General features: G+C 68.5%; 53 protein-coding genes and 1 tRNA gene (1 of these 54 only partly in view). 21 read left to right on the top strand and 33 right to left on the bottom strand.

Features of this window, described 5'->3' with window-relative positions; genetic code table 11:
• Both KW835_RS14420 and KW835_RS14415 read right to left on the bottom strand, forming a co-directional pair.
• Positions 1-1,034, bottom strand: the 5' portion of a protein-coding gene (locus KW835_RS14420) for a CaiB/BaiF CoA-transferase family protein (protein WP_218383501.1). Its footprint begins 196 nt before the window's first position; the window shows 1,034 of its 1,230 coding nt (coding positions 1-1,034); it begins with the start codon at positions 1,032-1,034; the stop codon falls past the left edge of the window.
• Positions 1,027-1,959 (bottom strand): hydroxymethylglutaryl-CoA lyase, encoded by a 933-nt coding sequence (locus KW835_RS14415; protein WP_218383499.1) that lies wholly within the window; start codon positions 1,957-1,959, stop codon positions 1,027-1,029. The genes KW835_RS14420 and KW835_RS14415 overlap by 8 nt, the downstream gene beginning before the upstream one ends.
• A 162-nt stretch (positions 1,960-2,121) precedes the next feature.
• Between KW835_RS14415 and KW835_RS14410 the strand changes: the two genes are divergently transcribed.
• Complete coding sequence (locus tag KW835_RS14410; RefSeq protein ID WP_218383498.1) at positions 2,122-2,862, top strand: IclR family transcriptional regulator; 741 nt, start codon at positions 2,122-2,124, stop codon at positions 2,860-2,862.
• Between the two features lie 130 nt (positions 2,863-2,992).
• Entirely contained in the window at positions 2,993-4,072 is a 1,080-nt protein-coding gene (locus tag KW835_RS14405; RefSeq protein WP_218383497.1) for an ornithine cyclodeaminase, read from the top strand.
• 12 nt (positions 4,073-4,084) lie between these two features.
• Here the strand turns inward: KW835_RS14405 and KW835_RS14400 are convergent, their stop codons facing one another.
• From KW835_RS14400 to KW835_RS14390, 3 genes are read right to left on the bottom strand one after another with little or no spacing between them, the layout of a single operon-like run.
• Complete coding sequence (locus KW835_RS14400; RefSeq protein WP_218383496.1) at positions 4,085-4,816, bottom strand: nitroreductase; 732 nt, start codon at positions 4,814-4,816, stop codon at positions 4,085-4,087.
• Between the two features lie 15 nt (positions 4,817-4,831).
• Positions 4,832-5,251: a polyhydroxyalkanoic acid system family protein gene (locus KW835_RS14395; RefSeq protein WP_218383495.1), complete on the bottom strand. Its 420-nt coding sequence runs from the start codon at positions 5,249-5,251 to the stop codon at positions 4,832-4,834.
• The gene (locus tag KW835_RS14390; RefSeq protein WP_218383493.1) at positions 5,244-6,401 is read right to left on the bottom strand and encodes an aminopeptidase; all 1,158 of its coding nucleotides are present in this window, start codon (positions 6,399-6,401) and stop codon (positions 5,244-5,246) included. Before KW835_RS14390 ends, KW835_RS14395 begins: the two co-directional genes overlap by 8 nt.
• Positions 6,402-6,514: 113 nt before the next feature.
• Here KW835_RS14390 and KW835_RS14385 point away from each other — a divergent pair, with 113 nt between their 5' ends.
• Positions 6,515-7,162, top strand: coding sequence for a DNA-3-methyladenine glycosylase I (locus KW835_RS14385; protein ID WP_218383492.1), 648 nt, complete (start codon positions 6,515-6,517; stop codon positions 7,160-7,162).
• A gap of 90 nt (positions 7,163-7,252) precedes the next feature.
• Here the strand turns inward: KW835_RS14385 and arsC are convergent, their stop codons facing one another.
• From arsC to KW835_RS14370, 3 genes are all read right to left on the bottom strand, one after another.
• The gene (arsC, locus tag KW835_RS14380) at positions 7,253-7,678 is read right to left on the bottom strand and encodes an arsenate reductase (glutaredoxin) (RefSeq protein WP_218383491.1); all 426 of its coding nucleotides are present in this window, start codon (positions 7,676-7,678) and stop codon (positions 7,253-7,255) included.
• Positions 7,679-7,722: 44 nt separating this feature from the next.
• The gene (locus KW835_RS14375; protein WP_218383490.1) at positions 7,723-8,460 is read right to left on the bottom strand and encodes a DUF1045 domain-containing protein; all 738 of its coding nucleotides are present in this window, start codon (positions 8,458-8,460) and stop codon (positions 7,723-7,725) included.
• A 250-nt stretch (positions 8,461-8,710) separates the two neighbouring features.
• Positions 8,711-9,172 (bottom strand): Lrp/AsnC family transcriptional regulator, encoded by a 462-nt coding sequence (locus KW835_RS14370; protein ID WP_218383489.1) that lies wholly within the window; start codon positions 9,170-9,172, stop codon positions 8,711-8,713.
• A 97-nt stretch (positions 9,173-9,269) separates the two neighbouring features.
• On the opposite strand from KW835_RS14370, the gene KW835_RS14365 reads away from it, so the two are divergent.
• A complete protein-coding gene (locus KW835_RS14365) occupies positions 9,270-10,217 on the top strand; it encodes an EamA family transporter (RefSeq protein WP_218383488.1) in 948 nt (315 codons plus the stop codon).
• A gap of 249 nt (positions 10,218-10,466) precedes the next feature.
• Here the strand turns inward: KW835_RS14365 and KW835_RS14360 are convergent, their stop codons facing one another.
• Together KW835_RS14360 and KW835_RS14355 are read right to left on the bottom strand one after the other, a co-directional pair.
• A complete protein-coding gene (locus KW835_RS14360; protein ID WP_218383486.1) occupies positions 10,467-11,102 on the bottom strand; it encodes a response regulator transcription factor in 636 nt (211 codons plus the stop codon).
• The gene (locus KW835_RS14355) at positions 11,099-12,667 is read right to left on the bottom strand and encodes an ATP-binding protein (RefSeq protein ID WP_218383485.1); all 1,569 of its coding nucleotides are present in this window, start codon (positions 12,665-12,667) and stop codon (positions 11,099-11,101) included. The genes KW835_RS14360 and KW835_RS14355 overlap by 4 nt, the downstream gene beginning before the upstream one ends.
• Before the next feature lie 151 nt (positions 12,668-12,818).
• Between KW835_RS14355 and KW835_RS14350 the strand changes: the two genes are divergently transcribed.
• From KW835_RS14350 to KW835_RS14340, 3 genes are all read left to right on the top strand, one after another.
• A complete protein-coding gene (locus KW835_RS14350) occupies positions 12,819-13,784 on the top strand; it encodes a cation diffusion facilitator family transporter (RefSeq protein ID WP_218383762.1) in 966 nt (321 codons plus the stop codon).
• Entirely contained in the window at positions 13,781-14,236 is a 456-nt protein-coding gene (gene dtd / locus KW835_RS14345; protein ID WP_218383483.1) for a D-aminoacyl-tRNA deacylase, read from the top strand. The genes KW835_RS14350 and dtd overlap by 4 nt, the downstream gene beginning before the upstream one ends.
• A gap of 190 nt (positions 14,237-14,426) precedes the next feature.
• Positions 14,427-15,623 carry an MFS transporter gene (locus KW835_RS14340; RefSeq protein ID WP_218383761.1) on the top strand — a complete coding sequence of 399 codons (1,197 nt, stop codon included), beginning with the start codon at positions 14,427-14,429 and terminating at the stop codon, positions 15,621-15,623.
• Between the two features lie 37 nt (positions 15,624-15,660).
• Here the strand turns inward: KW835_RS14340 and KW835_RS14335 are convergent, their stop codons facing one another.
• Together KW835_RS14335 and KW835_RS14330 are read right to left on the bottom strand one after the other, a co-directional pair.
• On the bottom strand, positions 15,661-18,636 hold the full coding sequence (locus KW835_RS14335; RefSeq protein WP_218383482.1) for a DEAD/DEAH box helicase family protein: 2,976 nt from the start codon (positions 18,634-18,636) through the stop codon (positions 15,661-15,663).
• On the bottom strand, positions 18,633-20,636 hold the full coding sequence (locus KW835_RS14330; RefSeq protein ID WP_218383480.1) for a DNA methyltransferase: 2,004 nt from the start codon (positions 20,634-20,636) through the stop codon (positions 18,633-18,635). Before KW835_RS14330 ends, KW835_RS14335 begins: the two co-directional genes overlap by 4 nt.
• Before the next feature lie 121 nt (positions 20,637-20,757).
• Here KW835_RS14330 and KW835_RS14325 point away from each other — a divergent pair, with 121 nt between their 5' ends.
• On the top strand, positions 20,758-21,207 hold the full coding sequence (locus tag KW835_RS14325; RefSeq protein WP_218383479.1) for a helix-turn-helix domain-containing protein: 450 nt from the start codon (positions 20,758-20,760) through the stop codon (positions 21,205-21,207).
• A gap of 60 nt (positions 21,208-21,267) precedes the next feature.
• Here KW835_RS14325 and KW835_RS14320 read toward each other — a convergent pair whose 3' ends face one another.
• The 4 genes from KW835_RS14320 to KW835_RS14305 form a co-directional block, all read right to left on the bottom strand.
• A complete protein-coding gene (locus KW835_RS14320; protein WP_218383477.1) occupies positions 21,268-22,008 on the bottom strand; it encodes a sulfite exporter TauE/SafE family protein in 741 nt (246 codons plus the stop codon).
• 197 nt (positions 22,009-22,205) lie between these two features.
• Positions 22,206-24,200 (bottom strand): FG-GAP repeat protein, encoded by a 1,995-nt coding sequence (locus KW835_RS14315; protein ID WP_218383473.1) that lies wholly within the window; start codon positions 24,198-24,200, stop codon positions 22,206-22,208.
• Positions 24,201-24,483: 283 nt separating this feature from the next.
• Positions 24,484-24,945 carry an rRNA maturation RNase YbeY gene (ybeY, locus tag KW835_RS14310; protein ID WP_218383468.1) on the bottom strand — a complete coding sequence of 154 codons (462 nt, stop codon included), beginning with the start codon at positions 24,943-24,945 and terminating at the stop codon, positions 24,484-24,486.
• 63 nt (positions 24,946-25,008) lie between these two features.
• On the bottom strand, positions 25,009-25,965 hold the full coding sequence (locus KW835_RS14305; protein WP_218383466.1) for a PhoH family protein: 957 nt from the start codon (positions 25,963-25,965) through the stop codon (positions 25,009-25,011).
• 78 nt (positions 25,966-26,043) lie between these two features.
• Between KW835_RS14305 and ruvA the strand changes: the two genes are divergently transcribed.
• The 4 genes from ruvA (at position 26,044) to KW835_RS14285 (ending at position 30,234) form a co-directional block, all read left to right on the top strand.
• Positions 26,044-26,619: a Holliday junction branch migration protein RuvA gene (ruvA, locus tag KW835_RS14300; protein ID WP_218383464.1), complete on the top strand. Its 576-nt coding sequence runs from the start codon at positions 26,044-26,046 to the stop codon at positions 26,617-26,619.
• 41 nt (positions 26,620-26,660) lie between these two features.
• Positions 26,661-28,175, top strand: coding sequence for a serine protease (locus tag KW835_RS14295; RefSeq protein WP_218383463.1), 1,515 nt, complete (start codon positions 26,661-26,663; stop codon positions 28,173-28,175).
• A gap of 22 nt (positions 28,176-28,197) precedes the next feature.
• On the top strand, positions 28,198-29,259 hold the full coding sequence (ruvB, locus tag KW835_RS14290) for a Holliday junction branch migration DNA helicase RuvB (protein ID WP_218383459.1): 1,062 nt from the start codon (positions 28,198-28,200) through the stop codon (positions 29,257-29,259).
• Positions 29,260-29,322: 63 nt separating this feature from the next.
• Entirely contained in the window at positions 29,323-30,234 is a 912-nt protein-coding gene (locus KW835_RS14285) for a hypothetical protein (RefSeq protein ID WP_218383457.1), read from the top strand.
• Here the strand turns inward: KW835_RS14285 and KW835_RS14280 are convergent.
• From KW835_RS14280 to KW835_RS14255, 6 genes are all read right to left on the bottom strand, one after another.
• Positions 30,176-32,041, bottom strand: a complete 1,866-nt coding sequence (locus KW835_RS14280; protein ID WP_218383455.1) for a lysoplasmalogenase family protein — start codon at positions 32,039-32,041, stop codon at positions 30,176-30,178. The two genes, KW835_RS14285 and KW835_RS14280, sit on opposite strands and share 59 nt — an antisense overlap.
• A 36-nt stretch (positions 32,042-32,077) precedes the next feature.
• Complete coding sequence (locus KW835_RS14275) at positions 32,078-33,283, bottom strand: DSD1 family PLP-dependent enzyme (protein WP_218383453.1); 1,206 nt, start codon at positions 33,281-33,283, stop codon at positions 32,078-32,080.
• The gene (locus KW835_RS14270; protein WP_218383451.1) at positions 33,267-33,908 is read right to left on the bottom strand and encodes a histidine phosphatase family protein; all 642 of its coding nucleotides are present in this window, start codon (positions 33,906-33,908) and stop codon (positions 33,267-33,269) included. The genes KW835_RS14275 and KW835_RS14270 overlap by 17 nt, the downstream gene beginning before the upstream one ends.
• A 41-nt stretch (positions 33,909-33,949) precedes the next feature.
• The gene (locus KW835_RS14265; RefSeq protein WP_218383449.1) at positions 33,950-34,585 is read right to left on the bottom strand and encodes a DUF4136 domain-containing protein; all 636 of its coding nucleotides are present in this window, start codon (positions 34,583-34,585) and stop codon (positions 33,950-33,952) included.
• 62 nt (positions 34,586-34,647) lie between these two features.
• Positions 34,648-35,607 carry a tRNA 2-thiocytidine(32) synthetase TtcA gene (ttcA, locus tag KW835_RS14260; protein ID WP_255593533.1) on the bottom strand — a complete coding sequence of 320 codons (960 nt, stop codon included), beginning with the start codon at positions 35,605-35,607 and terminating at the stop codon, positions 34,648-34,650.
• A 134-nt stretch (positions 35,608-35,741) separates the two neighbouring features.
• Complete coding sequence (locus KW835_RS14255) at positions 35,742-36,188, bottom strand: hypothetical protein (protein WP_339385556.1); 447 nt, start codon at positions 36,186-36,188, stop codon at positions 35,742-35,744.
• 167 nt (positions 36,189-36,355) lie between these two features.
• On the opposite strand from KW835_RS14255, the gene KW835_RS14250 reads away from it, so the two are divergent.
• From KW835_RS14250 to KW835_RS14235, 4 genes are all read left to right on the top strand, one after another.
• On the top strand, positions 36,356-36,598 hold the full coding sequence (locus KW835_RS14250) for a hypothetical protein (protein WP_218383439.1): 243 nt from the start codon (positions 36,356-36,358) through the stop codon (positions 36,596-36,598).
• 514 nt (positions 36,599-37,112) lie between these two features.
• Positions 37,113-37,187 (top strand) — tRNA-Asn (locus KW835_RS14245).
• Between the two features lie 81 nt (positions 37,188-37,268).
• Entirely contained in the window at positions 37,269-37,454 is a 186-nt protein-coding gene (locus tag KW835_RS14240) for a hypothetical protein (RefSeq protein ID WP_218383434.1), read from the top strand.
• A 227-nt stretch (positions 37,455-37,681) separates the two neighbouring features.
• Positions 37,682-38,299: an HNH endonuclease gene (locus KW835_RS14235; RefSeq protein ID WP_218383433.1), complete on the top strand. Its 618-nt coding sequence runs from the start codon at positions 37,682-37,684 to the stop codon at positions 38,297-38,299.
• Between the two features lie 94 nt (positions 38,300-38,393).
• Here KW835_RS14235 and KW835_RS14230 read toward each other — a convergent pair whose 3' ends face one another.
• Positions 38,394-38,768, bottom strand: coding sequence for a dihydroneopterin aldolase (locus KW835_RS14230; RefSeq protein ID WP_056414111.1), 375 nt, complete (start codon positions 38,766-38,768; stop codon positions 38,394-38,396).
• Positions 38,769-38,804: 36 nt separating this feature from the next.
• The gene (locus KW835_RS14225; protein ID WP_218383431.1) at positions 38,805-39,590 is read right to left on the bottom strand and encodes an SDR family oxidoreductase; all 786 of its coding nucleotides are present in this window, start codon (positions 39,588-39,590) and stop codon (positions 38,805-38,807) included.
• Positions 39,591-39,609: 19 nt separating this feature from the next.
• On the opposite strand from KW835_RS14225, the gene KW835_RS14220 reads away from it, so the two are divergent.
• Positions 39,610-40,728 (top strand): class I SAM-dependent methyltransferase, encoded by a 1,119-nt coding sequence (locus KW835_RS14220; protein WP_218383429.1) that lies wholly within the window; start codon positions 39,610-39,612, stop codon positions 40,726-40,728.
• 199 nt (positions 40,729-40,927) lie between these two features.
• Here the strand turns inward: KW835_RS14220 and eutC are convergent, their stop codons facing one another.
• The gene (gene eutC, locus KW835_RS14215) at positions 40,928-41,767 is read right to left on the bottom strand and encodes an ethanolamine ammonia-lyase subunit EutC (protein WP_218383426.1); all 840 of its coding nucleotides are present in this window, start codon (positions 41,765-41,767) and stop codon (positions 40,928-40,930) included.
• A complete protein-coding gene (locus KW835_RS14210) occupies positions 41,764-43,182 on the bottom strand; it encodes an ethanolamine ammonia-lyase subunit EutB (RefSeq protein WP_218383425.1) in 1,419 nt (472 codons plus the stop codon). The genes eutC and KW835_RS14210 overlap by 4 nt, the downstream gene beginning before the upstream one ends.
• A gap of 75 nt (positions 43,183-43,257) precedes the next feature.
• Here KW835_RS14210 and KW835_RS14205 point away from each other — a divergent pair, with 75 nt between their 5' ends.
• Positions 43,258-43,452: a DUF2905 domain-containing protein gene (locus KW835_RS14205; protein ID WP_218383423.1), complete on the top strand. Its 195-nt coding sequence runs from the start codon at positions 43,258-43,260 to the stop codon at positions 43,450-43,452.
• A gap of 134 nt (positions 43,453-43,586) precedes the next feature.
• Here the strand turns inward: KW835_RS14205 and otsA are convergent, their stop codons facing one another.
• Genes otsA through otsB form a run of 3 tightly spaced genes read right to left on the bottom strand, consistent with a single transcriptional unit; the run spans position 43,587 to position 47,554 of the window.
• Positions 43,587-44,966 carry an alpha,alpha-trehalose-phosphate synthase (UDP-forming) gene (gene otsA, locus KW835_RS14200; protein ID WP_218383422.1) on the bottom strand — a complete coding sequence of 460 codons (1,380 nt, stop codon included), beginning with the start codon at positions 44,964-44,966 and terminating at the stop codon, positions 43,587-43,589.
• A gap of 48 nt (positions 44,967-45,014) precedes the next feature.
• Complete coding sequence (locus tag KW835_RS14195; RefSeq protein ID WP_218383420.1) at positions 45,015-46,820, bottom strand: glycoside hydrolase family 15 protein; 1,806 nt, start codon at positions 46,818-46,820, stop codon at positions 45,015-45,017.
• Positions 46,817-47,554, bottom strand: a complete 738-nt coding sequence (gene otsB / locus KW835_RS14190) for a trehalose-phosphatase (protein WP_218383418.1) — start codon at positions 47,552-47,554, stop codon at positions 46,817-46,819. Before otsB ends, KW835_RS14195 begins: the two co-directional genes overlap by 4 nt.
• Before the next feature lie 183 nt (positions 47,555-47,737).
• Here otsB and trxC point away from each other — a divergent pair, with 183 nt between their 5' ends.
• Positions 47,738-48,184, top strand: a complete 447-nt coding sequence (trxC, locus tag KW835_RS14185; RefSeq protein WP_218383416.1) for a thioredoxin TrxC — start codon at positions 47,738-47,740, stop codon at positions 48,182-48,184.
• Between the two features lie 23 nt (positions 48,185-48,207).
• On the opposite strand, the gene KW835_RS14180 is transcribed toward trxC, so the two are convergent.
• The 4 genes from KW835_RS14180 to KW835_RS14165 all read right to left on the bottom strand — a co-directional run bounded on the left by KW835_RS14180 (position 48,208) and on the right by KW835_RS14165 (position 50,820).
• Positions 48,208-48,687, bottom strand: coding sequence for a DoxX family protein (locus tag KW835_RS14180; protein ID WP_218383414.1), 480 nt, complete (start codon positions 48,685-48,687; stop codon positions 48,208-48,210).
• The gene (locus tag KW835_RS14175) at positions 48,684-49,487 is read right to left on the bottom strand and encodes a DNA-binding domain-containing protein (RefSeq protein ID WP_218383412.1); all 804 of its coding nucleotides are present in this window, start codon (positions 49,485-49,487) and stop codon (positions 48,684-48,686) included. Before KW835_RS14175 ends, KW835_RS14180 begins: the two co-directional genes overlap by 4 nt.
• Entirely contained in the window at positions 49,478-50,341 is an 864-nt protein-coding gene (locus KW835_RS14170) for a DUF692 domain-containing protein (RefSeq protein ID WP_218383410.1), read from the bottom strand. The genes KW835_RS14175 and KW835_RS14170 overlap by 10 nt, the downstream gene beginning before the upstream one ends.
• 179 nt (positions 50,342-50,520) lie before the next feature.
• The gene (locus tag KW835_RS14165; RefSeq protein ID WP_218383408.1) at positions 50,521-50,820 is read right to left on the bottom strand and encodes a DUF2282 domain-containing protein; all 300 of its coding nucleotides are present in this window, start codon (positions 50,818-50,820) and stop codon (positions 50,521-50,523) included.
• 245 nt (positions 50,821-51,065) lie between these two features.
• Here KW835_RS14165 and KW835_RS14160 point away from each other — a divergent pair, with 245 nt between their 5' ends.
• Both KW835_RS14160 and KW835_RS14155 read left to right on the top strand, forming a co-directional pair.
• Positions 51,066-51,605: a sigma-70 family RNA polymerase sigma factor gene (locus KW835_RS14160; protein WP_218383760.1), complete on the top strand. Its 540-nt coding sequence runs from the start codon at positions 51,066-51,068 to the stop codon at positions 51,603-51,605.
• Entirely contained in the window at positions 51,605-52,246 is a 642-nt protein-coding gene (locus KW835_RS14155; RefSeq protein WP_218383406.1) for an NrsF family protein, read from the top strand. Before KW835_RS14160 ends, KW835_RS14155 begins: the two co-directional genes overlap by 1 nt.
• Positions 52,247-53,322: the final 1,076 nt, after the last annotated feature.

The following is a 53,322-nucleotide window of genomic DNA, read 5'->3' as shown; positions in this document are numbered from 1 at the left end:
AGGGCGCCGGTGGCGTTCAGGTGCGGGTCGTCAAGCAAGTCTTGCGGCCGGGTGATGGGGGCAAAGGGCAGGGCGTGGCGCTCGAACACTTCGGCCAGGTGCGCGGCGCTGAAGGCCGCGAGCCGCTCGCGCAGCAGCGGCATCATCCAGGCGCGTTCGCGCACGCGGTCGTTGTTGCTGGCCAGGCGCGGGTCGGCCTTCAGGTCGGCAAAGCCGAAGGCATCGCAGAACGTGGCCCACGCGCCATCGCTCACCACCGCCAAGAAGATCTGCTCGCCGTCTTTCACCTGGAACACGTCGTAGATCGCCCAGGCCGAGATGCGCGCAGGCATGGGGGCGGCTGGCTGGCCGGTGACGGCGAACTGCATGATGTGCTGCGCGACGAGGAACACGTTGTTCTCGAACAGTGCGCTCTGCACCTCTTGCCCGCGCCCCGTCTTCTCGCGCTGGGCCAGCGCGGCCATGGCACCGATGGCGCCGAACATGCCGCCCATGATGTCGTTCACGCTGGTGCCCGCGCGCAGCGGGTCGCCGGGGCGGCCTGTCATGTACGCCAGGCCGCCCATCATCTGCACCACCTCGTCGAGCGCCGTGCGATGGTCGTACGGGCCGGGCAGGAAGCCCTTGTGGCTCACGTAGATGAGGCGCGGGTTCAGGGTCTTCAGGCTCGCGTAGTCCAGGCCCAGCTTCTTCATGGTGCCGGGCTTGAAGTTCTCGCACACGATGTCGGCCGTGGCGATCAGGCGCAGCGCGGCCTCCTTGCCCTCGGGGGTTTCCAGATCCAGCGCCAGGCTCTTCTTGTTGCGGTTGAACAGCGGGAAGAATCCCGCCCCCGACCCGCGCAGCTTGCGCGTGGCGTCGCCCTCGCGGCCGTGGCCGATGGGCTCGACCTTGATGACCTCGGCCCCCAGGTCGGCCAGCACCAGGCCGCAGCTCGGGCCCATCACCATGTGGGTGAACTCCACCACGCGGATGCCGGCGTAGGGCAGGTCGCTGGGGCCCTGGCTCGGGGCACCGTCGTTGTTCTCAAGCATGCGTTGCCTCCTGTATCCATCCCTTGGGCAGCCCCGCCTCGGGCGTCATGCCGTACACCGGCTCGCCGGGCAGTCCCGCCTGCAGCGGCGCGCGGGCCGCGAAGAGCTTGTGCAGATCGACTCCGGTGGAGAGGCCCATGGCCTCGAACATGAACACCAGATCCTCGGTGACCACATTGCCCGAGGCGCCCGGCGCGTAGGGGCAGCCGCCCAGGCCGCCCAGCGATGCGTCGAAGGTGCGCACGCCCACGTCGTACGCGGCCAGGCAGTTGGCCAGGCCCAGCCCGCGCGTGTTGTGCATGTGGGCCGCGCCGGCGTGCGGGCCGATCTCGCTGCGCAGCCGCGTGAACAGGCGGCGCACCTGCGCGGGGTTGGCCATGCCGGTGGTGTCCGACAGGCCCACCTCGTCCACGCCCGCCGCCACGCAACTGGTGGCCAGGCGGATCACGTCGTCCTCGGGAACCTCACCCTGCAGCGTGCAGCCGAAGGCGGTGGAGATGCCGACTTCCACCAGCACCTGGGGCGCAGTCTCGGCGCGCAGGCGGGTGATGGCGCGCAACTCGTCCACCATGGCGTCCGGGGTCTTGCGCACATTGGCCTGTGAATGCGCCGCGCTGGCCGACACGGGCAGCGTGATCTTGTGCACGCCACTGGCCAGTGCGGCCTCGGCGCCGCGCAGGTTGGGCACCAGGGCCATCACGGTGATGCCGGGGTGGGTGAGCGCGTGGCGCACCACCTGGGCCACGTCGGCCATCTGGGGCAGCAGGCGTGCGGGCACGAACGAGCCGACTTCGATCTCACGCAGGCCTGCGGCGACGAGCGCGTCGATCCAGCGCAGCTTGTGGTCCGTGGGCATGGTGGCCTGCACGGACTGCAGGCCGTCGCGCGGGCCCACTTCGCTGATGAGGATATCGGGGGTTGCCATGGGGTCCTTTGTGCAGTGCGGGGCGGCTGCAAGAGCTTGACGCTGCCGCGGTGCGTTGTTCTAATAGATAGAACAGTGTTCTTTCTTATGGAATGATTGGCTTTTTGCGCGGTTACGTCAACCCCTGCAGCCAAGCCCTTCGTTCGCCAACGGTCCCTCGCCATGCCCCGCAAATCCGCGCACGAATCCCTGGCCGACGCCCACGCAGCGCCCGGCGGTGTGGCGGCCGTGGACCGCGCCCTCACGCTGGTGGCCGCCTTTCGCGCGGGGGAAGGCGCCCTCACACTGGCCGAGCTGGCCGCCCGCACACAACTGCACAAGAGCACCGCGCTGCGCCTGCTGGCGTCGCTGGAGCATGCGCGCTGGGTGCAGCGCCTCGCGGACGGCCGCTACGCCCTGGGCGCTGAAGTGGCGCGGCTGCATGCGCTGTACGCGGCATCGTTCTCACTCGACCGGGTGGTGCTGCCCGTGCTGCACGACCTGGTGGCCGCCACGGGCGAGAGCGCGGCGTACCACGTGCGCCAGGGCCAGGGCGCTGACGCGGTGCGGCTGTGCCAGTTCCGCGTGGATTCGCCGCACCCCGTGCGCGACCACATCCGTGCGGGCGATGTGCTGCCGCTCGGGCGCGGCACTGGCGGGCGGGTGCTGGTGGCGTTCGACCCGGAGCTCAGCCGCACGCTCGGCCAGAAGGACCGTGCGCTCTACGCCCGCATCCGCGCCGATGGCTATATGGCTGGTGCGGGCGACCGGCTGCACGAGGTGGCGGGCATCTCGGCGCCCGTGTTCCATGCCGACGGCAGCCTGGCCTCTGCCGTCACGCTGACCATGCCGGCGCACCGCTATGAAGAGCGGTACGTCAAGGCCGTGCTGGAGGCCGCGCGCCGGTTGAGCGGGCAGGTCTGAGGCCGGCTGGGCAAAAGGCCAGTTTCGGCTGCCAGTTCGCCAAGGCGGTGCGCAATATGCGGCAGTTCTGGCGATTCCCATTGCCATCTGCCCGGCGGAAACTTGTCTTCAAACCTTTGGAGACAAGACCATGGTCACGCAGAACCTGACACCCACCGCATCGCACGCCACCCTGTACCTCAGCGCCCCCGACGTCATCACCCTCGTGCGGCGCATGGGCGTGAAAGCCTGCCTGCGCGGCATCGCCGACAACATCGAGGCCGATTTCCTGCGCTGGGAGTCGTTCGACAAATCGGCGCGCGTGGCCAGCCATTCGCAGGACGGCGTGATCGAGCTGATGCCGATTGCCGACGATGAAACCTACGCCTTCAAGTACGTCAACGGCCACCCGCGCAACACGCGCCACGGCCTGTCGACGGTGATGGCGTTCGGCGTGCTGGCCGATGTGGCCACGGGTGCGCCCGTGCTGCTGAGCGAGCTCACGCTCACCACCGCGCTGCGCACCGCCGCCATGTCGGCCGTGGCCGCGCGGGCACTGGCACGGCCCGGCAGCCGCACCATGGCGATCATCGGCAACGGTGCGCAAAGCGAGTTCCAGGCGCTGGCGTTTCACCACCTGTTGGGCATCACCACGCTGCGCCTGTTCGACACCGACCCGGCCGCCACCGCCAAGCTGCAGGCCAACCTGCAGGGCACGGGCATCGCCACCATCGCCTGCGCCAGCACGGCCGACGCGGTGCGCGGGGCCGACATCGTGACCACGGTGACGGCCGACAAGGCCTACGCCACCATACTCACGCCCGACATGCTGGCCCCCGGCATGCACATCAACGCGGTGGGCGGCGACTGTCCCGGCAAGACCGAGCTGCATGCCGACGTGCTGCGTGCGGCGCAGGTGTTTGTGGAATACGCGCCCCAGACGCGCATCGAAGGCGACATCCAGCAACTGCCCGCCGACTTTGCGGTGACCGAGATGTGGGAGGTGCTGGCCGGCCGGCGCCCAGGCCGCAGCGGCGATGCCGCGGTCACCGTCTTTGATTCCGTGGGCTTTGCGCTGGAGGACTTCTCGGCCCTGCGCTTTCTGCGCGATGCGGCGCAGGCGCTGGGTGTGGGAGAGCGCATCGAGCTGATCCCCGCGCTGGCCGACCCCAAGAATCTGTTCGGCGTCCTGCAGGCGCGCAGCAGCCCCTTGCTGCGCGCAGCGGCCTGACCGAAGGCCCCGTCAGTCGCGCCACACCACGCTGTCGGCCACATCGGCCCGCGTGGTGCGAAAGTGGTTGGCGGGGTGCGCCAGGTCCGCCATCCCGAACGAGATGCCGCAGACGATGGTGCGGTCTTCGCCGATGCCCAGCACCTCGCGCAGCACGGCGGGGTACGACGCCAGCGCGGCCTGCGCGATGGAGCCCACGCCCAGGCTGTGGGCGGCCAGCATGAAGTGGGCCACGTACGCGCCGCAGTCGACCGCGCCGTAGGTGCCCAGCGCCTCGTCGCTGGTGACGATGGCCACGTGCGGCGCGCCGAACATCGTGAAGTTCTGCGCTGCCTGGCGGGCCGAGGCTTCGCGGTCGCCCTTGGCGATGCCCAGGGCCTCGTACAAGCCCCAGCCGCACTCGCGGCGGCGCTCCTGGTACACGCCGCGGTACTCGCGCGGCCAGGGCAGGTCGGGCGTGGGTGGGGCGGCGGGCAACGCCTGGGTAAACGCCTCACGCAGCCGTGCGAGCGTGGCGCCGCTGGCAACGTGCACCTGCCAGGGCTGCGCGTTGCACCAGGATGCGGTGCGCTGCGCAGTCGCCAGTATCTGCTCGATGGTGGCGCGCTGCAGGGGCTCGGGCTGGTAGGCGCGGCAGCTGTAGCGGCTATGCAGCAGGGACGACAGCGTGTCGAACGCTGTCGCACCCCCAGGCGGCGGGGCGGATGGGGCTGGCGCGGTGGATGGCAGGGATGAAGAAGCCATGGTCGGCAGCCGGCGTCAGGCCTTCTTGGGCTTGGCGGCCGTCTTGGCGGCCGCTTTGGGGGCCGTGGCCTTGGCGCTGGCCGTCTTTTCCTTCGCGGGCTCGTCGGCATCGACTGCGGCCTTTTTGCCCGCCGCCTTGGCCGGCTTGCCGTTCAGCAGCGCGTCGAGCTGCTCGCCGATCTCGGACTCGATGCGGTCCTTGAATGCGCCGAACAGAAAGCCGAGCTGGGCCTTCATCTCGAACTGGCGGGCGTCCACGAGCAGCGTGCCCTTCACGCCCGAGCGGGTGAAGGTGAGCATGTCTTCGGTGTCGCCTTCTTCGTAGACACATTCCATGTCGAAATTTTCCTCGGCCTTTTCGGCCCAGGAGAAGGCGATCTTGCGGGCCGCAGGCAGGCCCAGGTGGTGTTCGCGATGGATGTGGATGTCAGGCACCGGGTGTCTCCTTGGGGGTCGTGGGCGCCAATGCGCGCAGGGCGTCTTGGCGCTCCTGCAGCGGCTGGCGGGTCAGTTGTCGTACGGCATCATAGAACCGGCTCCAGTCGCGGCCCTGCTGCTCGAACAGGGCCTCGAACGCGGGCACCAGTTCGTCGTAGGCGGCCTGTGCTGCAAAGCTTGCGTTGTTGGCCTTCTCGACCCAGCGGTCGTAACCCGCGACCTGCGCTGTGGTGACCTGGGCGGTGGCGCCCGGCGCCGTGCCCAGCCACTGCGCGCGCAGCGCTGCGTAGCGGGTACGAAAGTCCTGCATCGCTTCTTTTTTCATAGCAATCAGCGCTTGTCTGTCATGCGCTGGTGCCTCTTTTTGCATATAAATATCGGCCAACCGTGCACGCGTGGCGCGGGTCAGCGCTCGGAAGGCGCCGCGCCGCGCCTCGCTGGTGGCGTAGGCCACGCGCGCCTCGGGGGTGGAATGGGCGGCCAGCCACTGCGCCACGCCGATGCGCTCCACCGCAGTGGCAAACGATTCGTTGAACAGCGTGTCGCCCTCGGCGTAGACCACCTGGTGCGCCAGCTCGTGGAACAGCAGCCGCACGAAGTCGCCTTCAGGCCAGCCGATGAAGGTGTTGAGCAGTGGGTCGCCACCCGCCCAGTTCAGGTAGCCCAGCGTGGAGTACGCGGGCACGCCATACACCTCCACCTCCAGCCCCTGGGCCGCCAACTGGTCGGCCTCGGCCTGTGCATCGGCCTGTGCAAAGTAGCCCCGGTAGCCGATGCAGCCCGTGAAGGGGAAGCACCAGGTGTGCAGCTTGAGCTCGTCTGGCGGCGCTGCCACCACGTTCCACACGGCGGCAGGGCGCTTGAGGTCCGCGTAGTCGCGGTAGCTCGCGTTGTCGGGCAGGCCCAGCTCGGCCACCGCAAAGGCGCGCGCCCGCTGCGCCAGCTGCAGGCGTTCGCGCAGCGCGGGGCTGATGTCCGTGCGCTCGATCCAGCGGTCGATGGGTTCGGCGGCCTGCATCAGCTGCATGTGGCCGCGCACCGATTGCCAGTAGTAGCCGAGCGAATTGGTGGTGCTGGCGCAGCCGCACAGCAGCGCGGCGCAGGCCAGGGCCAGCCATGGCAGGGGTCGTGGAAAGGGCAGGCGCATGCGTGGCCGGGCGGTGGGTGGTAGATGATTGGTGGGGCGAATGGATTCCAGAGGCAGTTTATAGGCGCGGCGCGCCCCGGGTTTTCGCGAGAGTCCCCCTAGAATCCTGCGCGATGAACGCCGCCACCCCCACCCTGCCCGAAGGACTGTTTGCCGACGACGCCGGCTGCCCGCGCTGCACCTGGTGCCAGGCCACGCCGCTGTACCGCCACTACCACGACACCGAATGGGGCTTTCCGGTGGATGACGACCGGCGCCTGTTCGAGAAGCTGTGCCTGGAGGGCTTCCAGTCCGGCCTGAGCTGGCTCACCATCTTGAACAAGCGCGAGGGCTTTCGCGCCGCGTTCGACCACTTCGACGCCGAGAAGGTCGCGGCCTACGGCGAGGCCGACATCGAGCGGCTGGTGCAGGATGCGGCCATCGTGCGGCACCGGGGCAAGATCGTCTCCACCATCAACAACGCGCGGCGCGTGCTGGAGCTGCGCAGCGAGTTCGGCTCGCTGGCCCGCTACGCGTGGCGCTACGAGCCCACGGCCGCCGACCGGCCCGAGCGCCTCACGCGCGAGGCGGCGCGCGCGCTGTCCACATCGCCCGCCTCGGTGGCCATGTCCAAGGACCTCAAGAAGCGCGGCTGGACGTTTGTGGGCCCCACCACCGTGTATGCCTTCATGCAGGCGATGGGGCTGGTGAACGACCATCTCGAAGGCTGCCATTCGCGCGCGCAGGCGCTGCAGGCGCGGACGCAGTTCATGGTTCCTTGACCATCAACGGCCTGGTGCTTGCCAGGCCGAAGAAAACCACTGTGGCGGCGCCACGGCTGGACCATGCCGCGTGGCTGTCTGCCGCAGGGCTCAGACCCGCTCGCCCCGGGCGTTCACCACCACCTCTGCGTCTTCCTTGCTGAACGCACCCCGCTGCGGCGCGGGCAGGATGTCGAGCACCAGCTCCGACGGCCGGCACAGGCGGGTGCCCAGCGGCGTGGCCACCAGGGGCCTGTTGATGAGGATGGGGTGGGCCAGCATGGCGTCGATGAGCTGCGCGTCCGTCACGCCGGGGGCGTCCAGCCGAAGCTCGGAGAACAGCGCCTCCTTGGCACGCACGGCATCGATCACCGGGGCGCCCGTGGCCGCGATCAGCGCCACCAGCGTGGCGCGGTCCGGCGGAGTGTTCAGGTACTCGATGACCTCGGGCTCGATGCCGCTGTTGCGGATCATGGCCAGCGTGTTGCGCGAGGTGCCGCAGCGGGGGTTGTGGTAGATGATGACGATGTCGGTCATGGTCTCGTGGATTGCCGGCGAAAAAGGAGGGTTGGGGCGCTGGCTCAGCCGACCTCGATGTGGTCGAGCAGCACGAAGTCCGCGCCCGGCGTGGGTTCGGCAAACAGCGCCAGGCTGTTGAAGCGCAGCGTGGGCAGGTCCGAGAAGTAGTCCTGCGCCGCGGCGTGCACCAGTGCCTGGGCGCCGGCGTCCAGCTGGTGCATCGGGCCTGCCAGCGTCATGTGGAAGCGGAATTCATCCATCACGAAAGGGTAGCCCCAGCGCTGCAGCAGCGCATCCTGTTCTGGCGACAGCCCGGCGGCCCGGCGGCGCGCCAGTTCAGCATCGGTCAACGGTGCGGCGAGCGGCTGCAGCGCGGTCACGCAGGCTTGGGCCACGTCGTGCAGGGCGGCCTGGGCGGCGGCGGTTGTCGGGCCGGCCAGCGGCACCAGGGCCAGATAGTCGCCCCGGCGCTCCACCTGCAGCGGGGGGATGTCGAAGGGCCGCAGGCGGCTGGCCACCGTCTGGACGGCATGGTGCAGTTGCAGCCATTCCACGCCGGGTGCCAGCGCGAAGGGGGCTTTCAGCGTGGCGTGCCAGCCATAGCGGCGCGGGGCGGCCGTGAGCCGGTGCAGGTCGTCGGGGTGCACGCCTTCGATGTCGAGCTGCTGCAGGGGCTGCAGCAGCGCAGCGCACCGCCCCAGCCAATGACTGCCGGCAAGCCAGCCCAGGGTGCCAGGGCTGGGGGCGAAGTAGATCGCGTAGCGGTATGCGGTGCCGGGGGGCGGTGTGGCTTCGTTCATCGGGATGGAGTGGGGGGCCGCGCAAGGGTCATGCCGGTCACTCGGCATTGTCCTTGACATTCCGCGTGCTTCAGGCCCCCCTGCCGTGTGCTGGAGTCCGTGTGGGCGTCGGCCTCGGTGCCACCCCGGGGCGAGCTCAGCACCACGCGTGAGGCGTCGAGTCCGCAATGGAGGTACCGTGGAGCGCGACATGGCTGCTGTCGACGCCGCCTTCCCCGGGGGACCGGTGTTGTCACCGTGCCCGCGCTGCTCAGGCCGCCTTGTCCGCCGCCATCCATCCGAGGTCCAGCGGGCGGTCCTCGAACTCGGTGTTGAGCACCACCGTGCTGGTGGTGCGGGCCACGCCCTCGATGGCCTTGATCTGGTAGAGCACGTCTTCCAGTGCCCGTGCGTGCGTGGTGCGCACCTTGGCCAGGAAGTCGTATTCGCCGGCCACGCTGTGCAGCTCTTCGATTTCGGGCATGGCTTGCAGGCGCGGTGCGATGTCTCGGCAGTGCGCGCCGCCGTCGTTGCGGATGGCCACGAAGGCCGTGAATGACAGCCCCACGCGCTCGGGTTCCACGCTGATGGAGAACCGGCGGATCACACCCTTGTCCAGCAGCTTTTTCACCCGCTCGTGCACGGCGGCGGTGGACAGGCCCACCTCAGCCCCCACCTCGGCGTAGGAACGTCGGCCATCCGTGCTCAGTGCCGAAATAATTCTGGCGTCCATGTCATCTGTCTGAATATTTGCTTGCATAGTCGCCTGGATTTGGTAAAAATTCCGAAATTCTTGCGAATTCCATAAATTATTCGGTCAGGTGGAGAATATGCCGGCAAATATCAACACGCAAGCCCGCCATGGCGCACCCTGGGCTTTGGTTGTGGCTCTGTTGCTCGTGTATGTGGTCTGGGGCACGACGTACTTCGCCATCGGCATTGCATTGCAGACGATGCCGCCGTTGTTCATGAGCGCCATCCGCTTTCTGTGCGCGGGTGGCGTGATGTTGCTGGTGGCGTTGTGGCAGGGGCACGCGCTGCCCACGGCGGTGCAGTGGCGCAACTCGGCCATCGTTGGCGCCTTGATGGTGTTCCTGGCGATGAACCTGGTGGGCTTTGCGCAGAAGCTGGGCATCGGCTCGGGCCTCATGGCGACGGTGGTGACCACCATGCCGATGTGGCTGGCACTGTGGACTCACTGGGGTGGCGAGCGCGTGCCTGTCACCAGTTGGGCTGGCCTGGCGCTGGGTGTGGTCGGCGCGCTGTTGCTGGCTCTCGAAGGCGATTTCTCGACCACCTGGCTGGGTGCCTTGCTGGCCTTCGGCGCCCCGCTGTGCTGGAGCGTGGGCTCGTATGCCTCGCGCAAGCTGTCGCTGCCTGCGCCGGCCATGGCGGCAGCCGCGCAGTGGCTGGCGGGAGGGGCGATGGGACTGGTGGCGGCGCTGTTCTTCGAGCCATTGAGCGCGCTGGGGCAGGTCAGTGCGCGGTCGTGGGCGGCGTGGGTTTACTTGCTGGTGTTCGGCACGCTGGTGGCGCTCAATGCGTATCTGTGGCTGCTGCAGAACACGTCGGCGGCGCTGGCAGGGAGCTATTCGTTCGTGAACCCGGCGGTGGCGTTGCTGGTGGGGGTGGTGCTGGGGGGCGAGTTGCTCACGGGTTGGGTGTTTGCGGCGTTGCCGCTGATTGGCGCGGCGCTGGTGTTGATCCTTTACGGGAAATCGCTGCAGGCCTGGTGGGCGGGGCGAAAGGCTTCTTGGTGGCGAGTGCGCGCGGGGTAGCTGGTGCGCGGGGGCTCAAACCGTCGGGCTCTGCTTGTTGTGAAAGGGTGCCTCCCCCATACCGTGTGGGCAGAGCCTTTCGAAGCCCGGGTGCAGCCACCGCCCTGGAGCCAGGCGTGCAGCCCATCCGCGAGCCGCCCAGGTTTCGACAGGCTCAACCCGAACAGGTGGGGTGAGGCGCCCAGGTTTCGACAGGCTCAACCCGGACGGATAGAGGTCACGGGCCCTGTGCAGCGAGCCGCGAACGCTTCACTCCACCAGCGCCGCATACCGCCGTATCAACTGCGCCAGCGACTCCGCCCCCAATTTTGCAAACAGGTTGGCCCGGTGCGTCTCCACCGTGCGCGGCGACAGGGCCAGCGCCTTGCCGATCTCCTTGTTGGTCAGGCCCTCGACAATAAGGCCCAGCACCTCGTGCTCGCGCGCCGACAACTGTGCAAAACGCTCGCGCGCCTGCTGGTCGGCATGGTGGCGTTCGCGCGATCGCACGTGCTGGCGCACGGCGTTCTGCAGGGCCTCTATCAGCACTTCGTCATCGACGGGTTTTTCCAGAAACTCCGCCGCACCGGCCTTGAAGGCGCGGCGGCACATCTCCACGGTGCCGTGGCCGGTGAGCAAAATCATCGGCTGGTCCACGCCTTGGGCCAGTAGCTGCTCGAGCACCGTGAGACCGCTCATGCCCGGCATGCGCACATCGAGCACGATGGCGCCGATGCTGGCGCGGTCGAAGCCCGCCATGAACGACTGCGGGTCGGCCCAGGCTTGCACGCGCAGGCCCACGGTGCTGATGAGCAGGGCAAGGCCTTCGCGCACGGCGGCGTCGTCGTCCACCAGGTGGATCAGGGGGGACAGCGAAGTGGCGTTGTCGTTGGTGCTGATGATCATGGCATTGACGGCGGTGGTTGCACCGGCGCAGGCTGCGGGTTGGCTGTGGTCGGCGCCGCGGGCAGGGTCAGCACGAACTCCGCTCCGCGTTCGCTGGCCGACGACGGCTGTGGCGCCAGCACCAGGCTCGCGCCCATGGCCTGCGCCAGGCTCTCGCACAGCGTGAGGCCCAGCCCCAGGCCGCCGGTGCGCGTGGTGTAGAACGGTTCGAACAGGTGCGCACGCGCCTCGGGCGGGACGCCCGGGCCGTGGTCGCGCACCGACAGCGCCACGTGCGCGGCGTCCGGCATCCACAGGCGCAGTGCCAACCGGCGCTCTGGCTGCGGCACCTGGTCGAGCGCCTGCAGCGCGTTCATCAGCAGGTTGTGCACGATCTGCTGCAGGGCCACGGGCTCGGCCAGCACGGCGGGCAGGTCGGGTGCGACGGCCACCGTGGGGGCCACGCCGCGCTGCGCCATCTCGGGCTCCAGCAGGTGCAACACGTCCTGCACGGCTACCGCGGGGGGCAGCGACTGGGCCTGGCCCGCGAGGTCCGGGCGCTCGACCAGCCTGCGCAGGCGGCCGACCACGGCGGTGGCGCGGCGTGCCTGCTCCACCGCGCGGGACATGGCCGTCTGCGCGGTGGCGAGGTCCGGCGGTTCGTCGGCCAGCAGGCGCTGGGCGGCCTGCGTGCTGGACAACAGCGCGGTGAGCGGCTGGTTCAGTTCATGCGCCATGCCGGCCGCCAGCTCGCCCAGCGTGTTCAGCCGCGCCACCTGGCCCAGACGCAGCAGTTCCTCGGCCCGCTGGCGCGCAACGCGCTGGCGCCACCACGCCACGGCGCCGGCCCACAGCGCCGCGGTGAGCGCGCACCAGCCCAGCATGGCCAGCCAGGGCAATTCGGCCAGGCCCACCTTGCGCCGCGCCACCACGTCCAGCGGCTGGCTGGCCGCCGCCAGCAGCTTGTGGAATTCGTAGGACCAGCCCAGGCCGTCGGCCAGACGCCCGGGCTGTACGACGAAGACCGCGCCGCCGTGCTCCAGCGTGACGCGCACGGGGCTCGCCGCCATGTCCATCGGCCACTCATCCTGCGGGACGGTGGTGCGCAGGTCGATCTGCAGCGCATGGCTGGCGGGCGTGCTGCCCAGCACGAGGTAGAAGCGGCCGGCGGGCAGGTCCGGCAGCGCCATCTCCGGGTGGCCTGAGCGGCGCGATGCAGCCTCCGCCGCTGCCAGAGGGGTTTGCAGCGCCGCAGGCCAGGCGCCGTCGGCGGGCCTCTGCAGCACCGACAGGATCTGCGGGTACACCGACGGCAGGCGGGGAAGGGGGGCGGCTTGCGCAGCGGCGTCGCCGCCCATTGCGGCCGGGGGCTGCAGCAGGGCAAGGGTGGACATGACAGCATCGTGCTGCACCACCCGCTGGCTCAGCAGGCGGTGCACGATGCGGGCATCCGTCTCGAAGGCCGCGTGCAGCTGCGCAAGCCGTGCCGATGCGAGCCAGGCAGACCCCGCGCAGGCCACCAGCGCCCACAGCACCAGCGCGGCGAGATGCAGTCCTGCGAAGTGGCGGCGCCATGCCTTGGTCATGCCGTCGATTCTGGCATGGCGCACATCGCCCGGAGGGGGCGGGCATCGCGAAACGCCGGGCTCTCTGCGCAGCCTTCAGGCCGTTCTAAGATGGCGCTGGTGCAATGCCATGCCCACAGCCTGTGTGGAACTTGCCCTGGTGCCCCTGTCCATGACCTCTTCATCGCCTCCATCTTCCGTGCCGCCTTCCGCGCCCGCATCGAGCGCCTGGCTCACGCCGCGCAACCTGCTCTGGGCATCGGTGGGTGTCGCGGTGGTCACCATCGCCCTCAAGACCCTGGCCTGGGTGGTCACGGGCTCGGTCGGGTTGCTGTCCGATGCGATGGAGTCGTTCGTGAACCTGGCCAGCGCCATGTTCGCGCTGGCCATGGTGACCGTGGCTGCGCGGCCGGCCGATGACGACCACCCCTACGGCCACCACAAGGCCGAGTATTTCTCGTCAGGGTTCGAGGGCATCCTCATCGTGGGCGTGGCGGCGGGCATCCTGTGGGCGGCGGGGCACCGCCTGTTCGACCCGCAGCCCATCGAGCGGGTGGGTTGGGGCCTGGGGCTGTCCGTGCTCAGCTCGGCCCTCAACGGGCTGCTGGCCTGGGTGATGTTCCGCTCGGCGCGCGAGCACCGCTCCATCGCCCTGGAGGCCGATGCCCGCCATCTGGTCACCGATGTATGGACATCGGCCGGTGTGCTGGTGGGCATTGCGGGCGCGGCCCTCACGGGCTGGCTGTGGCTGGATGCGCTGGCGGCGATTGCCGTGGCGCTGAACATCCTGAAAGAAGGCGTGGAGCTGGTGTGGCGATCGTCCCAGGGCCTGATGGACTCGGCGGTGGAGCCCGAGGTGCAGGCCACCATCGACGCCACCCTGCAGCAATTCGTGCAGGCCCAGCCGCCGGGCGCGGTGCGCTTCGACCATGTCTCCACCCGGCGTGCGGGCCAGCGACAGTTTGTGGACATGCACCTGCACATGCCCGCGCATTGGACGCTGCGCCATGCCGCCGAACTGCGGGGCCAGGTGGAGCGTGCCCTGATGGCCGCCGTGCCTGGCCTGCGAGCCACCATCGAGCTGCTGCCCACCGATGTGGAAGCGCATTTTGACGACCCCAAGGATGAAATGAAGTGATCAGTGTCTTGCAGCGTGTGCGCGAAGCGCGGGTGGATGTGCAGGGGCAGACCGTGGGAGCCATCGGCCCGGGCCTGCTGGTGCTGGTGTGCGCCGAGCGTGGCGATACCGAGGCCGAGGCCGACAAGCTGCTGGCCAAGATCCTGAAGCTGCGCATCTTTTCCGACGCGGCGGGCAAGATGAACCAGAGCGTTCAGGACACGGGCGGCGGCCTGCTGCTGGTCAGCCAGTTCACGCTGGCGGCGGACACCACGGGTGGCAACCGGCCCAGCTTCACCCAGGCTGCGGCCCCCGACGAAGGGCGGCGCCTGTACGACTACGTGGTGGCCCGGGCCCGCGCCGCGCACCCGCAGGTGGCCACGGGCCAGTTCGCGGCGGACATGCAGGTGCACCTGGTCAATGACGGGCCGGTGACCATTCCGCTGCGCATCGCGCCTCGGGCTGCTGTTTGAGTGCCGTCCGTTGGCGGGTGGTGCCAGCGAGCTTGTCCGCGCCGCGACGGCAGGAGCTGCGCAATGCCTGTAGGCTCGGGCGCTTGCCCTCCCATTGCTGCACACCGTTGCAGGCACCGACCCCGTGACCGAAGCCGCCGCCGAGACTCCACCCGCCGAACTGCCGCCGCCACCGCGCGCCCTCTGGGTCATGTACCTTTGCCTGCTTTCGGCCTTTGCGCTGAGCCAGGCTTTTCGCACCGTGACCAGCATCATCGCCGCCGGCCTGCAGGCCGACTTCGGCATTTCGCCGGATTCGCTGGGTGCCTTTGCGGGCCTGTTCGGCCTGTCGTTCGGTGTCGCGCAACTGCTCATGGGCATCGGCATGGATTTGTACGGCCTGCGCCGCACGGTGCTCACGGCATTTCCGCTGGCGGCGGCGGGCGCAGCCCTGTCGGCCGCCGCACCCAGCTATGGCTGGCTGATGCTGGGGCAACTGCTCATCGGCGTGGGCTGCTCGCCGGCCTTCCTGGCCAGCACGGTGTTCATTGCGCGCCACTTTCCCGCCCAGCGGTTTGCCTTCTTCTCCGGGCTGGGCATGGGCATCGGTGGGCTGGGGCTCATCTTCACGGGCACGCCGCTTGCCTTCATGGTGCAGTACTGGGGCTGGCGCACGGGCTTTGCCGTGCTGGCGGTGCTGTCGCTGCTGGCGTGGCTGCTGATCTTCCTGCGCGTGCGCGAGCCCGCGCTGGCGCAGGCACTGGAGCGCCCGCGCGAGTCGTGGGGGCAGGCGGCCGGCCGCTTCGGCGCGCTGTTCAAGGTGCGGCACACCTGGGGCATCGTGATCCTGGGCATGTGCTGCTATGCGGCCTTCCTGACCTTGCGCGGCCTGTGGCTGGGGCCGCTGCTCATGGGGCGCTATGGGTTCACGCTGGTGCAAAGCGGCAACGTGGCGCTGGTGCTGTCGGTGATCTCGCTGTTCGTGCCCGCGCTGTTCGGCCGCGTGGACCCGGGGCCTGCGCGCCGGCGGCGCTGGATCACCAACTTCTCGCTGCTCATGGGCGGCCTGTTTCTGCTGATGGCCTTCTTGCACCATGCGGTGGCGAACGTGGTCTTGATCTTCCTCATGGGCCTGCTGTCCGGCTACGGCGTGTTGCAGTACGCGGATGTGCGCTCGTCCTACCCGGCCGAGATGACGGGGCGTGCGCTGTCGCTGTACACCATGTCCATGTTCATGGGCATCGCGTTGATGCAATGGCTCACGGGTCTGCTGGCCGCGTGGGCGCAGCGCCAGGGCCACGAGCCCTACCAGACGGTGATGATCTGCATCGCCTGCATGCTCGCGGCCGCATCGACGGCGTTTCGCTTCCTGCCGCGCTCACCGCTGCTGGCGCGCAGCGGCGGGTGATTCCGCAGGGTCGACTGGGCTGCCGGGCCGGTGCAGGTCAGAGCAGGCGTGTCTGCTGCGATGCACTGGCCGGCGGCCGCAGCCGTGCGAAGTGCAGCAGGTCGGCCAGCCTGGCGCCCTGGGCCTGCCACTCGGTCACGGTGTCCTGTGCCAGCAGAACGTAGTGCCAGGGCGGGCTGCCGCGCAGTGCGGGGGGGAGTGCGTTGATGCGCTCGCACCAGGCCACGGCGGCCTTCAGTTTGCGCTGTACGTTGGGGTGGACGGTTTGCTCCTGCGCCTTTGTTTCGGCCAGATAGACGGCGTCCGCAGTGCGCACGATGAAGTCGGGGGAGTAGAAGGCGGGCAGCCCGTCTTCCTTCACGTAGCGCAGCCGGGCGAAGGTGTGCCTGTTTTCGCTGATGCGGCAAAAGGCCAGCACGTGCGAGTCGGCCTGCGCCCAGTGGATGAAGGCGCGCTCCAGGCCGCCGCTGTGCGCTGGCCAGCCAAGGCGCGTATAGATGCATTTGCTCACCGCCACCGATTGGCTCTCGCGCACCATCAGCCGGGGCACTTCGCTGAGCAGGCGCAGGTGCACTTCGGTGTGCCCTGTCGTGTGCGCGTGCTCGGACTCGCGCAAGGCCATCGCAAAGACCTTGGTGATGTGGTCCACCACGGGTTGCAGCAGCAACACGCGCCAGCTCTCGCCCTCCAGGGGATTGAACGCGCCCGCGAACAGGGTTGTCCAGATGTAGTCATCCAGCCAGCCTGTCAGCTGCGATGTGTTCACTTGCAGGTACGGTCTGGCCAGGTGCGTGGCGATCCTGTTGTTTTTTGGCATGGGGTCGCTCAGCGCCTGGCTGACGCGCCGGGTCAGGCGCGACAGGTATTCGTTGTAGCCGCCCACGTTCATCACTGCACCATCCACCCGGTAGTCGCCAAACAAGGTAGCGCTTTGCAGGTCTTGCGAGATGAACGTGTCACCCTTGCCGAGCAAGCGGGCGAGCTGCTCCCCGTCCAAGGTGGTGAAGGGCGGCAGTGCAGTGACGTCCAAGCCCTCATGAGCATGGAGTTCTTCCGTTTCCTGCAGGATGAAGGGAATGCCGAAATCAAACAACTCGAAGCCATCGCGCAGCTCTGCCGCCGTCACATCGCCCGTGCTGGGGGTAACGTCGGTGTCGTCGCCCGTTGTGCCCGCCAGGCCCTCGTTGAGCAGGTCGTCGTAGAAGGTCTGGAACGCCGGGTGCTCCACGATGGACAGCACGTCGATCAGGCTGCCTGGCTCCTGCCCTGCATTGATGCGTTCGCGGTTCTCGCGCTTGAGGTCGGCGTATTCCGCATCGCGCCACATCAGTCGCAGGCCGCGCCCAATGGTCTGCTCCAAAAGGATTTGCGCCTGGCTGGAGCGCAGCGGCACGATGACGCAGATGTTGTTCACATCGAAGCCCTCGCGCAGCATCAGCACGCTGACGATCACACGCGGCGTGGCGTGGCTGTCCACGCTGAAAAGGCGCTCGCGCACGGGCGCCCAGTCCTTTTCGCCCAACTCGGCCTTCTTGCCGGAGTCGATGGTCATCACTTCATCGTCGCTCAGGCCCTCCTGGTTCTGCAGAAAGTCTGCCACCAGGGGCGACACGGTGGTGTCCTCGCACACCACCAGCATCTTGGGGTGGCGGTCCGGGTCCGTCCTGGCAAAGTCTGCTTCCAGCTTGCGCAGCTTCTTCAGGCCGGCGCGCAGCATCACGCGCTGGCCTTCGCTCAGTGTGGGGTTGCCCGATTCATCGCGCGTGGCCTTGAAATCCAGCGGCAGCGCGCCAACCTCCTTGCGCCGGTCCAGCACCAGCGACTTCACCAGCCCCGCGCGCATCGCGCTTTTCAGGTCGAAGTCCACCACGATGTGCGGGAAGTACAGCTTGCGCTTGTTTTTGCCGCTGCCCACGTCGTTGTAGGGCGTGGCCGAGAAGTCCATCTGCACAAAGCGCCGCCCCTTGGTGGCGGCAATGCGAGTCAGGCTCTTTTGCCATTCCACCTCGGTGGTTTCGCCCTCGCGCTTGAATTCGTGAATGTGGTGGGCCTCGTCGTTGAAGACCATCAGTTCGGGCAAGCCCGCCAGAAACTCCAGCACGTTGCCGCGCGCGTAGCGGCGGTCCAGAACGTCCAGGCTGTTGCCCGTGGCGCGGCCCGGGGTGAGCGGCAGCAAGGCGCCTACCACTGCATGCGGCTCCATCGGCGCCCCGGGGCGCTGCGCCTCGTCGATATCCGGGGCCATATCCTCCTCGGCCAGCAGGTGCCAGTTGGTGATGGCGATCATGCCGTTGCCGGTGGTTTTGAGGCCGATGTCCGCCTTGCTGCACACATTGCCGCGCACGAAGGCAAACACCGCCTCGCGGTGCGCCTCGGGCACGAACAGGTCTGCAAAGCTGAATATGTCCGACGTGGTGAAGTCACGCCCCGCATCACCCGCAGCCGGCTTGCCGCAGAAAGCGTCCAGAAGCCGTTCGTACACGATCAGCCCCGGCGCCACCACCATGAACTGGCGGGTAAACCGCGCATCGTTCAGCCCCGATTCCAGCGCCGCCGTCTTGTTCAGCAGCTGCCACACCATCAACGCCTGCATCACCCAGGTCTTGCCGGTGCCCGTGGCCATCTTGAAGCAGTACTTGGGATGCGCGTGTTTGCCGGAGGCCACTTCGTTCACGCCCATGCCGGTCCGAAGCGCATCCGGCGCGCAGGCCTGGTACAGATCCAGCAGCGTCCAGTTCTCGTGCTCCCGTCCCAGTACTTCGTGCGCCACGATGGCGTTCAGGATCGCCTGCTTTTGCCCGGCATGGAAGTTCAGCCCCCCGCTCCCGGTGGTGCCGCCACCCCGCGCCAGCACCATGTCTTCGCCAAACCACCACAGCAGCAAGTCGGCGGTGGTGGGCGTCACCCACTCCAGGATGTCCGCTGTGCCGGATTCCAGACCCCGGCACAGCTGCCGGGTCCTGGTGGTCAGGCCGGTGGCCAGGGCGAGTCGCTCGTCGGTGTGGGCGCTCATGGTGCTGCAGCCCCCACCGTAGCAACCACTTCGGCCTCGAAGCCAAACACGTCGACCACGCGGACACACACCTTGCGGGGGCCGGCCTTGGCCGGGGTCGTCACCACGGCTGCGGTGACCACATGCAAGGCATCGCCGTCGCTGGCCGTGTTGCCCCGGTAGTCTTGCCACACCGAGCGGAACACCTTGCCGTCGTAGTCGGGGTCCACAGCCCAGTATTCGATGAGTGCCAGCGGCTGGGCATTGGCAATCTGCTGCAGCCTGGTGCGGTTGGCATCGTCCAGGTTGATGGCTTCGGGCGAGAGCAGCACATAGTTCTTGAGCTGCACCGTCAGTGTTTCCTCTCCCGCTCCGTCCGCCCCGGCCGGGCTTGGCGAGGCCTGGCGGACAACGGGGTGGATCGTGAGGTACTGCAGCGACGAGAAGCGCACCTGGCCGCGCAACTTGTCGATGCCGCCCTTCTTCTTGAGCCGGTCCATCAGGTCGGGCGGGATGACCAGGACTTCCAGGCGCGAGTCGTTCAGCGCGGTGATGGTTTCGCCGATGCTGGGCTCGAAGTTCCAGCCCAGCACCACCACCCGGTCCCAGCCGCCCAGCAGGTTGTCACGCTGCGCAATCGCTTTTTTCAGCGTGGCCATGCCGGTGAGCTTGTTGGGAGAATCGGCCAGCACCAGTGTCTTGCTGCCCCGTCGGCCGCCGAACTCGAAGCCCGCGATCTGGCCCAGATTGCGCTGAGGGTTCACCTCGGCTGGCAGGGGCATGGCGCCATACAGAGACAGCACGATCTGCGACAGGTCGCCCATGCGGAAGTCGCGCCCCAGCGTGGCCTTGGCGGCTTCGAGCTGGTAGTCGCCGATGGCCTGGTAAAGAAACGGCTGGGCGTCCTGGTCGATCAGGCGCTTGCGCATGATCATGCAGGCGGGCTTGCCCAGGTCGGTGGTGATCCAGCGGCGCGCGGCTGCCGTGGAGTAGACGCTCTTGTTGCCGTCCTTGGCAACGCGCCGGCCCTCGGCCGCGGCGGCAAAGCTGCCACTGCCGCCGAAGAAATCCGCCACCAGGTCGCCCGGGTCGGACGACGCTTCCAGGATGCGTGCCACCAGTTCTATAGGCTTTTGCGTGCCGTAGCCCACCTGCTCCTGAGAGTGCGCGACGACGAACGGCACTTCCCACACGTCGTGCATCTGCACGCCCCGGCTGGGCTCTTCGGTGCGCACGGTGACCAGCCTTCCGCTGTCGTCCGGCAGGTTCACGCGCCGGGTGTTGCCGTGCACGGCAGCGGTCGAGGCGGCCAGTGGCTGGAAGAGCTGGTTGAACTTGTACTTGTCGGACTTGCGGTAGAAGTAGATCGTGTCGTGCATGCGCTGGAAGGTGCTGGCCGCAGCCGACCAGCGCTTGTACCACCAGCAGATTTCGTTCACGAAGTTGTCCTTGCCGAACACCTCGTCCATCACGAGCTTCACGTAGTGCCCCACGTGCCAATCCAGGTGCACGTAGATGGAGCCTGTGTCAGCCAGCAGTTCCCGCATCAGGATAAGCCGCGGCGTGATCATGGCCAGATAGGACGCCGTACCATCGCTCCAGGTGTCGGAATACGCGAACTGCTCGATCACGGTCGGCCGCTGTTCCAGCTCCAGGCCGGGTAGCGCCACCTTGGTGCGGTAGTCGGCCTTGCTGTCAAAAGGCGGGTCGATGTAGATCAGGTCCACCTTGCCGCGCAGGCTGGGCGAATGCGCATCGCCTGCCAGCAGCGCGGCCATGGCCAGCAGGTTGTCGCCGTAGACCAGGCGGTTGGTCCATGCGGCGCCGCTGCCGGCGTGCTGTTCCTGCCGGGCCTGGTGTTGAACCCAGTCCGTGGTGGCACTGGCCCTGGCGGGCAGTACCACCTCACGTGTCTGGAGGCTGACGCGAAAGCGACCCTCCAGTCCTTCCAGAATCTTTTCGGCTTCCTTGCGGCCCTGGGCCACGATCTCGGGGAGTTGTTCAAGCAGCGATTTGGGCATACGGCGTTGGCGGCCGTGCATGTCGGCGGCGGCCGGTTGGGTTATTCAATCAACAAATGATTGAATTGATTGTGCAACAAGAAGTTGATGGCCAATTCAACTGCAGCTTTACGGTCGCACCATGGACAACAAGCTGGAGTTTGCCGACCGATTGCGTGCCGCGATGACGCAGGCAGGGCTGGAGCCGCGCCCTGGGGTGCTGCTGGGCCTGTTCAATGGCAGATACTGGGGCCGCTCGGTCACCTTCCAGGCGGTGTCGCGCTGGCTCAAGGGCGAGGCGATCCCCGCGCAGGACAAGCTGGTGGTGTTGGCCGAGCTGTTGAAGGTCGAGCCCGAAGTGCTGCGCTTTGGCACCAGCGTGCGCCATGCCGTGCAGGAGCACCGCGAGCGCTGGCAGGTGGGCGTGGGCTACCTGGAGCGCGAGACTTTCGACGCTTTCCTGCAACTGCCCGCACCCCAGCGCAAGCTGGTACGCGAGATCATCCTGACCTTCGCCAAGGTCTATCCAGCGGAGCCTCCCGCCTCGGAAGGCGGGCCGAGCAAGCCGCCTGGCGGCAGGTCGCGCGCCTAACTGGCGCTTCTTCGCGGGCAACCCTTCCGGGGGGCGCGATCATCCGCGCCTGGCCTCCTGCTATTGCCGCCAGAAGAACAAACCCGCCATCACGAGGCCCGTGGCGACGATGCCCCAGCGCAGCACCGGCGCGGGCAGTCGCCGCGCCACGCGCGCGCCACCGTAGCCGCCGAGGGTGGCGGCGACCATCATCATCAGCGCCTGGGGCCACAGCACCACCCCGCCCGCTGCGTAGATGGCCACCGCAATGGCGGTGAGCAGCGCGGAGACCCAGTTCTTGAGCCCGTTCATGGCGTTCAGGCGGGTTTGCCCCAGCAGGCCGAACAGCGCCAGCAGCAGGATGCCCAGGCCGCCGTTGAAGTAGCCGCCGTACGCCGCCACGGCCAGCAGGCCCACGGTGGCCTTGGCAGCCGACGGCGTACCGCCTGCGAGCTTGCTGCGCAGCCAGGGTCCGAAGGCAAACAGCGCGGTGGCGGCCAGCAGCAGCCAGGGCACCACGCGGCGGAAGGTGGCGTCGGGCGTGACGAGCAGCAGCGCCGCCCCCGCCGCGCCGCCGATGAGCGAGAGCACCACCAGCAGCCGCATCGACAGCCCCGGCGGCGGTGCGGTGTCCTCCCGAAAGCCCCAGGCCCCGGCGATGTAGCCCGGCAGCAGCGCCACTGTACCCGTGGCATTGGCCACCACAGGCGGCACGCCGGTGAAGACCAGCGCGGGCAGGGTGAGGAAACTGCCGCCTCCGGCCACGGCATTGAGGGCGCCGGCCATGAAAGCGGCGGTGAGCAGCAGTGCGGTTTCGAGCATGGTTTCTCTGCGGTCGGGCGCAGGCGCCACGGGGCGTTTGAAACCTCGATCTTATGTGCGCAATTCGAACATTTTGCGCTTGATTATGTTCAAAAAAGTATGAACTGATGTGCAGGCCACCCCGGCACGGTGCTCCGCCGGCGTGCAGATGTCGATGGGCTTCGAGGCCGCACGCCGGTGGCGATTCCGGCCTGCAATCAGTACATGTAGACCGCGCCAACGCTGGGGGTCGGGCCGAGCGTGGGCAGGACAGGCGCCCCCGAGTTGTCTGCCTGGTCGCCCTGGACCGTGCTGGCGGTGCTGTCCTCGCTGGTGGCGCCCACTGCCAGGGTGGTTCCGTCACCAGACAGGGCAACGCTGGCGCCGAAGAGATCGCCTGCATCGGTGTTGCTGGCCTTGAGGTAGGAGCGCTGGGTCCAGGTGTCGCCGCTTCGCTGGTAGACGTAGGCTGCGCCCGCGCCGTCTGCGGTGTTGTCAGCCTGCTTGCCGTTGATGCCCCTGGCGCTGCTGGCTTCTCCCATCGCGCCGACGGCCAGCGTGTTGCCGTCGGCGGAAAGCGCCAGGCTCGAACCGTACCATTGGCCCATGCCGGTATTGCTGGACTTGAGATAGGCCTGCTGGCTCCACGCCCCCGCACTGCGCGTGAACAGGTAGGCGGCGCCGGCGCGCGCCAGGGTGCGTTCACCCTGCGGCTTGTTGACGCCCGTGCCCGACGCCGTCTCCTCCTGGGCACCCACCGCCAGGGTATCCCCGTTGGCCGACAGCGCCACCTTGCCGCCGAAGGCATCGCCGGACCCCGGGTTGGACGCCTTGACGTAGGCCTGCTGGCTCCATTCGCCGCTGCGCTGCGTGAACATGTAGACCGCCCCCGCGTAGTTGGCGGACGTGTCATCCTGATTGCCGTTGACGCCCGGTGAGCCCCCGTTTTCGAACGGAGCGCCGACCGCCAGGGTCAGGCCGTCGCCAGCCAGCGCGACGGATGCGCCAAAGCGCAGCCCGAAAGGGCCCCGCGTATTGCTGGCTTTCAGGTAGGCGCGGTGGGTCCAGGTGGCTTCCGGGGTGTCGCCGCTGTCGGTGCTCGGGATACTGCGCGCGTAGGTGTACACGGCGCCTGCCAGCTCCAGCGAGCTGTCCTGCTGGTCGCCGTTGACGCCGGTTGCATTGCTGCGGTCGCCCGGTGCGCCCACGGCCAGCAAGGCACCATCGGCCGACAGGGCCACGCTGGTGCCGAACGCCTGTGGCGCGCGCACGTAGCGGCCCATGATGTCGGTGTTGTACACGGCTTGGGCGAGGGTGTTGCTGGCCTTGATGTAGGCCTCTTGCCGCCATATCCGGTTGAACGGACTCTGGAAGCTCTTGAACACATACACGGCGCCTGCTCCCTGGGTCTGGGTGTTGGCGGAGTTGCCGTTCACCCCCCGCGCGCTGCTGGTCTCGCCGGGGGCGCCCACCACCAGCACGGTGCCGTCGGCCGACAGGGCGAGGCTGGTGCCGAAGCGGGGGCCGTTGTCGAGATAGCCCTGGACGTCATAGGCGCGGTTGTTGCTGGCCTTGAGGTAGCCAGTCTGTACCCAGACGGGCGCCCGGGTGGCGCGGCTGAACACGTAGACGGCGCCTGCGTTGACGATCGAGTCGTTGGCGAAGTCGCAGCCAGAGTCCGTGGTGACGGCCGCGATGCAGGTGGCATTGCTGCGCTCGCCGGGCGCGCCCACGGCCATGGTCAGTCCATTGGAGGACAGCGCCACGGCGCTGCCGAATGCGTCCCCCTTGCCGCTGTTGCTCGCCTTGAAGTAGCCGATCGCCTGGGCGATGTCGGGGGTGAGCGCGGCCGTGAAGGGGCCGCATCCGCTGGCGTCGCAAGCGCGCACGCGGTAGGTGGCGTTCACACGCTCGTGCAGCAGCTTGTTCTGCAAATCAACCGCATATGAAGTGCTCGGCGTCTGGGCGATCTGCGCTTCGGGCAAGGGCCCGCTGGCGCCGTCGGGGTCTTCGAAAAGCTCGTAGCGCGTGGCGCTTGCGCTGGCATTCCAGGTGAAAAGATAGCCCTTGGTCCTTGTGCCGGGGCTCGCTTCAAAGCCCGCCGGAGCTGGCGGGCCGGACGCCTCGGGACTGCCCGAGCCGCCACCGCAGGCGGCCAGTGCCAGGGGCAAGGCAAGCAGCAGCGCGCTGCGGTATGGACGGGACGGGGCCATGGGTTCCTTTCGATGTGCTGGTGTCAACGCCTGCAAGGGTAGCGGCGTGCCGCGTGCCGAGCCGCCCCATCGACCGGGGCCGCCCGCCTTGCACATGGACACTCAAAAAAAACCTGGAGTGCTGCAGGCCTTGTCATGCGGCCTCTGCCAGCGCTGCGGTCGCTCTCTTTCCAGAATCCCGCTCCCTGCTTTCCCTGAAGTTTTTACACCATTCGGTAAAAAAACCAAAGATACGAGTTGCTTGCTTCTTCTGGCGTGAGTCAGGGGTTTTGGCGGCGCATTTTCACTGGTCGCCATAGGGGTCGGCGAACCCCATCTCCTGCAGGATGGCGGTCTCGTACGACTCCATCTCGTCGGCGTCGGCCTCGCTGGTCTCGTGGTCCCAGCCCTGGGCATGCAGTGTGCCGTGCACCAGCATGTGGGCATAGTGCTCCTCCAGGCTTTTGTTCTGCTCTATCGCCTCGCGCTCGATCACCGGCGCGCACAGCACCAGGTCGGCCGTCACCAACGGCTCCTGCGTGTAGTCGAAGGTCAGCACATTGGTGGCGTAGTCCTTCTTGCGGAATTCGTGGTTGAGCTGCCGGCCTTCTTCGGTGCCCACGATGCGCACGGTGATCTCGGCGTCGGTGGCGAGGGCATGGCGGATCCAGCGGGCGACCTTGTGCCGGGGCAGCACGGCGCGGTGGGCGGCCAGTTCATCGAAGCGGCCGAACTGGAGCGACAGGGACAGTTGATTCAGGGGCATTTGTATCGTTTTTGGCCGCCAGCGCTTTAACAGTAAGCGCGGAATGCTATCAAAAAATGAGCGTCAGTCGCGGCTGCGGGGTGCGGGTGCGCGCCGGGGCGCGTCGTACGCGTCCACGATGCGCGCGACCAGCGGGTGGCGCACCACGTCGGCGGTGGTGAAGCGCGTCACCGAGATGCCCTTGACGCGCTTGAGCACGCGCTCGGCGTCGATCAGTCCGCTCATCGCGCCCTTGGGCAGGTCGATCTGGCTCACGTCGCCCGTGACCACGGCCTTGGCGCCGAATCCGATGCGGGTGAGGAACATCTTCATCTGCTCGGGCGTGGTGTTCTGCGCTTCGTCCAGGATCACGAAGGCATTGTTCAGCGTGCGCCCGCGCATGAAGGCCAGCGGCGCGATCTCCAGCGCATTGCGCTCGAAAGCCTTCATGACCTTGTCGTAGCCCATCAGCTCGTACAGCGCGTCGTACAGGGGGCGCAGGTACGGGTCCACCTTCTGGGCCAGGTCGCCGGGCAGAAAACCCAGGCGCTCGCCGGCCTCCACGGCCGGGCGGGTCAGCACGATGCGCTGCACCGCGCTGCGCTCCAGCGCATCGACGGCACTGGCCACCGCGAGATACGTCTTGCCGGTACCGGCCGGGCCGATGCCGAAGGTGATGTCGTGGCTGGCGATGTTCTCGAGGTACAGGCTCTGCGTGGGCGTGCGGCCGCGCAGGTCGGCGCGCCGGGTGTTGAGCACGATGGCGCCCTCGGGCGCCTCCACCAGCGCCGTGTCGCCCGCGAGCATCAGCTGCAGGTAGTCCTCGGTCACGGGCCGGTCGGCCATTTCGTACAGCGCCTGCAAAAGCTCCATGGCCTGCGTGGCCTTGGCCTTGGGGCCGTCGATCTTGAACTGCTCATGGCGGTGCGCGATGCTGACCCCGAGCGCCTCCTCGATGGTGCGCAAATGGACATCTGCCGGCCCGCACAAGTGGGTGAGCCGCAGGTTGTTGTGGGGGGTGAATGTGTGGCGCAAGATCACGCGGATAATTCCCGTCAGTCAACCAAAAACATGGGAAGACGGCGTGGCGGCAGGGCCGTGCGCCGGCAAAGGACATCAATGATAGGCAAATTGACCGGCACCCTGCTGGAGAAGAACCCCCCCGAGGTGCTGCTGGACTGCCACGGCGTGGGCTACGAGGTGAACGTGCCCATGAGCACCTTCTACAACCTGCCCGCCGTGGGCGAGCGCGTGAGCCTGCTCACCCAGTTCATCGTCCGCGAAGATGCCCAGCTGCTCTACGGCTTTGCCACGGCGCCCGAGCGCCAGGCGTTTCGCGAGCTCATCAAGATCTCGGGCGTGGGGCCGCGCACGGCGCTGTCCATCCTGTCGGGCATGGGTGTGGCAGACCTGGCGCAGGCGATCTCGCTGCAGGAGGCGGGGCGGCTGGTCAAGGTGCCGGGCATCGGCAAGAAGACGGCCGAGCGCCTGCTGCTGGAGCTCAAGGGCAAGCTGGGCGCTGACATCGGCGCAACACATGGCGCGGCGGCGAGCGACAACCAGGCGGATATCCTGCAGGCCTTGCTGGCCTTGGGCTATAACGACAAGGAAGCTGCTGCGGCGCTCAAGGCGCTGCCCGCGGATGTGGGAGTGAGTGACGGGATCAAGCTGGCGCTCAAGGCGCTGGCCAAATAACCATAAACCATATTTTCTAAGGGTGAGGTACGGCGATGGACATGAATCAGAGCGCACGCTTGACGAGGTTGTTGGCCGCCACGGCTGCTGCTGTGGTGATGGCGGGTTGCGGCGGCGGCGGGAACGACACCGCTGCGACTCCTGCGCCTGAGCCCACGCCGGCTCCCGCGCCAGCACCCACCCCTGCGCCGCCCCCCGCCCCCGTGCCCGCTCCGCCCGCGATTGACCGGGTCGAGCCTTTCGACACCGGAGGCGCTGCCATCAAGAGCGCCGTGGCCGTGCAGCGTGCGGTGCCTGCCGGCCGGGACTTTGCCCGTGTGTCTCTGGGCCCGGTGGCCAGTGGCGCCCTGCCCAAGAAGGTGACGGCGCTGGGCGCCTCCGAGCCGCAGATCGGCGTGGCGCGCAACCTCCCGGCGCTGGCCAGGGAGTCCGACCTGTCGGCCCAGCTCCGCTGGACAGACACCGGGCGTGGCACGCGCGCGGCCGCATTCAGCGTTTCGTCGGAAGGCGCCAAGGGCGTGCGGCTGGGCATTCTGGTGCGCGGGCTGCCCAGCGGCGCCGTGCTGCGCTTTTATGCGCAGGCCGGCGGTGACGCCCTGCAGGTCACCGCCGAGCAGGTGATGGCCGCCATCGAGCGCAACCTGCAGGCCGGCACGCCCGACGAGGCCGCGCACACCTACTGGAGCCCCGAATTCGGCGGCGCGGAGACCACCGTGGAGGTCGAGATTCCCGCTGCCGCTGCCACGTCGAGCGTGAAACTGGCCGTCCCCCGGCTGTCGCACTACGTGGTCTCGCCCGAGGAGGCCGAGGTCCGGAGCATGGCCAAGGTGGGCGAGGCCGGCAGCTGCGAAGTGGATGCGATGTGCAAGCCCGAGGTCCTGAGCCAGAGCCGCTCCGTGGTGCGGATGCTCTTCGTGCGGGACGGCAACAGCTACCTGTGTTCCGGCACGCTGCTCAACGATGCCAAGTCCAGCCAGACGCCGTACCTGCTGAGCGCCAACCACTGCATCTCCAGCCAGGCCGAGGCTTCCTCGCTGATGACCGACTGGTTCTACCGCTCGTCGGCCTGCAACTCGGGCGTGACCAGCGCGAGCGCGCAGCGGCGAATTGGCGGCGCAACCCTGCTGCATTCCGCCGCCGCCACCGACACCTCCTTCATGCGGATGAACGAAGCGCCGCCGGAAGGGGTGGTCTACGCCGGCTCCTACTTCGGCGCGCTGGAGACGGGCCGCACCCTGGTGGGCGTGCACCACCCCAAGGGCGACCTGCAGAAATTCAGCTCGGGCACCATGGTCCAGTTCGCCACCTGCTCGAGCGAGCTGTGCTATCCGAGCGACGCGGCGGAAGGCACCTTCCTGACGATGTCGTGGAAAGAGGGCGTGACCGAAGGCGGCAGCAGCGGCTCTGCCGTGTTCCACGCCCTGGGCGACAAGCGCTATGTGGTGGGGCAGTTGTACGGCGGCGCTTCCAGCTGCCAGGTCCCGGGGGGGCACGACCAGTACGGCCGCCTGGACGTGGCCTACCGCAGCGCGCTCAAGCAGTGGCTGACGCCTTGAGGGAGCGGAGCGCAGATCTCGCATGACCATTCAGACCGACGACTTCGCCCCCGCGCCTGCCAGGCGCGTCGTCTCCGCAGCCCCGGCCTCCCCGCAGGAAGAAGCCATCGAGCGCGCCCTGCGGCCCAAGCTGCTGCAGGAGTACGTGGGGCAGGCCAAGGCGCGCGAGCAATTGGAGATCTTCATCGGCGCGGCCAAAAAGCGCTCCGAGGCGCTTGACCACGTGCTGCTGTTCGGCCCGCCGGGGCTGGGCAAGACCACGCTGTCGCACATCATCGCGGCCGAGCTGGGGGTGAACCTGCGCCAGACCAGCGGCCCCGTGCTCGAAAAGCCCAAGGACCTGGCCGCGCTGCTGACCAACCTGGAAAAGAACGACGTTCTCTTCATCGACGAGATCCACCGCCTGTCGCCCGTGGTCGAGGAAATCCTCTACCCGGCGCTCGAGGACTACCAGATCGACATCATGATCGGTGAAGGGCCGGCGGCGCGCAGCATCAAGCTCGACCTGCAGCCCTTCACCCTCGTGGGCGCCACCACGCGCGCCGGCATGCTGACCAACCCGCTGCGCGACCGCTTCGGCATCGTGGCGCGGCTGGAGTTCTACACATCGGAAGAACTGGCGCACATCGTCAGGCGCAGCGCCGGGCTGCTGGGCGCGCCCATGGACGAAGACGGCGGCTTCGAGATCGCCCGGCGCTCGCGCGGCACGCCGCGCATCGCCAACCGCCTGCTGCGGCGGGTGCGCGACTACGCCGAGGTCAAGGGCAACGGCCGTATCACCAAGACCATCGCGGACAAGGCGCTCGCCATGCTCGACGTGGATCCGCAAGGTTTTGACGTCATGGACCGCAAGCTGCTAGAAGCCGTGATCCACCGCTTCGACGGCGGCCCTGTGGGGCTGGACAACATCGCCGCCAGCATCGGCGAAGAATCCGGCACCATCGAGGACGTCATAGAGCCCTACCTCATCCAGCAGGGTTTTTTGCAGCGCACGCCGCGCGGGCGCATCGCCACGCTGGCGGCGTTCCGGCACCTGGGCGTGGCGCCGCCCAGCGCGGGTGCGCCGGGGCTGTTTGGGGCCTGAGCCGCCTCCGTTCCGTGACGTCTCATCCCTCTCCCCACGGCCGCCCAGGCGGCACGCCCTGTCATGGCACCACCGCGCAAGCCCAACAAGAAGAACGACCGCCGCAGCCAGCTCCGTGCCGAAGCCCGGGCGCGCGCCGCGCGGGGCGGGGTCGGCTCTGACGGGCCGGAGCGGTCGCCCGAGCAACACTTCCTGAGGTCCTGCGCATGGGCCTTGCTGGCGGGCACGGTGGCGCTGCATGCGCTGGGCGCGCTCGTGTACGGGCAGCTCTCGGTGTTCATGCTGGAGGGCTTTGCCGACCTGCGCGGCCGCGTGGCCGTGTGCGGCGCGATCGCCGAAGCCGCCCTGGCCGCCGGCCTGATGCTGCACCTCATCGACCGGCAACGGCTGGGCAGGACGACTGCCGAGTGGTCACACCGCATGCTGGTCGGGCGCGCCAGCGCATACGTCCTGTCCGCCGTGCTGGTGCCCGTGACATTCGTGCTGGCGATGGTGGACAAGCCGCGCATTTCGATGGACCTGCCCCTCCAGCGCTGGCCGGGGCTGGGGCCGCAATCGGAATGGCTGCTCGCTCCCTTGCCCTGGGCCTGGCATTGGCTGCTGCCGGTGGCGAGCGACCGCTTTCAGGGCTTGTCGGTGGTCGGCGCCCTGTTGGCGGGTTGCCTGGGTGTGTGGTGCACGGCAGGCACCACCAAGCGATGGCGCACCGGGTATGCGTTCTATGGCCTGGCGTGTGTGCTGACAGGGTTCTGGGCGCTGGGCGGCGCCGTCTACCACTACACCGCAGGGCGGGGCTTGATCGCGGTGCAGGAGCCCGTCATGGTCGCCCTGCTGCAGGCGCGGCCCGGCTGGTACAACGCCGACACGCTGCTGTGGCTGCTCAGTGGGGGCGTTTTCACCCTGGCAGGCGCACTGTTCATTGCGGGTGCGGTGTATGTTCCGTCCGCAGCCCTGGCCCGCACGTGGTCGCACTAGCCCCGGCGCAAGCAGGCACCGCGACCGGCAGGCCGCCCGCTGCCCCGGCCTCCGGCACAGGCACCGAAGCTGCAGTCGCAGTCGCTGCCTTCAACACCCCCGCCACGATGCACGCCTGCGCCGCGTAGTAGGTGGCCAGCACCCACACCTGCGACCACGGCAGGGGCGAGACGAAGCGGTGCGTGGCCAAGAGCGAGTCGCTGAGCATGAAGAACGCGGCCCCCACCGCCACCAGCACCGCTGCCCCGTCGCGCAGCACGCTGGCCCGCCCGATGGCCTGCGCCGCCATCAGCGCAATCACCAGCACATACGCGGCCACAGGCCCCCGCAGCGCGGCCGGCAGCCCGCCCGCCCACAGGAAGGCGTACATCGCCATGCCCACACCCAGCGTGGCCGCCAGCGCCCCCCGGTGCGCAAACCACCGCTGCCCCTGCTTGAACAGCGCCACGTAAAACAGGTGGGCCACCAGAAAGCTCACCAGCCCGGGGATGAAGAAGCCCTCGAACATCAGGAACACATCGCCCGCCAGCGACCCCGCCAGCGCGGCACCCAGTAGCAACCATGTTTTTGGATGAAATCGGCCTCTTCGCGCCGACTGGTAAGCGCTGGCAGCTACCAAAAATATAGCAATAACCATCGTCAACGGCTTGAACACCCAGTGCCACTGCACGAACCCCAGCGCGCTGGTGGCCGTGGCCAGCGCGCCGCTTTGCAGCACCAGCGCCATCAGCATGCCGATGCGCCCCTGCATCGCCGCACCCAGCGCCCACTGCGCGACCAGCAGCGTGGCGAACCACACCGCGTTCTCGGCCAGCGGCGCGCTGTCGGCCTGCCACAGGAAGGCCGCCACGCCGCCGAGCATCAGCGCGAACTGCACCAGCGCAAACCACTGCAGCGTGCGCGACATCGGCGGGTGGTACAGCTGCATCTGCGACATGCTGAACGCGGGCTTGGGAAAACGCTCGGCCACATCGGCCGGCCGCCAGCCCGGGGGCTTGATCCACACGCGTACCTTGTCAGCCCAGCTGCGCGCATGCCAGCTGTCGTGCGCCAGGCCTGCATACACCTGGGCGTTGGCCCACAGAGGGTCCCAGCTGTTGAGCAGGCCGCGCGTGCCGTACACGCAGCGGTCCTGGTCGTCCTCGTCCTTGAAGGTGCCGAACAGCCGGTCCCATACGATGAGGACGCCGCCATAGTTCTTGTCCAGATAGGCGTCGTTCACCGCGTGGTGCACGCGGTGGTTGCTGGGGCTGCAGAACCAGCGGTCGAACCAGCCGAGGCGGCCCACCTGCTCGGTGTGCACCCAGAACTGGTAGAGCAGGTCGATGAGCGCCACCACGGCGAACACCAGCGGCGGCACGCCCGCCAGCGCCATGGGCACGTAGAACACCCAGCCCAGCAGCGCGCCCGAGCTGGTCTGGCGAAGCGCGGTGGACAGGTTGTAGTCCTGGCTCTGGTGGTGCACCGCATGCGCCGCCCACAGCACCGCCGACTCGTGCCCCATGCGGTGCAGCCAGTAGTAGCAAAAATCGTAGAACACCAGCGCCAGCACCCAGCCCGGCAGGCTGGTCCAGAACGCGTCGTTGCGCCACAGGGCCATGTGCTCGAACAGCGCGGTGTAGATGCCGATGCGCAACAGCCGCGTGAACACCGCGCTGGTCTGGCTCAGCATGCCCAGGCTGATGCTGCTGACCGCATCGGCCAGGCGGTAGGTGTTGCGCTGCCTTTTGTAGCCGACCGCCAGCTCGATGGCGATCAGCAGGAAGAAGACGGGCGTGGCAAGGACGATGATCTGGCTGGGGCTCATGGGGGACACCAAAATGTCCGCCGATTCTTGCCCCGATCAGGTCAGCGCGCCCCTGGCATCAACCCGGATGATGCGCTCCACCACCCCCATCGTGAGGCCGCCGCGCACGCCGATCATGACGTCGTGCAGGTTGACCGTGGGGTCGCAGTGGCCGGGGATGAGCCACAGCATGCGGCCCAGGGCCGGCAGGCGGGACTTGGGGCCGTCCGCGTGAAGGATGCCGTGCTCGTCGCCGCCATTGGCGTAGCGCAGGCTGCGGTCGGGCGGCAGCAGGGCCACGGTGGGCAGGCCGGAGTCGATGGCGTGGCTCTTGTGGCCCGCGTCACAGACGGCGTGGGTGTCTCGCACCGACACCACCTGGGTCTTGACGAACAGCGCGTGCTCGAACGTGGGTTGCGCCGGCTCGCGTTCGTTGCGGGCGTAGTCGGCGTCCATGAAGAGGAACGAGCCCGCCTGCAGCTCGCCGTACACGCCGCTGGCCGCCTCGTGCACCAGGGTGCCGGTGCCCGAGCCGGTGATGAGCGGCACGGGCAGCCCGGTGGCCTCGATCAGGTCGCGCGTGTGGCTGGCGGCGCGCACCACGGCGGAGATGGCCTCGCGCCGTTCGGCGGCGCCAGCCAGGTGCTGGGCACGGCCGTGGTAGGCCTGCAGGCCCGCGAAGCGCAGCCCCCGGCTGCGCGCCACGGCCAGCGCCAGGGGGACGGCGGCCTCGCCGGGCGGCACGCCGCAGCGGCCCTGGCCCACGTCGATCTCCACGAACACGTCGATCAAGGTGCTGTCGCCCGCCGCCCAGTGGCCCTCGCGCGGCTGGGGTGTACCGACCTGGGCGATGGTCTCGGCCAGCCGCTCGATGCCTTCGGGGTGGTCCACCGCGATGGCCAGGCGGCCGCCGCGCGCCGCCAGCAGCGCGGCCAGGCGCGCCACGCGTTGCAGCTTGGGCATGGCCACCACTTCGTTGCTGATGTAGATGTCGTTCACGCCGCCTGCGGCCAGGGCCTCGGCTTCGGAGACTTTCTGCACGCACACGCCCTGCGCGCCGGCACGCTGCATCTGCAGGGCCAGCTCGGCGCTCTTGTGCATCTTGGCGTGCGGGCGCCAGCGCACCTGGTGCTTGCGCGCGAAGTCGGCCATGCGCTGGATGTTGCGGTCCATGGCGTCCAGGTCGATGACCAGCGAGGGCGTGTCGATCAGATCCACGCGCTGGCCGATGGCGGTCTTCAGCACATCAGGCAGAGGTTTCATCGCGCACCGCGTTGTCGTCCAGGTGTTGGGTGTCGGCCCAGCCGATCAGGGTGAGGCCGTCCGGGGTCCACAGCAGACGGTTGATGGCGGCGTTCGACAGCTGCCAGGTGCGCGGCGCCTGGGTCTCCTGGCGGGTGGCCAGGCGGTACAGAACGTCGAGCACGCCGCCGTGCGCCACCAGCAGGATCTGCTCGCCCGCGTGCGGGGCGGACAGCGCCATCACCGTGCGCTCGATGCGCTCGCGCAGGGTGACCAGCGATTCGCCGCCTTCGGGCGTGTAGTGCGGGTCGCGCTTGCGCCAGCGGCGGGCATCGTCGGGCAGCTCCGCCTCGATCTCGGCGAAGGTGCGGCCCTGGAAGTGGCCGAAGCTGCGCTCGCGCAAGCCGGGCACGGTGGTCAGCGGCGCGCCGGTGGTGCGCTGCACCGCCTGCGCCGTGGCGTGGGCGCGCTGCAGGTCGCTGGTGTAGATCGCGGCAAAGCTCTCGCCGGCCAGCGCCTGGCCCAACTGTTCGGCCTGCCACAGGCCGGTGTCGTTGAGCGGAATGTCCAGGTGGCCCTGGATGCGGGTGTCCACGTTCCAGGCTGTTTCTCCGTGGCGGACGGCAACGATGCGGGTGGCGTGCATGCGGGGTGGTGGGCGGGGACGTGGTTGGATGGGAAGCGCTGTCAGCGCACGGTGCCCGGCGCGGCGGGCGGGATGGGCGCCAGGGGCTGCCGCACGACCCGGGGGCCTTGCGGGGGCTGGGGGAAACCGGTCAAGGCGGCGTCGAACAGCACGCCGTAGACGGCAGGGTCGCTCACCCACACGTCTTCATGCACGGCAGATGTCTCGTACACCACCGCCTGCGTGGCGGCATCGCGCAGCACGATGCTCACGGCGCGGCGGTGCAGCGGCGTGGGCTCGTTGAAGCCCCAGCCGCCATGAAAGCCCCAGCCCCGGCCGTACCAGCCGCCCATGCCCCACGGGTAGGGTCCGTAGGCGCCGTAGGGCCGGAACGGGTCGTAACGCGGCACGGTGTCGGCCTGCACGCCGACCTGTGCCAGCAGCCTGGGCGCGGCGTCGTCGCGGCGCAGGCCTGCGCGGCCCAGCGCCTGCTCGGCCAGGGCCACGATGGGCTCGAACGAGGGCATCTGCTGCGACGGCAGGCGCTCGATGCGATAGGTGGCGGGCGAGGGGATGGCCTGCAGGGTGGAGAAGCTCTGCACCTGGCCTTCGACCAGGCGGGGGCCGGTGCTGCAGCCGGCGAGTACGGCCACTGCCGTGGCGCACAGCAGGGCGATGGAGAGGGGGCGGCGCATCATGGTGAGGGTCTCCTGGGCTGCGACAAGACGATCCCGGTGTGAGTGCACCCGCGCCCGGAGGTTCACGACAGTGTCACCACCTGTACGCCGCCCATGCCGGGCAGCGATGGCGCCGAAAACTCTTCCTTGTCGAAGGCCTTGTCGCCGTCTTCGCTGGCCACGCCCGTGGCCCGGGCGTTCTTGAAGTCGAACAGTCCGCCGTCGAGCAGGTGCGAGGGCACCACGTTCTGCAGCGCGTTGAACATGTTCTCCACGCGCCCGGGGAATTTCCTGTCCCACTCGCGCAGCATCTCGCCCACCTGCTTGCGCTGCAGGTTCTCCTGGCTGCCGCACAGGTTGCACGGAATGATGGGGAAGTCGCGGTGCGCGGACCAGCGTGCGGTGTCCTTCTCGGCCACGTAGGCCAGGGGGCGGATCACCACATGCCTGCCGTCGTCGCTCACGAGCTTGGGCGGCATGCTCTTCATCTTGCCGCCGAAGAACATGTTGAGCAGCAGCGTCTGCAGGATGTCGTCGCGGTGGTGGCCCAGCGCGATCTTGGTGCAGCCCAGCTCGTCGGCCACGCGGTACAGGATGCCCCGGCGCAGGCGGCTGCACAGGCTGCAGGTGGTCTTGCCCTCGGGCACCAGCTTCTTGACGATGCTGTAGGTGTCCTCGTTCTCGATGTGAAAGGGTACGCCGGTGCTCTTGAGGTACTCGGGCAGCACGTGCTCGGGAAAGCCGGGCTGCTTCTGGTCGAGGTTGACGGCCACCAGGTCGAAGTGAATGGGCGCGCGGGCCTTGAGCTTGAGCAGGATGTCCAGCAGGGTGTAGCTGTCCTTGCCGCCGGACATGCACACCATGACCTTGTCGCCTTCTTCGATCATGTTGAAGTCGACGATGGCCTTGCCCACCTCGCGGCACAGGCGCTTTTCGAGCTTGTGGGTCTCTCGCTCGATCTTCAGGCGCGCGGAGGCTGCGGCGGGCGCGGCGTTTGCATCGAGGGGCTCGGCAGCCCAGCCGGCCTGGGTGGGTTCGTTCATCACTGCGCTCATGGGAGGGGAAGGGCTCTGGGTTCGGGGGAAAGCGATGTCCGCCGGGCCGCACGACAAGGGGCGGGGCGGCGGGAAACAGCCCTCCATTGTCGGTGAAACCGCGTTGCCAGGGGGCTGTGGCGCTATTTTCCGGCTTTCCGCGGCCCGCCGCCAGGGCGCTGCGCGGCGGTGGCCGCTGCCTGGGCGTCGGGCCCTGCGCCGCTCGCCTCCTGGGGCCGGGCGGGGCTGGCCCGCTGCGTGAGCCACAGCCTGAGCTCCCGCTTGCCCCTGGCATTGGCTGCGCGCCAGGCCTCGCGCGCCAGCGCCACAAAGCGTTCTTCGGCCGGGTCGGGGTGCTCGGTGGCGTGCTGGGCGTCCAGCCAGCCGATGTCCACGCGCGCATGCCGCTCGATCTGCCGTGCGAGCGTGTCGCCGATGGGGCGGGCGCTCTTGATCTGGCTCCACATGCTGGGCGATATCTCCAGCGACGCGGCAAACGCCTGGTCCAGCCCCTTGGCGGGCTTGCCGGCGGCGATCTGTTGTTCGAGAAAAAGGCGGTGCAGGGCCAGCACGTTGGTGCGGCGGGTCACGGTGGTGGGCGGCGGGGTCACAACGAGAAAAAACAACAAACGCGAAAAAAGATTGTGCAGGGCGTTGACCGGTGTGTAAAGACTATTTACAGTCCACGCTCATCAGGACTCCGAGTCCTCATCCTTACTCACACAGAACACACGCCGCCCACTTCCGAGAGACCGCCATGAACGCCCGCCACAACGCCATCCACCACCGCACCCGCCAGGGCGCCGTGGCCGTGCGCGGGGCCTTCATTGCGCAGGCGTCGTCCACGTGCTCCAAACGGCTGCCCTTGCATGCCGCGTCCTATTTGCAGGGCCACGACCGCATGGGCAGCAGTGCCAGCATGGACCAGCCGCAGTGGCTGGGCAATGGTTTCGAGGATACCGCGCCGCTCCCGGGCGGAGGTTGCAACGCAGGGCAGTAGTCCCAGAGCGTTCTCCCTCCCGATCTCTTGATCGACAAGAGGCCCGGCAACCAGGTGGTTCCGGGCCTTTTTCTTTGTCCCTCGTTTTTTGTCACCACCTCATTTTTGCAGCGCCCGCCGCTGCCCCCGCAGGCATCGACCCGCCGGGGAGCAGGTTCTTTAACAGTGTGCCGCAGGCGGCCGTTCTCCCTCGGAGCGATGGCCGACCTGCATCGAAAGCAGAGGGAGCGAGCGGCGCCGAGTGCTCAGCCGCCCCACCCCCTCTCCATTTCGGGTGTGCCTTTGCTCACACCGCCGGACCCGGCCGCATGCGCGGCCCGGCGGGATGTGCTGGGGTTGATCGCCCAGTGCAGCGACGTGCATGCGCAGCCCCTGGCGGGCCGCGGTCGCGTGAAGGCACAGCCGAAATGGATATGCATTGGGCGAGAAACGCCCATTCAGGCTCCTTTGCGCGTGGAGCTCACGCCAATTTCCTTCCTGTCCATGACCCGCATTGCGCGGGCCTGGCAGGCATGCCGCAGCAGCCCTGTCGGATGGGGCGCCTGGTTGTTTCAACCGGGGATTGCAGGTTCGACTCCTGTCTGTGGCGCCCCTTCCCGCGTTCCCATTTCTTCCATCAACCCACCCACTTCTTTTCCATTCACCGCATTCACGTTCCAGGAGATCCCCCATGGCCATCCAGCATTCCTTCCCCTTGGGCGCCCAGCGGCGCCGCGTCGCCCTTGCGGGCTGGCTGGCCCGCCTGGCATCCGTGCGCGCGCGCCTGCAACGCACGGCTCCAGGCCGCGCAGCCGCAGCGCGCCGCCTTGACCAGCTCGACCCCGACCAGCGGGTGCGCGAGGTCGGCGAGTGGTAACGCCACGCCCCTGCGCGCGTCCGCTTTCGCATTCGCAGTCCCTGCGTGCCTTGGGCATGCATCCACACCGGCGCCCACCGATTGACGGTGGGCGGCAGCTGTCGCTTTTGCTTGTGCTTTTGTTTGTCGCTTTGTCTTCGTTGTCGCAGTCGTCGATGACCATGTATTAACCGGGGCGTGCGCTGGGCTGGGCGGCTGCGCCCTTCATCCCCAGAAAGGAGAGCCTCATGCCCCGCACCATCACCACCCCCACCGAAACCTCGTCCCGAAAACCCCGCACCCCCGCGCCCCGCGTGCTCCAGCTGGACCTGCACGGCACGCCGCAGTCCTGGATGCCGCTGGAACAGGCCGCCGTGCACTACGCCAGCGGCGCCGTGGCGTGGGATGCCGGCCTTGCGCCCCTGGCCACATTGCGTGGCGGGCACAACGCGGCGACGGGCCGGCAGTCGGTTCTGGATGTCGCGCCCATCATCGCCCTGCGCGGTGTCGCCCGGATCAATCTCTTTGACGTGGTGCCGGGCCTCACCAAGCGCCGGCTGCTGCGCCGCGACCGCCACACCTGCGCCTACTGCGGCGGTGTCTTCAGCGAAGAGATCCTGCAGTGCGAACACATCGTGCCGCAGTCGCGCGGCGGCGCCACGTCGTGGACCAACCTGGTGGCCGCCTGCGCCGCGTGCAACGGCTACAAGGCCGCCCGCCTGCCCGAAGAGGCGGGCATGCGCCTGTTGTTCCTGCCGTACGTGCCCAGCCGCTATGAGTCGTTCTTGCTGGACGGCCGCAACGTGCGGGCCGACGTGCACGAGTGGCTGGCCAGAAGGCTGCCCAAGGGATCTCGCCTCCATTGAGGGGGCGAGAGTTCAGGATGAGAGCTGCCAGAGACAAGGGCCGTGGTTGTGTGACCGTGGCCCTTTTTTTATGCCGACAATGCGCGGCCTGGGCTCACCACTGGCCGGTCTCGATGCGGATCGCCACCTCGCAGTCGTCGAAGATCTCCAGCTTGGCGATCTTCACGCGCACGCCCAGCACGCCGGGCAGCTGCATCAGCCGGTTGGCGAGCTTGCCGATCAGGCTCTCGAGCAGGTTCACATGCTCGGCGCGGCACTCGTCGATGATGATCTGGCGCACCTTGCGGTAGTCCAGCACGTGCAGGATGTCGTCGTCGCGCGGGGTGAGCGGCTGCACGCCCAGGCTCAGTTCGGCATCGACCTGGATGGGCTGGGGGTCGGTCTTCTCGTGCGAGAGGATGCCCAGGTTGGCGTCAAAGCGCAGGCCGGTCAGGGTGAGGATCTGTGTGCCGACGGCGGTGTGGTCCATGGGAGATAGCTTCTTTCTGCGTGGGCCGGCGCCCGCTCACATCATTGAAAAATCGCGCTCGAACTTCATCAAATGCTGGCCACCGTCCACCAGCAGCGTGGTGCCGGTGATGGAACGGTTCTCCAGCGCAAACTTCACGGTGCTCGCCACGTCCTCGGCCGTGGACGAGCGGCCCAGCGGGCTCAGCGCGTGCAGTTGCTGGAACTTCTCGTCCTGCAGCATGTGGCTGGTGAGCGTGAGGCCCGGCGCCACGCCCACCACGCGCACGCGCGGCGCCAGGGCCAGCGCCAGCATGGTGCCGGCGGCCTCGAGAGCCGCCTTGGACAGCGTGTAGCTCACGAAGTCGGGGTTCTGGTTCCAGAGCTTCTGGTCCAGCAGGTTCACCACGGCGCCCTGGGCGTCGGCGTCGCCCGCAGCGGCGCGCTCTGCCAGGTGCTGGTGCAGCGCCTGGGCCAGCAGCACGGGCGCGGCGGTGTTGCTGCGCAGGTGCTTTTCCAGCGCGGCAAAGCCGAAGGTCTGTGCGTTGTCGTGCTCGAACAGCGAGGCGCTGTTGACGACCGCATCCACATGGCCGAAGTGCGCCACCACGCGCGGCAGCAGGCCGCGCACGGCGGCCTCGTCGTCAAAATCGGCATCAAAATGGGCGCTGGTGCCCGACAGGCGTGCGCAAGCAGCTACGGTCTCGATAGCGTCCTGCTCGGAGGTGCGGTAGTGCACCGCCACGTGCCAGCCGCCCTCTGCCAGCGCGAGCGCAATGGCGCGCCCCAGGCGCTTGGCGGCGCCGGTCACGAGCACGGTGTGGGGGCGGGTGGGCTGGGGCATGGTGGCGGGGTGGGGGACAATGCGGGCCGTGACCCAACAACCCGACAGTTTAACGACCGCCCTGGCGGCCCATATCCGCCAGACCATCGCCGCCGAGGGCGGCTGGATCGGCTTTGACCGTTTCATGGCGCTGGCTCTGTACACGCCGGGCCTGGGCTACTACGCCAACGACAGCGCCAAATTCGGTGCCATGCCCGAATCGGGCAGCGACTTCGTGACCGCGCCCGAGCTCACCCCCCTGTTCGGCCAGACGCTGGCGCGCCAGGTCGAGCAGGCGCTGACCGAGACCGGCACCTCCGAGGTGTGGGAGTTCGGCGCGGGCTCGGGGGCGCTGGCCCTGCAGTTGCTGGATGCGCTGGGCGACCGGGTGGCGCGCTACACCATCGTCGACCTGTCGGGCAGCCTGCGCGCGCGCCAGCAGGCACGGCTGGCGCAGCACGCGCACAAGCTGCGCTGGGTGGACACGCTGCCCGAGCGCATCGAAGGCGTGGTGGTGGGCAACGAAGTGCTGGACGCCATGCCCGTGCAACTGCTGGCCCGCCACGGCGGCCAGGCACAGGGCGTGTGGCACGAGCGCGGCGTGGTGGCGCAGGAAGACGGCAGCTTTGCCTGGGCCGACCGCCCCACCGCACTGCGCCCGCCTGTCGACATCGAAGGCCCGCAGGACTACCTGACCGAAATCCACGCGCAGGGCGAAGGCTTCATCCGCATGCTGGCCGACCGGCTCACGCGCGGCGCGGCCTTTCTGCTGGACTACGGCTTTGGCGAAAGCGAGTACTACCACCCGCAGCGCCACATGGGCACCGTGATGTGCCACCAGGGGCACCTGGCCGATGGCGACCCGCTGGTGGCGGTGGGGCGCAAGGACATCACCGCGCACGTCAACTTCACCGCCATGGCACTGGCCGCGCAGGAAGCAGGGATGGAGGTGCTGGGCTACACCACGCAGGCGCACTTCCTCATCAACTGCGGTTTGCTACCAAAAATGGAGCAACTGCCGCAGGCGGAACGGGCGACAGCGGCCAAATTGATCATGGAGCACGAGATGGGCGAGCTGTTCAAGGTGCTGGCCCTGGGCGCGGGGAGTGCGTGGGAGCCCATGGGGTTTGTGCAAGGGGATCGGTCGCACCGGTTGTAGGGGGCAGGGGGGCCTTGGTTGACAGGCTCTGCTGCTGACTCCCCCCCTCTCCCCAGCCCTCTCCCGCGAGGGGAGAGGGAGTTTTCGGGGCGCTGGGTGCGCCGGCTGGTGAGGGGCGCCTCGCCTCTGGATGCGATGTGAAAGATATTAGCCAACGTCTGACTGGCACCAGCGCCATGCACGGAACCGAGCGCCGGTCTTACTCCCTCTCCCCTCGCGGGAGCGGGCGGGGTGGAGGGTGGGGGAGAGGGGGCTCGTCCTGAGGCCCCTGCCGCCCGCCCGCGGCCAGCGTCACGCCATCACTGCGGTCCTTCAGCCGCACCCCCGTCAGCCCCAGGCGCCTCGCCTCGGTGCACAGCCACCACATCCGCGCCGCCGCAGCAGCCGGGTCCAGGCCCTCGGGCCGCACGTTGGAGATGCAGTTGCGTTCCGCATCGCTGCACCCCACCCGCGGGTGCCAGGTGAGGTAGATGCCCAGGCTGTCCGGCGAGCTCAGGCCCGGTCGTTCGCCGATCAGCAACGCCACCATGCGGGCCCCCAGCAGTGCGCCCACCTCGTCGCCCAGCGCCACGCGCGCCTGTGTGGCGATGACCACGGGGCCGATGCGCCAGCCCTGTGGCGCGCTGCCCACGATGGCCCGGAGCAGGGGCTCGGCGTGGCGCTCCACGGCCAGGGCCGAGAGGCCGTCGGCCACCACCAGCAGCAGGTCGTGGCCGGCATGGCCGCCGTTCCCCAACGCCTGCAGGCGCTGCACATCGCGGTCGCACAGGCGCCGGCCAAGGTCAGGGCGCAGCAGGTATGTGGCGCGCTCGGGTGCGGCGCTGGCCACCTGCAGCGGAGTGCCGCACAGCCCGCCAAGCCGTGCGGCCAGCGCATCCGCATCGAGCGGCAGGTGCACCGCGTCGCGCGCCTGCGCGTGGGCCAGGCCGAAGTCGAGCAGCTCGCGTGTGGGGATGGCAGTGCCCGCGCGGCCCAGCGCCAGGCGGGCGGCGGTGTGGGCGCGCAGATCGGCCCAGGGGTCGGGCGCGGGCTGCGTCATGTGTTCATTCCGATCTGCCGCAGCCGCGCGATGGCCGCCTGCTGCTGCGCTGCGGGCAGCAGCCGCCCCGCGCCGTCGGCCAGGTGCATGCTCGCAAGCCAGTCCTCGAACTCCGGCGCGCGCCGCAGGCCCAGCACCTCGCGCAGGTACAGCGCGTCGTGGAACGAGGTGCTCTGGTAGTTGAGCATGATGTCGTCCGCCCCCGGCACGCCCATGATGAAGGTCAGGCCGGCCGCGCCCAGCAGCGTCATCAGCGCGTCCATGTCGTCCGAATCGGCCTCGGCATGGTTGGTGTAGCAGACGTCGCAGCCCAGCGGAACGCCCAGCAGCTTGCCGCAGAAGTGGTCTTCCAGGCCCGCGCGGATGATCTGCTTGCCGTCGTACAGGTATTCGGGCCCGATGAAGCCGACCACGGTGTTGGTGAGCAGCGGCGAGAAAGCCCGTGCCACGCCGTAGGCGCGCGCCTCGCAGGTCTGCTGGTCCGCGCCGTGGTGCGCGTTGGCCGACAGGGCGCTGCCCTGGCCGGTCTCGAAATACATCACGTTGTCGCCCACGCCATCGCCAAAGTCCGTGCCGCGCTGCAGGGACCGCGCCGCATCGTGCGCCTCGCGCAGCAGGGCCAGGCTGATGCCGAAGCCCGCGTTGGCCTTCTCGGTGCCCGCGATGGACTGGAACACCAGGTCCACCGGCGCGCCGCGCTCGATCATCTGCAGCGTGTTGGTCACATGGGTCAGCACGCACGACTGCGTGGGGATCCGCAGCGTGGCGATCACCTCGTCCAGCATGTGCACCAGGCCCGTCAGGGCGGCGATGCTGTCCGTGGCGGGGTTGATGCCGATCACCGCGTCGCCCGCGCCGTACAGCAAGCCGTCGATCATCGAGGCCGCGATGCCGCGCACGTCGTCCGTCGGGTGGTTGGGCTGCAGCCGCACCGAAAGTCGGCCCGGCAGGCCGATGGTGTTGCGAAACCGCGTGACCACGCGGCACTTGCGCGCCACGGCGATGAGGTCCTGGTTGCGCATGAGCTTGCTCACGGCCGCCGCCATCTCGGGCGTGATGCCGGGGGCCACGGCCGCCAGCGCGGCGCTGTCGGTGCCGTGGGCCAGCAGCCAGTTGCGGAAGTCGCCCACGGTCAGGTGGGCGATGGGAGCGAATGCGGCAGCGTCGTGGGTCTCGATGATGAGGCGCGTGACCTCGTCGGATTCGTACGGAACCAGGGCTTCGGCCAGGAAGCGCGCAAGCGGCACGTCTGCCAGGCACATGCGCGCGGCCATGCGCTCCACCGCCGTGGTGGCCGCAATGCCCGCCAGCACGTCGCCCGAGCGCTGGGGCGATGCCTTGGCCAGCACATCGCGCAGGCTGCCGAACTGCCAGCGCTGGCCGCCTGCGGTGTGGTGGTAGCGGGTGGACTGCATGGGTGTGCTCGGTGGTGGCCATGGTAGCGGGGCGCGGCCGCTGGGGCTACCTGGTGCGCCTACACTCGGAGCACCATGATCCGCTGGCTTCTCGTCATCTTCCTGGCCTTGATGCTGCTCAGCTGGCTATCGCCCTTGCTGCGGCGCATGGGCTTTGGCCGGCTGCCGGGCGACCTGCGCTTTCGGTGGCTGGGCCGCGACTGGGATGTGCCGCTGGCGTCCACGCTGCTGCTGAGCTTCGTGGTGAGCCTGCTCGCAAAACTGCTGTAAAGCGCTGCGTGGCGGCGTTCTTGCCCACGTCCATCAACAAGACAAGCCATTCACCGAGCGCAGTCGAAGTGCCGCGTAAGGCTTCGATAGGGTCAGCCCGAACAGTGTTGAATGATTTGACATGCCAGTCCGCATCAGTCGGCCGCCTTCTCCAGCGCCTTGAGAAACGACTTGCGCCACCAATGCACATCGTGCTCGCGGATGCGCGCCATGAGTTTCTGGTGGCGGGACTGCCGCTCGGCCAGCGGCATCTGCAGCGCCTGCTGGATGCTGTCCGCCGTGCCCTGGGTGTCGTAGGGGTTCACCAGCAGCGCTTCCTTCAGTTGCTCGGCCGCGCCCGCAAAGCGCGAGAGCACCAGCACGCCGGGGTTGTCGGGGTCCTGCGCCACCACGTATTCCTTGGCCACCAGGTTCATGCCGTCGCGCAGCGGCGTGACCAGGCCCACGGCGGCCGCGCGGCACAGGCCGGGCACGCGCTTGCGCGCCACCATGCGGTGGATGTAGCGCACGGGCATCCAGTCGAGCTCGCCGTAGTCGCCATTGACGGCGCCGCACAGGCCTTCGAGCTCATGGCGCAGGTCGGTGTACGCGTGCACGTCGTCGCGCGAGGGTGAGGCGATCATGATCATCGTGGCGCTGTCGCGGTTTTCGGGGTAGCGGTCGAGCAGCTCGCGGAACGCGCGCACGCGGTGCGGGATGCCCTTGGAGTAGTCGAGTCGGTCGATGCCCATCAGCAGCCGCCTTCGCGAATACTCGTCGCGCATGTTCTCGTAGGTTTCCACCGCGTCGGGCGCCTGGCCCAGGCGGGTGAACTCGTCCACGTCGATGCCGATGGGAAACGCCTTGACCTGCACCGTGGCACCGAACGCGCGCAGCTGCTGCACACCGACTTCCTCGGCGCTGGCTTCGTTGCGCACGTAGCGGGTGAAGTGCGAGACATCGGCTTCGCTCTGCAGTCCCACCAGGTCGTAGGCGAACAGCGAGCGCATCAGCCATTCGTGCTGCGGAATCGCCGCCATGATGAGCGGCGGCGGCATGGGGATGTGCAGGAAGAAGCCGATGCGCTGCTTGCAGCCCATGGCGCGCAGCTCGGCGGCCAGCGGGATCAGGTGGTAGTCGTGTACCCAGATGATGTCGTCGTCGCGCAACAGCGGCAGCAGCTTGCGCGCGAACATCTGGTTGACCCGGCGGTAGCCCGCGATGTAGCGGGTGTTGAAGTCCGCCAGGTCCAGCCGGTAGTGAAAGACGGGCCACAGCACGCTGTTGCTGTAGCCGTGGTAGTAGCTGTCGTGGTCTTCACGGCACAGGTCCACGGTGGCCAGCGTCACGGCACCTGCGTGGCGTGTCTGCAGCTCGCATTCGCCGGGGGTGCCGTCTTCGGTGACGGTGCCGCTCCAGCCGAACCACAGGCCGCCGGTCTGGTTCAGGGCGTCGCCCAGTGCGACGGCCAGGCCGCCAGCGGCGGGCTTGCGGGGGTCCGCGATGCGGTTGGATACAACGACGAGTCTGCTCATCCGTCCATCATCGTTGCCAGCGGGCCTTGCCGCCTGTCGGACACCGCCTCAAATCACGCTGTCCCACGGCGCGGACAGGCGAACCGCAGCATTGATGACGCCCACCATGGAGTAGGTCTGCGGGAAGTTGCCCCACATCTCGCGCGTTTCGGCATGGGTGTCCTCGGACAGCAGCCCCAGCGGGTTGCGGGCCGCGAGCATGGTCTCGAAGATGGCCCGTGCCTCGTCCTTGCGGCCGATGCGCGCGAGCGCGTCGATGCGCCAGAAGGTGCAGATGTTGAACGCCGTCTCGGGCTTGCCGAAGTCGTCGGCCGCCTCGTAGCGGCGCATGTACGGGCCATCGCACAGGCTCTTTTCCATGGCCTCCACGGTGCTCACGAAGCGTGGGTCCTTGGGGTCGATCATGCCGACTTCGGCCATCAGCAGCACGCTGGCATCGAGCTCGTGGCCGCCGAAGCTTTCGGCAAAGGCCTGGCGGCTTTCGCTCCAGGACTTGGCGATGATCTCGTCGCGCATGCGGTCGGCGTGGTCCCGCCAGTACGCGGCGCGGTCAGGCAACTGCAGTGTGATGGCGATCTTGGCCAGCCGGTCGCAGGCCGCCCAGCTCATCAGGGCCGACGAGGTGTGCACGCGCGCACGGGTGCGCAGCTCCCACATGCCGGCGTCGGGCTGGCCGTACACGCGCACCGCGTTGGCGCCCACCTGTTCCAGGCGCGTGAACTCGGCCAGACCCGCGCGGTGCAGCAACCGGTGGTCGTGGAAGGCCTGCGCAGCGCCGAGGACGATGTTGCCGTACACATCGTGCTGAAAATGCTCGGCCGCCTGGTTGCCCACGCGCACGGGGCCCATGCCCCGGTAGCCGGCCAACTGCGGCATGACGGACTCAGGCAGTTCCTTTTCGAGGCCGATGCCGTACAGCGGCTGGATGTGGCCGTCGCCGCCCTCGACCACCACATTGCTCAGCCAGCGCAGGTAGTCCTCCATGGTGCCGACTTCCGAGATGCTGTTGAGCGCGCGCACCACGAAGAACGCGTCGCGCAGCCAGCAGTAGCGGTAGTCCCAGTTGCGGCCGCTGTGCGCGGACTCGGGGATGCTCGTCGTCATGGCGGCCACGATGGCACCTGTGTCTTCGTACAGCGACAGCTTGAGCGTGATGGCCGCGCGAATCACCGCGTCCTGCCATTCCAGTGGCAGTGCCAGCGCTCGGCTCCAGCTGCGCCAGTAGCTGGTGGTTTCCTGCTCGAAGTAGCGCGCCGTGTCGGCGATGCCTTCGTGCAGCGTCTCGTCCGCGCCGAGAATGAAGTTGTGTTCGCGCGTGAGCACGAACGACTGCCCCGACAGCACGTGCGACACCGGTGCGTCGGTGGACAGGCGCAGCGTCATGTCCTCGCCCACATAGCGGATGTGGTTGCTGCCGCGCGTGATGTGCGGCGTGCTGCGGCCCCAGTCGTAGCGCACCTTGAGCGCCACGCGGATGCGCGGCGCGCCTTCGATGGGCCGCACGCGGCGCACCAGCGTCATGGGCCGGAAGAACCGCGAGCGGCTGTTGAAGCGCGGTGCGAAGTCGGTGATCTCCACGCCGTGCCCGGCCTTGTCGAACAGCTGCGTGCGCAGGATGGCGGTGTTGGGCTCGTACCACTGGTGGGCCGAGGCCAGGTCCTCGATCTCGATCGCGAAATGGCTTCCCTCGTCGCCCGGCTGCAGCAGGGCGTTGAACACCGGGTCTCCATCGAAGCGTGGCAGGCAGCACCAGACCATGCGTGCCCTGTCGTCGATCAGCGCGCTGATGGCGCAGTTGCCGATCATGCCGAGGTTGAGCGAGCCCTGTTGAGGGGCGTTGGCAGCAGTGTTCATCGTTCGCGTTCCCAATTGGTCCTGGCACTCGATAGCCAGCCGCGCAGCGCGGCGGGGGTCATGCAGCGGTGCTGCGCCATGGTCGGGCCTTCGCCCACCTTGATGCCCCAACCGCCCAGGGACTGCACGGCGGCAAAGCCCGATTCGTCGGTGACGTCGTCCCCCACGAAGACGGGAATGCGGCCCTCAAACGGCGGCTGGGTCATGAAATCGACGATGGCCTGGCCCTTGTGTGCACCACGGGGCTTGACCTCGAAGACGAACTTGCCGCGCATCAGCTCCACGCCTTGCACGCCTTGCAAGGCGCGTTCCAGGGTGTCCAGGCAGCGAGCCTCCATGTGGGGCGCCAGGCGGTAGTGCAGCGCGACGCTGGCGCGCTTGGGCTCCACCAGCAGGCCGGGATGGCGCGATGCGAGGTCGTACGCGGCGTGCAGCACCGGTGCGAGGTCTGGCGGGGGCACAGCGGGGTGGGAGGTGTCGTGCAACCGGTATTGCGCGCCATGCTCGCTGGCCAGCGGCAGGTGCAGCGGCGCGAGGAATCCGTCGATGTCGGCTTCGGGCCGCCCCGTCACGATGGCCAGCGCACCACCCAGGTGGGCGTGCAAGGCCGAGAGAGTGGGGATCAGCCCGGACGCAATGCGCACCGCTTCGGGGCGCGACGCCAGCTCGGTGAGCGTGCCGTCGAAATCGAGAAAAAGGGCGTGGGCAGTTGTCAGTATCGGAAGCAGCTGCATGGGCCGAGACCTTAGCAGATGCCACCGGGCCGACCGGCCCCGTGGGGTGTTCTACACCCTGTAATCCCGCGTAAATTTTTGCAAGCAGGTATTTGGCCGACATCGATGCGGCAGGCTCGCCGACTTGAAAAGTCCAGCCCGGTCGCCATCTGCGCACATTGAGACTGTCAACATCGCGTCCCCATGTCCGAAGCCCTGCACATCGTCTGCCCCCACTGCCACACCACCAACCGCGTGCAAACCGCGCAGCTGGCCAGCGCGCCCGACTGCGGCCAGTGCCATCAGCCGCTCTTCGCAGGGGCGCCGCTCGAGCTCGACGCCGCGTCGTTCGAGCGCCATGTGGCGCGCAGCCACATCCCCGTGGTGGTGGACTTCTGGGCGCCCTGGTGCGGCCCGTGCCGCCAGATGGCCCCCGCGTTCGCCCAGGCCGCGCGCGAGCTGGAGCCGCAGGTGCGACTGGCCAAGCTCAACACCGAAGACCATCAGGCGCTGGCGGCGCGCCATGCGATCCGCAGCATTCCGACCATGGTGCTGTTCCAGCAGGGGCGCGAGGTGGCGCGCATCTCCGGCGCGCTGGGCGCGGCGGACATCGCGCGCTGGGTGCGCACCGCCACGCCCGCCAGCTCGTGAGCTGTGGCTGAATCAAGGCCGCTTCAGCGCAGGCCCAAAGCGCGGTCCAGAGACACCGCACCCCCGCCACGCCCCACCAGGTACAGCATCAGCCCCGCCCACGAGAGGTGAGTGGGCCACGCGTCGGGGTAGACGAACACCTGGATCACCAGCGTCATCCCCAGCAGTGCCAGGGCAGACAGCCGCGTGCACAGGCCCAGCACCAGCAGCACGGCGAACAGGTGCTCGGCCACCGTAGCCAGCTGCGCGGCCAGGTGCGGCGGAATCAGCGGCAGCCTGTATTCGTCGCGGAACAGCGCATAGGCGCTGTCGGAGATGGTGAACCAGCCCTCCACCTTGGTGCGCGCCGACAGCCAGAAGATGCCTGCGAGAGCCACGCGGTTGATCAGCGCCAGCAGGCTGTGGGGGGTGAGGCAGGTGGCGATGCCTGCCAGGCGGTTGCCCCATGCGCGGGGGCCGTCTGCGGGCGGGGAGGACAAGGGTGTCGATGTGTTGGCGGTCATGGTGTTTCCTTTGAACAGGGGGCCGGGGCGTCGGCATCGTCATCTGCTTCGGTGAGCGCGCCTGCGTCCAGAAGCAGCACCAGCAGCGCCCCGAAGTCTGTGTTCGGCTCGGCCGTCAGCGCCTGGGTGGCGGCGGCCTCCAGCGGCAGGCCTTGGGCGCAGGCGTCCATGAAAACAATCCCCGCACGCGGCAGGGCACGCCACGCCACGGCAGCCGTTGGACGCGTGAGCAGCCCTGCGTCGCCCACCCAGGCCAAGTCCGCATCCATGGGCCACTGGTCGCGGTGGCGCTGCCACAGGGTATAGGCCGGGTGGTCGTCGCACCAAGTCCAGCGCGCCGCCGGGTGGGGCCGCAGGTGCCGCAGTGCCAGCGCGTCGGGCGGCTGGCGGGCCAGCCAGGTCGCGTCGAGCGCGCGGGCGTCGGCCGCCAGGTGGCTCTCCGTCCAGCACCGATCGAGGCGTGCAACGGCGGGCATGTATGGCAGCTCGGACGCCGGCCCGAACTGCCGCAGAAAGTCGGGAAAGTCCGCGCCATAGTCCATGAGCCTCCCATCGGAGGGAGGCTGCGCGTGGGCGAACATGCCAGCCGCTGCGCGGAACCAGTCGGTGCCCACCAGACTGCATACCGTGGGGTAATTGGCCTGCAGCGCGTCGATGCACGCAGTGAGCACGTTGTTGCGGTACACCGCAAAGCCGGGCTGGGCGGCCAGGGCAGCGAGCCATGCGGGCATGTGCAACGCTTTGTCTGGAGACGGCAGCAGCGCTGCCGACAGTCCGTCCTGAAAGTCGCTCAGGTGCATGGCGCCACCTCGCAGTCAGGGGCGTGTTGTGCGCGGGCTCCCTGGGCCTTGTGCGCCTGTTCGCGTTCCGCCAGAAGCTCCGGTAACGCAGGCACATTGCCGTCCCGCTCGATGAGCGTGGGCACGGGGCCCGTGCGTGCCAGCACCTGCTCGTACAGCGCCCACACGGCAGCCGAAATGGGCGCGTCGTGGCTGTCGATGAGCAGCGCCTCGCCCAGCGCCGGATCGGCGTGGTGGCCGGCCAGATGGATCTCTGCGACGGCGTGCAGCGGGAAGGCCTCGATGTAGGCCTGCGCGTCCGTACCCAGGTTGTGGGCGCTCACGTGCACGTTGTTCACGTCCAGCAGCAGCGCGCAGCCCGTGCGCCGAACCATTTCGGCCAGGAAATCGGTCTCGGACCAGTCGTGCCCGTCGATGTGCAGGTAGTGCGTGGGGTTCTCGATGGCGATGGGGCGCTGCAGGGCCTCCTGCGTGCGCGCGATGTTGTCCGTGATGCGGGCCAGCGCCGCGTGGGTGCGCGGAAACGGCAGCAGGTCGGGCAGGTAGTGGCCGCGCCAGGCGGACCACGCCAGGTGTTCGGACACGATGGCGGGTTCGATGCGCCGCACCAGCGCGGCCAGCCGGGCCAGGCGGCCGGGATCGGGTGGTGCATCGGCCGCGAGCGACAGCGACACGCCGTGCAGCGCCACCGGGTGGCGCGCGCGGATGGCTTCGAGCCACGCCAGCCGCGGGCCGCCGGCGGCCAGGTAGTTTTCCGGGTGGACCTCCCACCACAGGCCGGGGGCGCTGCATTGCAGCGCCTCGGCGTAGTGCTGGGGCTTGAGGCCCAGGCCGGCGGTCAGCAGGGATGGCATGGCAGATCGCTAAGGGGTGAGGAAAGGTTTGCCGCATCGGTATCCATCGGGCTGCGCGCCGCCCGCGGCCTGTGCAGCGGGCGCTGCCAAGCCAGGGCACCCGTGGAGCCGGCTCCGCCGGTCCACCGGGTGCGTGCCCCTTCGGGGGAAGGCGCGCAGCGCCTCAGGGGGGCTTCACCTCAGGACTTGATCGGCATCAGCGAGCCCATGCCCTTGGGGGTCTTGAGCGTGGCGCAGGTGCCGGCGGGCACGTACTTCCAGGCATTGCCCTGGTAGTCCATCTTCGAGGTGCCCGCGCAGGTGGTGCCGGCACCTGCCGCGCAGTCGTTCTTGCCGGCCATCGACACGCCGTAGCATTTCTCCATGGCGGGCTTGGCGGCGGCGTCGCCCATGGGCTGGGTTTGTGCCTGGGCCATGGCGGCGGTGCAGGCAATGGCCGAGAGTGCGAGGGCGCCGAGGCTGAGGGTGCGAGTGGTCATGGCAAGTTTCTCCAACAGAGTTTGGTTTGATAAACAAGGGATCGAAGCGGACCGGTGGCGGCAACGTGCGGGGCAGAACTAACTAACTAGCTAACGGCCTGCACCCTGCAGCACCCGATCTGCGCTGTAATTCGCGCTGGCGTCGCCGCGGGTTACACGGCGCTGCCACTCCACACGCTTATTTATTTTTTGCACCCGCTGTAACCGGAGGGCCCGCTGTGACGAATACCCTGCAGGGAGACGCCATGGACATTGAAGAGCGGCTGCGTGGATTGCTGCTGCAGGGGCTGGACGCCGACGCAGCGGCGTACCAGCGATTTCTGAAGGAGCTGAGCGCGCACCTGCGTGCGTTTCTGCGCCGCCGCCTGGCGCAGCGGCCCGACGAGGTAGAGGACCTGGTGCAGGAGACCCTGCTGGCGGTGCACAACCAGCGCCACACCTACCGGGCCGACTCGCCGGTGACGGCCTGGGTGCATGCGATTGCGCGCTACAAGCTCATCGACTGGCTGCGCTCGCGCGCCGCCAAGGAAGCGCTGCATGTGCCGCTGGACGACACCGATGATCTGTTCGCCAGCACCGACAGCGACGCGGCCGAGGCGCGCCGCGACCTGGGCCGGCTGTTGCAGCTGCTGCCGGAGCGCCAGCGCCTGCCCATCGTGCACATGAAGCTCGAGGGCCTGTCGGTGGTCGAGACCGCAGAACTCACCGGCATGTCGGAATCCGCCGTCAAAGTGGGCGTGCACCGGGGCCTCAAGGCCCTGGCCGCCAGGATCAGGGGAATGTGATGAAAACCGATGAATTGATAGAGCTGCTGGCCTCCGATGCACACCCGGTGGCGCGCCACACGGTGGAGCGGCGTCTCGCCATGGCTGCGTTTGCGGGCATTGCCGGGGCGGCCGTGCTCATGCTGGGCCTGTTCGGCCTGCGCAGCGACCTGGCGGCCACGATGGCGATGCCCATGTTCTGGGGCAAGCTGGCCTTTGCGGGCACGCTGGCGGCGGGCGGGCTGATGGTGCTGCAGCGGGTGGCACGCCCCGGTATGCCCGCAGCGCGCACCGCGCTGTGGCTGGCACTGCCGCCGCTGGTGCTGTGGGGGCTGGCGCTGGCCACGCTGGCGCAGGCGGCGCCGGCCGAGCGCCTGCCGCTCATCCTGGGCAGCACCTGGCGGACCTGCCCCTTCAACATCGCCGTGCTGTCGGTTCCGGCGTTTGTCGCGGGGTTCTGGGCGCTGAAGGGCGCGGCTCCCACGCGGTTGGCGTGGGCCGGCGCGGGCGCGGGGCTGCTGGCAGGGGCGCTGGGTGCGTTGGTGTATGCGCTGCACTGCCCCGAGATGGCCACGCCCTTCCTGGCCGTGTGGTACCTGGCGGGCATGGCCATCCCCACCGCGCTGGGCGCCATTGCGGGGCCACGCTGGCTGCGCTGGTAAGGCGGTGGCGCTTTGTGAGTGCCGCCCTGGATGCGTCACAGGCCGTTCAGGCCTTTCAAAGCCTTGGGGTTGTTGTTGCACCCCAGGCAGTTAGGGGTGAGCCTGCTGCAGCCTCCGCCCGTTCGGGCTGGGCCTGTCGAAGTTGGGGCGTGTGACCTCCAACCGTTCGGGTTGAGCTTGTCGAAACCGGGGCGCTGCTCGCGGGCTCGCTGATTGGGTGGTGTGCCTGGTTCAAGGGCGGGAGCCGGGAGTTCGCCCCGGCGGGCCCAAAAGAAAGACGACCCCCAGTCTGCGGCCCCTTCGCTGCGCTGCGGGGCAACCTGCGTCGGGGCGGTTGCGGGGTAGACAGCCGAGCAGCCGTACAGCCCTATGGGCCATCCCGTTGCTCGGCGCCCAAGACGCGGGCGCATGCGCCGCGCGCTGCGCAGGCGGGGGTGAGCGCAGCAATGGCCCTTAGGGCTGGGCCTGTCGAAGTTGAGGCGTCTTGCCTCCCGCCCGGTCGGGTTGAGCTTGTCGAAACCGGGGCGCTGCTCGCGGGCTCGCTGGTTGGCGGTGTGCCTGGTTCAAGGGCGGGAGCCGGGAGTTCGCCCCGGCGGGCGAGGTACTTCTTCTTTGCTTCGCCAAAGAAAAGTACCCAAAAGAAAGGCGACCCCCAGTCTGCGACCCCTTCGCTGCGCTGCGGGGCAAACCTGCGTCGGGGCGGTTGCGGGGTGCGCCGCAGAACTCACTGCGCGCCTGCGGCGCTCCGCTCAGACAACTGCGGCGAGTCAGTTCACGAGGCATGCGCGCACTAGCGCGCATGCTCACCCCGCAACCGCCCCGCCGCAGGCGCAGCCAGCAGGGGGTGGACAGCCGAACAGCCGAACAGCCACACGGGCCATCGCGTTGCTCGGCCCCCAAGACGCGGGCGGGCCGAGCGCAGCGATGGCCCGTGTGGCTATTCGGCTCCCCCATCCCTTCTGGATGCGCCTGGGGCGCGCAGGGGGCGGGGTGGGCGTGTGCCGAAGGACACACGCCTTCGTGCTCTGACTTGCCGCAGTTGTCTGAACGGAGCGCGCAGCGCGCAGTGAGTTCTG

The organism is Acidovorax sp. sic0104 (assembly GCF_019219095.1).
Taxonomy (GTDB): Bacteria; Pseudomonadota; Gammaproteobacteria; order Burkholderiales; family Burkholderiaceae_C; genus Acidovorax.
Note: the sequence above shows the minus strand (reverse complement) of the source record. Positions and strands in the feature narration are given on the sequence as shown.

What these genes read in the sequence shown, in the direction of transcription:
- KW835_RS14415 (WP_218383499.1), bottom strand. Translation starts at nt 1,959, where the DNA reads ATGGCAACCCCCGATATCCTCATCAGCGAAGTGGGCCCGCGCGACGGC.
- KW835_RS14410 (WP_218383498.1), top strand. Translation starts at nt 2,122, where the DNA reads ATGCCCCGCAAATCCGCGCACGAATCCCTGGCCGACGCCCACGCAGCG.
- KW835_RS14405 (WP_218383497.1), top strand. Translation starts at nt 2,993, where the DNA reads ATGGTCACGCAGAACCTGACACCCACCGCATCGCACGCCACCCTGTAC.
- KW835_RS14400 (WP_218383496.1), bottom strand. Translation starts at nt 4,816, where the DNA reads ATGGCTTCTTCATCCCTGCCATCCACCGCGCCAGCCCCATCCGCCCCG.
- KW835_RS14390 (WP_218383493.1), bottom strand. Translation starts at nt 6,401, where the DNA reads ATGCGCCTGCCCTTTCCACGACCCCTGCCATGGCTGGCCCTGGCCTGC.
- KW835_RS14385 (WP_218383492.1), top strand. Translation starts at nt 6,515, where the DNA reads ATGAACGCCGCCACCCCCACCCTGCCCGAAGGACTGTTTGCCGACGAC.
- arsC (WP_218383491.1), bottom strand. Translation starts at nt 7,678, where the DNA reads ATGACCGACATCGTCATCATCTACCACAACCCCCGCTGCGGCACCTCG.
- KW835_RS14375 (WP_218383490.1), bottom strand. Translation starts at nt 8,460, where the DNA reads ATGAACGAAGCCACACCGCCCCCCGGCACCGCATACCGCTACGCGATC.
- KW835_RS14370 (WP_218383489.1), bottom strand. Translation starts at nt 9,172, where the DNA reads ATGGACGCCAGAATTATTTCGGCACTGAGCACGGATGGCCGACGTTCC.
- KW835_RS14365 (WP_218383488.1), top strand. Translation starts at nt 9,270, where the DNA reads ATGCCGGCAAATATCAACACGCAAGCCCGCCATGGCGCACCCTGGGCT.
- KW835_RS14360 (WP_218383486.1), bottom strand. Translation starts at nt 11,102, where the DNA reads ATGATCATCAGCACCAACGACAACGCCACTTCGCTGTCCCCCCTGATC.
- KW835_RS14355 (WP_218383485.1), bottom strand. Translation starts at nt 12,667, where the DNA reads ATGACCAAGGCATGGCGCCGCCACTTCGCAGGACTGCATCTCGCCGCG.
- KW835_RS14350 (WP_218383762.1), top strand. Translation starts at nt 12,819, where the DNA reads ATGACCTCTTCATCGCCTCCATCTTCCGTGCCGCCTTCCGCGCCCGCA.
- KW835_RS14340 (WP_218383761.1), top strand. Translation starts at nt 14,427, where the DNA reads ATGTACCTTTGCCTGCTTTCGGCCTTTGCGCTGAGCCAGGCTTTTCGC.
- KW835_RS14335 (WP_218383482.1), bottom strand. Translation starts at nt 18,636, where the DNA reads ATGAGCGCCCACACCGACGAGCGACTCGCCCTGGCCACCGGCCTGACC.
- KW835_RS14330 (WP_218383480.1), bottom strand. Translation starts at nt 20,636, where the DNA reads ATGCCCAAATCGCTGCTTGAACAACTCCCCGAGATCGTGGCCCAGGGC.
- KW835_RS14325 (WP_218383479.1), top strand. Translation starts at nt 20,758, where the DNA reads ATGGACAACAAGCTGGAGTTTGCCGACCGATTGCGTGCCGCGATGACG.
- KW835_RS14320 (WP_218383477.1), bottom strand. Translation starts at nt 22,008, where the DNA reads ATGCTCGAAACCGCACTGCTGCTCACCGCCGCTTTCATGGCCGGCGCC.
- KW835_RS14315 (WP_218383473.1), bottom strand. Translation starts at nt 24,200, where the DNA reads ATGGCCCCGTCCCGTCCATACCGCAGCGCGCTGCTGCTTGCCTTGCCC.
- ybeY (WP_218383468.1), bottom strand. Translation starts at nt 24,945, where the DNA reads ATGCCCCTGAATCAACTGTCCCTGTCGCTCCAGTTCGGCCGCTTCGAT.
- ruvA (WP_218383464.1), top strand. Translation starts at nt 26,044, where the DNA reads ATGATAGGCAAATTGACCGGCACCCTGCTGGAGAAGAACCCCCCCGAG.
- KW835_RS14295 (WP_218383463.1), top strand. Translation starts at nt 26,661, where the DNA reads ATGAATCAGAGCGCACGCTTGACGAGGTTGTTGGCCGCCACGGCTGCT.
- ruvB (WP_218383459.1), top strand. Translation starts at nt 28,198, where the DNA reads ATGACCATTCAGACCGACGACTTCGCCCCCGCGCCTGCCAGGCGCGTC.
- KW835_RS14285 (WP_218383457.1), top strand. Translation starts at nt 29,323, where the DNA reads ATGGCACCACCGCGCAAGCCCAACAAGAAGAACGACCGCCGCAGCCAG.
- KW835_RS14280 (WP_218383455.1), bottom strand. Translation starts at nt 32,041, where the DNA reads ATGAGCCCCAGCCAGATCATCGTCCTTGCCACGCCCGTCTTCTTCCTG.
- KW835_RS14275 (WP_218383453.1), bottom strand. Translation starts at nt 33,283, where the DNA reads ATGAAACCTCTGCCTGATGTGCTGAAGACCGCCATCGGCCAGCGCGTG.
- KW835_RS14270 (WP_218383451.1), bottom strand. Translation starts at nt 33,908, where the DNA reads ATGCACGCCACCCGCATCGTTGCCGTCCGCCACGGAGAAACAGCCTGG.
- KW835_RS14265 (WP_218383449.1), bottom strand. Translation starts at nt 34,585, where the DNA reads ATGATGCGCCGCCCCCTCTCCATCGCCCTGCTGTGCGCCACGGCAGTG.
- ttcA (WP_255593533.1), bottom strand. Translation starts at nt 35,607, where the DNA reads ATGAACGAACCCACCCAGGCCGGCTGGGCTGCCGAGCCCCTCGATGCA.
- KW835_RS14250 (WP_218383439.1), top strand. Translation starts at nt 36,356, where the DNA reads ATGAACGCCCGCCACAACGCCATCCACCACCGCACCCGCCAGGGCGCC.
- KW835_RS14240 (WP_218383434.1), top strand. Translation starts at nt 37,269, where the DNA reads ATGGCCATCCAGCATTCCTTCCCCTTGGGCGCCCAGCGGCGCCGCGTC.
- KW835_RS14235 (WP_218383433.1), top strand. Translation starts at nt 37,682, where the DNA reads ATGCCCCGCACCATCACCACCCCCACCGAAACCTCGTCCCGAAAACCC.
- KW835_RS14230 (WP_056414111.1), bottom strand. Translation starts at nt 38,768, where the DNA reads ATGGACCACACCGCCGTCGGCACACAGATCCTCACCCTGACCGGCCTG.
- KW835_RS14225 (WP_218383431.1), bottom strand. Translation starts at nt 39,590, where the DNA reads ATGCCCCAGCCCACCCGCCCCCACACCGTGCTCGTGACCGGCGCCGCC.
- KW835_RS14220 (WP_218383429.1), top strand. Translation starts at nt 39,610, where the DNA reads ATGCGGGCCGTGACCCAACAACCCGACAGTTTAACGACCGCCCTGGCG.
- eutC (WP_218383426.1), bottom strand. Translation starts at nt 41,767, where the DNA reads ATGACGCAGCCCGCGCCCGACCCCTGGGCCGATCTGCGCGCCCACACC.
- KW835_RS14210 (WP_218383425.1), bottom strand. Translation starts at nt 43,182, where the DNA reads ATGCAGTCCACCCGCTACCACCACACCGCAGGCGGCCAGCGCTGGCAG.
- KW835_RS14205 (WP_218383423.1), top strand. Translation starts at nt 43,258, where the DNA reads ATGATCCGCTGGCTTCTCGTCATCTTCCTGGCCTTGATGCTGCTCAGC.
- otsA (WP_218383422.1), bottom strand. Translation starts at nt 44,966, where the DNA reads ATGAGCAGACTCGTCGTTGTATCCAACCGCATCGCGGACCCCCGCAAG.
- KW835_RS14195 (WP_218383420.1), bottom strand. Translation starts at nt 46,820, where the DNA reads ATGAACACTGCTGCCAACGCCCCTCAACAGGGCTCGCTCAACCTCGGC.
- otsB (WP_218383418.1), bottom strand. Translation starts at nt 47,554, where the DNA reads ATGCAGCTGCTTCCGATACTGACAACTGCCCACGCCCTTTTTCTCGAT.
- trxC (WP_218383416.1), top strand. Translation starts at nt 47,738, where the DNA reads ATGTCCGAAGCCCTGCACATCGTCTGCCCCCACTGCCACACCACCAAC.
- KW835_RS14180 (WP_218383414.1), bottom strand. Translation starts at nt 48,687, where the DNA reads ATGACCGCCAACACATCGACACCCTTGTCCTCCCCGCCCGCAGACGGC.
- KW835_RS14175 (WP_218383412.1), bottom strand. Translation starts at nt 49,487, where the DNA reads ATGCACCTGAGCGACTTTCAGGACGGACTGTCGGCAGCGCTGCTGCCG.
- KW835_RS14170 (WP_218383410.1), bottom strand. Translation starts at nt 50,341, where the DNA reads ATGCCATCCCTGCTGACCGCCGGCCTGGGCCTCAAGCCCCAGCACTAC.
- KW835_RS14165 (WP_218383408.1), bottom strand. Translation starts at nt 50,820, where the DNA reads ATGACCACTCGCACCCTCAGCCTCGGCGCCCTCGCACTCTCGGCCATT.
- KW835_RS14160 (WP_218383760.1), top strand. Translation starts at nt 51,066, where the DNA reads ATGGACATTGAAGAGCGGCTGCGTGGATTGCTGCTGCAGGGGCTGGAC.
- KW835_RS14155 (WP_218383406.1), top strand. Translation starts at nt 51,605, where the DNA reads ATGAAAACCGATGAATTGATAGAGCTGCTGGCCTCCGATGCACACCCG.